The organism is Phycicoccus sp. Soil803 (assembly GCF_001429685.1).
In the GTDB taxonomy this organism is placed as follows: domain Bacteria; phylum Actinomycetota; class Actinomycetes; order Actinomycetales; family Dermatophilaceae; genus Pedococcus.
This window is the reverse complement of sequence record NZ_LMST01000001.1, coordinates 3820292-3876079: the sequence shown is the minus strand read 5'-3', so window position 1 is coordinate 3876079 and position 55788 is coordinate 3820292. Positions and strand designations below refer to the sequence as shown.

Annotated in this window: 54 protein-coding genes and 1 tRNA gene (1 of these 55 running past the window's edge); 27 read left to right on the top strand and 28 right to left on the bottom strand. The window is 71.4% G+C overall.

Features of this window, described 5'->3' with window-relative positions:
• The 4 genes in view from nuoL to ASG95_RS17975 are tightly spaced (at most 46 nt apart) and all read left to right on the top strand, a layout consistent with a single transcriptional unit that may run on beyond the window.
• A protein-coding gene (gene nuoL, locus ASG95_RS17990) for an NADH-quinone oxidoreductase subunit L (protein ID WP_057378345.1) crosses the window boundary here: on the top strand, positions 1–1886 show its 3' portion. It extends 67 nt beyond the left edge of the window; the window shows 1886 of its 1953 coding nt (coding positions 68–1953); its start codon lies beyond the left edge, outside the window; the stop codon is at positions 1884–1886.
• The gene (locus tag ASG95_RS17985; RefSeq protein ID WP_057378344.1) at positions 1886–3415 is read left to right on the top strand and encodes an NADH-quinone oxidoreductase subunit M; all 1530 of its coding nucleotides are present in this window, start codon (positions 1886–1888) and stop codon (positions 3413–3415) included. Before nuoL ends, ASG95_RS17985 begins: the two co-directional genes overlap by 1 nt.
• A gap of 8 nt (positions 3416–3423) precedes the next feature.
• Positions 3424–5013: an NADH-quinone oxidoreductase subunit NuoN gene (gene nuoN, locus ASG95_RS17980; RefSeq protein WP_369820395.1), complete on the top strand. Its 1590-nt coding sequence runs from the start codon at positions 3424–3426 to the stop codon at positions 5011–5013.
• 46 nt (positions 5014–5059) lie between these two features.
• On the top strand, positions 5060–6061 hold the full coding sequence (locus tag ASG95_RS17975) for a polyprenyl synthetase family protein (protein ID WP_057378343.1): 1002 nt from the start codon (positions 5060–5062) through the stop codon (positions 6059–6061).
• Positions 6062–6229: 168 nt separating this feature from the next.
• Here the strand turns inward: ASG95_RS17975 and ASG95_RS17970 are convergent, their stop codons facing one another.
• Positions 6230–8254 (bottom strand): PhoX family phosphatase, encoded by a 2025-nt coding sequence (locus ASG95_RS17970; RefSeq protein ID WP_057378342.1) that lies wholly within the window; start codon positions 8252–8254, stop codon positions 6230–6232.
• Between the two features lie 145 nt (positions 8255–8399).
• On the opposite strand from ASG95_RS17970, the gene ASG95_RS17965 reads away from it, so the two are divergent.
• Genes ASG95_RS17965 through ASG95_RS17955 form a run of 3 tightly spaced genes read left to right on the top strand, consistent with a single transcriptional unit; the run spans position 8400 to position 11391 of the window.
• A complete protein-coding gene (locus tag ASG95_RS17965) occupies positions 8400–9545 on the top strand; it encodes an alanine racemase (protein ID WP_057378986.1) in 1146 nt (381 codons plus the stop codon).
• The gene (locus ASG95_RS17960) at positions 9542–10843 is read left to right on the top strand and encodes a D-arabinono-1,4-lactone oxidase (RefSeq protein ID WP_057378341.1); all 1302 of its coding nucleotides are present in this window, start codon (positions 9542–9544) and stop codon (positions 10841–10843) included. Before ASG95_RS17965 ends, ASG95_RS17960 begins: the two co-directional genes overlap by 4 nt.
• Positions 10844–10875: 32 nt before the next feature.
• Positions 10876–11391, top strand: a complete 516-nt coding sequence (locus tag ASG95_RS17955; protein WP_057378340.1) for a DinB family protein — start codon at positions 10876–10878, stop codon at positions 11389–11391.
• A 6-nt stretch (positions 11392–11397) separates the two neighbouring features.
• Here the strand turns inward: ASG95_RS17955 and ASG95_RS17950 are convergent, their stop codons facing one another.
• The 15 genes from ASG95_RS17950 to ASG95_RS17880 form a co-directional block, all read right to left on the bottom strand.
• A complete protein-coding gene (locus ASG95_RS17950; protein WP_057378339.1) occupies positions 11398–12396 on the bottom strand; it encodes a siderophore-interacting protein in 999 nt (332 codons plus the stop codon).
• Complete coding sequence (locus ASG95_RS17945; RefSeq protein ID WP_057378338.1) at positions 12393–13262, bottom strand: ABC transporter ATP-binding protein; 870 nt, start codon at positions 13260–13262, stop codon at positions 12393–12395. Before ASG95_RS17945 ends, ASG95_RS17950 begins: the two co-directional genes overlap by 4 nt.
• Positions 13262–14320 carry an iron chelate uptake ABC transporter family permease subunit gene (locus ASG95_RS17940; protein WP_235544001.1) on the bottom strand — a complete coding sequence of 353 codons (1059 nt, stop codon included), beginning with the start codon at positions 14318–14320 and terminating at the stop codon, positions 13262–13264. Before ASG95_RS17940 ends, ASG95_RS17945 begins: the two co-directional genes overlap by 1 nt.
• Positions 14317–15318: an iron ABC transporter permease gene (locus ASG95_RS17935; RefSeq protein WP_082592833.1), complete on the bottom strand. Its 1002-nt coding sequence runs from the start codon at positions 15316–15318 to the stop codon at positions 14317–14319. Before ASG95_RS17935 ends, ASG95_RS17940 begins: the two co-directional genes overlap by 4 nt.
• Positions 15315–16373: an iron-siderophore ABC transporter substrate-binding protein gene (locus ASG95_RS17930; protein WP_057378336.1), complete on the bottom strand. Its 1059-nt coding sequence runs from the start codon at positions 16371–16373 to the stop codon at positions 15315–15317. Before ASG95_RS17930 ends, ASG95_RS17935 begins: the two co-directional genes overlap by 4 nt.
• Positions 16374–16460: 87 nt before the next feature.
• Positions 16461–17381, bottom strand: coding sequence for an EamA family transporter RarD (rarD, locus tag ASG95_RS17925; RefSeq protein ID WP_057378335.1), 921 nt, complete (start codon positions 17379–17381; stop codon positions 16461–16463).
• A 21-nt stretch (positions 17382–17402) separates the two neighbouring features.
• Positions 17403–18500 carry a 2-oxoacid:ferredoxin oxidoreductase subunit beta gene (locus ASG95_RS17920; RefSeq protein ID WP_057378334.1) on the bottom strand — a complete coding sequence of 366 codons (1098 nt, stop codon included), beginning with the start codon at positions 18498–18500 and terminating at the stop codon, positions 17403–17405.
• Entirely contained in the window at positions 18497–20440 is a 1944-nt protein-coding gene (locus tag ASG95_RS17915; protein WP_057378333.1) for a 2-oxoacid:acceptor oxidoreductase subunit alpha, read from the bottom strand. The genes ASG95_RS17920 and ASG95_RS17915 overlap by 4 nt, the downstream gene beginning before the upstream one ends.
• A 207-nt stretch (positions 20441–20647) precedes the next feature.
• Complete coding sequence (locus tag ASG95_RS17910; RefSeq protein WP_056924295.1) at positions 20648–20896, bottom strand: SCO4226 family nickel-binding protein; 249 nt, start codon at positions 20894–20896, stop codon at positions 20648–20650.
• A gap of 66 nt (positions 20897–20962) precedes the next feature.
• Positions 20963–21700, bottom strand: a complete 738-nt coding sequence (locus ASG95_RS17905) for an urease accessory protein UreD (protein WP_162259419.1) — start codon at positions 21698–21700, stop codon at positions 20963–20965.
• A complete protein-coding gene (ureG, locus tag ASG95_RS17900; protein ID WP_057378331.1) occupies positions 21684–22433 on the bottom strand; it encodes an urease accessory protein UreG in 750 nt (249 codons plus the stop codon). The genes ASG95_RS17905 and ureG overlap by 17 nt, the downstream gene beginning before the upstream one ends.
• Positions 22426–23094 (bottom strand): urease accessory protein UreF, encoded by a 669-nt coding sequence (locus ASG95_RS17895; RefSeq protein WP_235543999.1) that lies wholly within the window; start codon positions 23092–23094, stop codon positions 22426–22428. The genes ureG and ASG95_RS17895 overlap by 8 nt, the downstream gene beginning before the upstream one ends.
• A 9-nt stretch (positions 23095–23103) precedes the next feature.
• Positions 23104–24813, bottom strand: a complete 1710-nt coding sequence (locus tag ASG95_RS17890) for an urease subunit alpha (RefSeq protein ID WP_057378983.1) — start codon at positions 24811–24813, stop codon at positions 23104–23106.
• Positions 24806–25159 carry an urease subunit beta gene (ureB, locus tag ASG95_RS17885; RefSeq protein ID WP_056924292.1) on the bottom strand — a complete coding sequence of 118 codons (354 nt, stop codon included), beginning with the start codon at positions 25157–25159 and terminating at the stop codon, positions 24806–24808. Before ureB ends, ASG95_RS17890 begins: the two co-directional genes overlap by 8 nt.
• A 32-nt stretch (positions 25160–25191) precedes the next feature.
• Complete coding sequence (locus tag ASG95_RS17880) at positions 25192–25494, bottom strand: urease subunit gamma (protein WP_056924291.1); 303 nt, start codon at positions 25492–25494, stop codon at positions 25192–25194.
• 133 nt (positions 25495–25627) lie between these two features.
• Between ASG95_RS17880 and ASG95_RS17875 the strand changes: the two genes are divergently transcribed.
• Complete coding sequence (locus ASG95_RS17875) at positions 25628–26365, top strand: alpha/beta fold hydrolase (RefSeq protein ID WP_157582222.1); 738 nt, start codon at positions 25628–25630, stop codon at positions 26363–26365.
• Between the two features lie 33 nt (positions 26366–26398).
• On the opposite strand, the gene ASG95_RS17870 is transcribed toward ASG95_RS17875, so the two are convergent.
• The 3 genes from ASG95_RS17870 to ASG95_RS21480 form a co-directional block, all read right to left on the bottom strand.
• Complete coding sequence (locus ASG95_RS17870; protein ID WP_057378329.1) at positions 26399–26908, bottom strand: putative immunity protein; 510 nt, start codon at positions 26906–26908, stop codon at positions 26399–26401.
• Between the two features lie 72 nt (positions 26909–26980).
• The gene (locus ASG95_RS17865) at positions 26981–28285 is read right to left on the bottom strand and encodes an HNH endonuclease signature motif containing protein (protein ID WP_057378328.1); all 1305 of its coding nucleotides are present in this window, start codon (positions 28283–28285) and stop codon (positions 26981–26983) included.
• A complete protein-coding gene (locus ASG95_RS21480) occupies positions 28282–28422 on the bottom strand; it encodes a hypothetical protein (RefSeq protein WP_157582219.1) in 141 nt (46 codons plus the stop codon). The genes ASG95_RS17865 and ASG95_RS21480 overlap by 4 nt, the downstream gene beginning before the upstream one ends.
• 140 nt (positions 28423–28562) lie before the next feature.
• Between ASG95_RS21480 and ASG95_RS17860 the strand changes: the two genes are divergently transcribed.
• Positions 28563–28877 carry a DUF2087 domain-containing protein gene (locus tag ASG95_RS17860; protein ID WP_057378327.1) on the top strand — a complete coding sequence of 105 codons (315 nt, stop codon included), beginning with the start codon at positions 28563–28565 and terminating at the stop codon, positions 28875–28877.
• Here ASG95_RS17860 and ASG95_RS17855 read toward each other — a convergent pair.
• Positions 28874–29290 (bottom strand): cupin domain-containing protein, encoded by a 417-nt coding sequence (locus ASG95_RS17855; RefSeq protein WP_057378326.1) that lies wholly within the window; start codon positions 29288–29290, stop codon positions 28874–28876. The genes ASG95_RS17860 and ASG95_RS17855 overlap by 4 nt on opposite strands.
• A gap of 133 nt (positions 29291–29423) precedes the next feature.
• Between ASG95_RS17855 and ASG95_RS17850 the strand changes: the two genes are divergently transcribed.
• On the top strand, positions 29424–30407 hold the full coding sequence (locus tag ASG95_RS17850; RefSeq protein WP_057378325.1) for a glycoside hydrolase family 68 protein: 984 nt from the start codon (positions 29424–29426) through the stop codon (positions 30405–30407).
• Positions 30408–30557: 150 nt separating this feature from the next.
• Positions 30558–31100, top strand: coding sequence for a GNAT family N-acetyltransferase (locus ASG95_RS17845; protein WP_057378324.1), 543 nt, complete (start codon positions 30558–30560; stop codon positions 31098–31100).
• Positions 31101–31213: 113 nt separating this feature from the next.
• Here the strand turns inward: ASG95_RS17845 and ASG95_RS17840 are convergent, their stop codons facing one another.
• The 3 genes from ASG95_RS17840 to ASG95_RS17830 all read right to left on the bottom strand — a co-directional run bounded on the left by ASG95_RS17840 (position 31214) and on the right by ASG95_RS17830 (position 33359).
• Positions 31214–32092, bottom strand: a complete 879-nt coding sequence (locus ASG95_RS17840) for an NAD(P)-dependent oxidoreductase (RefSeq protein WP_057378982.1) — start codon at positions 32090–32092, stop codon at positions 31214–31216.
• Between the two features lie 11 nt (positions 32093–32103).
• On the bottom strand, positions 32104–32607 hold the full coding sequence (locus ASG95_RS17835) for a DinB family protein (protein ID WP_057378323.1): 504 nt from the start codon (positions 32605–32607) through the stop codon (positions 32104–32106).
• A 104-nt stretch (positions 32608–32711) separates the two neighbouring features.
• Positions 32712–33359, bottom strand: coding sequence for an LON peptidase substrate-binding domain-containing protein (locus ASG95_RS17830; RefSeq protein WP_057378322.1), 648 nt, complete (start codon positions 33357–33359; stop codon positions 32712–32714).
• Positions 33360–33492: 133 nt separating this feature from the next.
• Here ASG95_RS17830 and ASG95_RS17825 point away from each other — a divergent pair, with 133 nt between their 5' ends.
• The 14 genes from ASG95_RS17825 (at position 33493) to ASG95_RS17760 (ending at position 47581) form a co-directional block, all read left to right on the top strand.
• Positions 33493–33849, top strand: coding sequence for an NADH-quinone oxidoreductase subunit A (locus tag ASG95_RS17825; protein WP_056924221.1), 357 nt, complete (start codon positions 33493–33495; stop codon positions 33847–33849).
• 89 nt (positions 33850–33938) lie between these two features.
• Positions 33939–34505: an NADH-quinone oxidoreductase subunit B gene (locus ASG95_RS17820; RefSeq protein WP_056924287.1), complete on the top strand. Its 567-nt coding sequence runs from the start codon at positions 33939–33941 to the stop codon at positions 34503–34505.
• Positions 34502–35032, top strand: coding sequence for an NADH-quinone oxidoreductase subunit C (locus tag ASG95_RS17815; protein ID WP_056924220.1), 531 nt, complete (start codon positions 34502–34504; stop codon positions 35030–35032). Before ASG95_RS17820 ends, ASG95_RS17815 begins: the two co-directional genes overlap by 4 nt.
• Positions 35029–35988, top strand: a complete 960-nt coding sequence (gene nuoH / locus ASG95_RS17810) for an NADH-quinone oxidoreductase subunit NuoH (protein WP_200961934.1) — start codon at positions 35029–35031, stop codon at positions 35986–35988. The genes ASG95_RS17815 and nuoH overlap by 4 nt, the downstream gene beginning before the upstream one ends.
• Positions 35985–36644 (top strand): NADH-quinone oxidoreductase subunit I, encoded by a 660-nt coding sequence (locus tag ASG95_RS17805; RefSeq protein WP_057378320.1) that lies wholly within the window; start codon positions 35985–35987, stop codon positions 36642–36644. Before nuoH ends, ASG95_RS17805 begins: the two co-directional genes overlap by 4 nt.
• Positions 36641–37183, top strand: a complete 543-nt coding sequence (locus ASG95_RS17800) for an NADH-quinone oxidoreductase subunit J (RefSeq protein ID WP_057378319.1) — start codon at positions 36641–36643, stop codon at positions 37181–37183. The genes ASG95_RS17805 and ASG95_RS17800 overlap by 4 nt, the downstream gene beginning before the upstream one ends.
• A complete protein-coding gene (gene nuoK, locus ASG95_RS17795; protein WP_057378318.1) occupies positions 37180–37527 on the top strand; it encodes an NADH-quinone oxidoreductase subunit NuoK in 348 nt (115 codons plus the stop codon). The genes ASG95_RS17800 and nuoK overlap by 4 nt, the downstream gene beginning before the upstream one ends.
• On the top strand, positions 37524–39398 hold the full coding sequence (locus ASG95_RS17790; protein WP_057378317.1) for an NADH-quinone oxidoreductase subunit L: 1875 nt from the start codon (positions 37524–37526) through the stop codon (positions 39396–39398). The genes nuoK and ASG95_RS17790 overlap by 4 nt, the downstream gene beginning before the upstream one ends.
• A gap of 46 nt (positions 39399–39444) precedes the next feature.
• A complete protein-coding gene (locus ASG95_RS17785; RefSeq protein ID WP_057378316.1) occupies positions 39445–40920 on the top strand; it encodes a NuoM family protein in 1476 nt (491 codons plus the stop codon).
• A 49-nt stretch (positions 40921–40969) separates the two neighbouring features.
• Positions 40970–42475, top strand: a complete 1506-nt coding sequence (locus tag ASG95_RS17780; RefSeq protein WP_057378315.1) for a proton-conducting transporter membrane subunit — start codon at positions 40970–40972, stop codon at positions 42473–42475.
• 60 nt (positions 42476–42535) lie between these two features.
• Positions 42536–43423, top strand: a complete 888-nt coding sequence (gene htpX, locus ASG95_RS17775; protein WP_057378314.1) for a zinc metalloprotease HtpX — start codon at positions 42536–42538, stop codon at positions 43421–43423.
• A gap of 231 nt (positions 43424–43654) precedes the next feature.
• A complete protein-coding gene (locus ASG95_RS17770) occupies positions 43655–43858 on the top strand; it encodes a cold-shock protein (protein WP_056924211.1) in 204 nt (67 codons plus the stop codon).
• A gap of 92 nt (positions 43859–43950) precedes the next feature.
• Positions 43951–46422, top strand: a complete 2472-nt coding sequence (gene pepN / locus ASG95_RS17765) for an aminopeptidase N (protein ID WP_057378313.1) — start codon at positions 43951–43953, stop codon at positions 46420–46422.
• Between the two features lie 181 nt (positions 46423–46603).
• Complete coding sequence (locus tag ASG95_RS17760; RefSeq protein WP_082592823.1) at positions 46604–47581, top strand: serine/threonine-protein kinase; 978 nt, start codon at positions 46604–46606, stop codon at positions 47579–47581.
• A gap of 145 nt (positions 47582–47726) precedes the next feature.
• Here the strand turns inward: ASG95_RS17760 and ASG95_RS17755 are convergent, their stop codons facing one another.
• Positions 47727–48224 carry a YajQ family cyclic di-GMP-binding protein gene (locus tag ASG95_RS17755; protein WP_056924209.1) on the bottom strand — a complete coding sequence of 166 codons (498 nt, stop codon included), beginning with the start codon at positions 48222–48224 and terminating at the stop codon, positions 47727–47729.
• A 101-nt stretch (positions 48225–48325) separates the two neighbouring features.
• On the opposite strand from ASG95_RS17755, the gene ASG95_RS17750 reads away from it, so the two are divergent.
• Positions 48326–48406, top strand: a tRNA-Tyr gene (locus tag ASG95_RS17750).
• Positions 48407–48572: 166 nt separating this feature from the next.
• Here the strand turns inward: ASG95_RS17750 and ASG95_RS17745 are convergent.
• The 4 genes from ASG95_RS17745 to ASG95_RS17730 form a co-directional block, all read right to left on the bottom strand.
• Positions 48573–49988 (bottom strand): tyrosine-type recombinase/integrase, encoded by a 1416-nt coding sequence (locus ASG95_RS17745; protein ID WP_057378312.1) that lies wholly within the window; start codon positions 49986–49988, stop codon positions 48573–48575.
• Between the two features lie 3 nt (positions 49989–49991).
• Positions 49992–50192 (bottom strand): AlpA family transcriptional regulator, encoded by a 201-nt coding sequence (locus tag ASG95_RS17740; protein WP_057378311.1) that lies wholly within the window; start codon positions 50190–50192, stop codon positions 49992–49994.
• A gap of 263 nt (positions 50193–50455) precedes the next feature.
• Positions 50456–51190, bottom strand: a complete 735-nt coding sequence (locus ASG95_RS17735; RefSeq protein ID WP_157582216.1) for a hypothetical protein — start codon at positions 51188–51190, stop codon at positions 50456–50458.
• The gene (locus tag ASG95_RS17730) at positions 51183–51947 is read right to left on the bottom strand and encodes a helix-turn-helix domain-containing protein (protein ID WP_082592821.1); all 765 of its coding nucleotides are present in this window, start codon (positions 51945–51947) and stop codon (positions 51183–51185) included. The genes ASG95_RS17735 and ASG95_RS17730 overlap by 8 nt, the downstream gene beginning before the upstream one ends.
• Before the next feature lie 460 nt (positions 51948–52407).
• Between ASG95_RS17730 and mobF the strand changes: the two genes are divergently transcribed.
• Complete coding sequence (gene mobF, locus ASG95_RS17725) at positions 52408–55662, top strand: MobF family relaxase (RefSeq protein WP_255358355.1); 3255 nt, start codon at positions 52408–52410, stop codon at positions 55660–55662.
• Positions 55663–55788: the final 126 nt, after the last annotated feature.

The window sequence follows — 55788 nt, the reverse complement described above, 5'->3', positions numbered from 1 at the left end:
ACGCCTGGCTGCTGGTAGCCCTGCCGCTGCTCGGAGCCGCCGTGCTGCTGTTCGGCGGCCGCGCCACCGACAAGTGGGGGCCGCTGTTCGCCACCGCGATGTCGTGGGCGGCCTTCGTCGTCGGCTTCGTCGTCTGGCTGGCCATGCTCGGCCGCGACGGCGAGGACCGCGCCGCGCACCTGCACCTGTTCAACTGGGTGCCGGCCGGCTCGTTCAACCTCGACGCCGGCATGCTCGTCGACCAGCTGTCCGTGACGTTCGTGCTGCTGGTGACCTTCGTGGGGTCGCTCATCCACGTCTACTCGATCGGGTACATGGAGCACGACCCGGACAAGCGCCGGTTCTTCGCCTACCTCAACCTGTTCGTCGCGGCGATGCTCCTGCTGGTGCTGGCCGACTCCTACCTGCTCCTCTACGTCGGCTGGGAGGGCGTGGGTCTCGCGTCCTACCTGCTGATCGGGTTCTGGAACCACAACCCGGCCTACGCCACCGCCGCCAACAAGGCGTTCGTCGTCAACCGGGTCGGTGACTTCGGCCTGTCGGTCGGCATCATGATCATGTTCGCGGCGTTCGGCACGGTCACCTTCGCCGGTGTCCAGCAGGCCGCCGAGGGTGGCGCGGGCGAAGGCGTGCTCACGGCGATCGGCCTGATGCTCCTGCTCGGTGCCTGCGGCAAGTCGGCGCAGTTCCCGCTGCAGAGCTGGCTCGGCGACGCCATGGCGGGCCCGACACCCGTCTCCGCGCTCATCCACGCCGCGACGATGGTCACCGCCGGCGTCTACCTCGTCGTGCGCAGCAGCTTCGTCTTTGACCACGCGCCGAACGCCCAGCTGGCCGTCGTCATCGTCGGCGCCATCACGCTGATTTTCGGGGCGATCGTCGGTTGCGCCAAGGACGACATCAAGAAGGCGCTGGCCGCCTCGACGATGTCGCAGATCGGCTACATGATGCTCGCGGCGGGCCTCGGCCCGGTCGGCTACGCCTTCGCGATCTTCCACCTGCTGACCCACGGCTTCTTCAAGGCCGGGATGTTCCTCGGCGCCGGGTCGGTCATGCACGGGATGAACGACCAGGTCGACATGCGCCGCTTCGGTGGGCTGTCGGGCGCCATGAAGATCACCTGGATCACCTTCGGCCTGGGCTGGCTCGCCATCCTCGGTGTGCCGCCGTTCTCCGGCTTCTGGTCCAAGGACAAGATCATCGAGGCCGCCTTCATCGGCGAGGGCTGGCGCCCGTGGGTGTTCGGCGGCGCCGCGCTGATCGGCGCCGGCATCACCGCGTTCTACATGTCGCGGCTGTTCTTCATGACCTTCCACGGCACCAAGAGGTGGCAGACCGACGGTGACGATGCTGTGCACCCGCACGAGTCACCCCGCACCATGACCATCCCGATGATGGTGCTCGCGGTCGGCTCCGGCCTGCTGGGCCTGGTCCTCTCCCTCGGTGGCACCTTCACGCACTGGCTCGAGCCGGTCGTCGGTGGCCACGAGGAGGGCGAGCACCCGGTCCTGCCGGTGTGGCTGCTGATGACGCTGACGCTGCTGCTGGTCGCCGGCGGTGTGCTGCTCGCGTGGATGCGCTACTGGCGCGACGAGGTGCCCCAGGTGCAGCCCACCGGTTCGCTGGCCACCCGCGCCGCCCGCCGTGACCTCTACCAGGACGACGTCAACGAGGGAGTCTTCATGCGGCCAGGTCTCCACCTGACCCGAGCACTGGTGTTCGCGGACACCCGAGGTGTCGACGGTGGGGTCGGCGGGCTCGCCGCCCTCGTCGGTGGCACCTCGAGTCGACTGCGTCGCCTCCAGAACGGCTTCGCCCGGTCCTACGCCCTGACGATGCTCGCCGGCGTCGTCGTGATCCTCGGTGCCATGTGGGTGATCCAGTGATGACGAACTTCCCCTGGCTGACCGTGATCGGGGTGATCCCGCTGATCGGCGCTGCCGTCGTGGCCGGGCTGCCCGCGGGACTGACCGACCGGGCCAAGCACGTCGCCCTCGGCTTCTCTCTGGTCACGCTGGTCTTCGGCATCGCCGCCGCCCTGCAGTTCGAGAACACCTCGGACCAGCAGTTCCAGCTCACTGAGCAGCACGAGTGGATCCCGCAGTTCGGGGTGTCCTACGCCCTGGGGGTCGACGGCATCGCGCTGGTCATGATCCTCATGGCGCTGCTGCTCACGCCGGTCTGCATCCTCGCCGCGTGGCGTGACGTGCCCGAGGGCGGCAAGCGCGAGAAGAACTACTTCGCGCTGATGCTGGTGCTCGTCACCTTCATGGTCGGCGTCTTCGCGGCCACCGACGTGTTCCTGTTCTACGTCTTCTTCGAGGCGATGCTCATCCCGGTCTACTTCCTGATCGGCTCCTACGGTGGGCCGCGTCGGCAGTATGCCGCGGTGAAGTTCCTGCTCTTCTCGCTCGCGGGCGGGCTGGTCATGCTCGTCGGCGTGATCGCGCTCTACCGCTACGGCCCCGGCGGGGCCGACGGGTTCCTGGTCGCCAAGCTGACCGGGCTCGACCTCGGCGCGACGCCCGAGCGGCTGATGTTCGTCGCCTTCTTCTTCGCGTTCGCGGTGAAGGCGCCGATGTGGCCGGTGCACACCTGGCTGCCCGACGCGGCCACCGAGGCCCGCCCGGCCACCGCGGTGCTGCTCGTCGGTGTCCTCGACAAGGTCGGCACCTACGGGATGATCCGGTTCTGCCTGCAGCTCTTCCCGGAGGCCTCCAAGTGGGCCACGCCGGTCGTGCTGGTGCTGGCGGTCATCTCGATCCTCTACGGCGCGCTGCTCGCCATCGGCCAGACCGACATCATGCGGCTGATCGCCTACACGTCGGTGAGCCACTTCGGCTTCATCGTGCTGGGCATCTTCGCCCTCACGACGACCGGTGGTGCCGGCTCGGCCCTCTACATGCTCAACCACGGCTTCTCGACCGCGGCGCTGTTCCTCATCGGCGCGATGCTGGTCGCGCGCCGGGGCAGCAAACGGATCCCCGACTTCGGTGGCTGGCAGCGGGTGACGCCCGGGCTCGCCGGCGTGTTCCTCGTGGCGGGTCTGTCGGGTCTGGCGCTGCCCGGCCTCAGCTCGTTCATCTCCGAGATCATGGTGCTGGTCGGCACGTTCCAGCGGTACCCGGCCGCGGCGGTCATCGCCACTGCCGGCATCGTCCTGGCCGCCCTCTACATCCTGCTGATGTACAAGCGGATGATGACCGGGCCCAAGCCCGAGCTCACGACACCGGTGCGCGACATCACCCGCCGCGAGAAGCTCGTCGTGGCCCCGCTCATCGCGGCCTTCCTGGTGCTCGGGTTCTACCCCAAGCCGGCCCTGGACATGCTCAACCCGGCGGTGTCCAAGACGCTGCAGTACGTCGGCGTCACCGACCCGGCCCCCACCTCCGCTGCTGACGGGAGCACGAAGTAATGCCCGCCATGACGGTTCTGTCCGCCCCTGCGCTGGCCACGGCCTTCAAGCCGGCCGACGTCGACTACAGCGCGATCGCGCCGATGCTGATCGTGATCGCCGGCGCGCTCATCGGCGTGCTGGTCGAGGCCTTCGCGCCGCGTCGCCACCGCCATGTCATCCAGGTCTCACTGGCGCTGGTGTCGCTGGTCGCCGCGTTCGTGGTCCTCGTGACGGTGTCGGCCGACGAGGCGCACCGCGGTGGCACGCTCGCCCAGGCGGTCATCATCGACGGTCCCGCCCTGTTCCTGCAGGGCGCGATCCTCCTCATGGCGGCGCTCGGTGTGCTGACCATGGCCGAGAAGTTCGGCGGCCAGGGTGCCGACGCCTTCACCCCGATGGGTGCGGCCGTCCCCGGTTCACCCCACGAGGCCGCAGCGCTGCGGGCCGGACTGGCGACCAGCGAGGTCTTCCCACTGACGCTGTTCTCGGTCGTCGGCATGCTGCTGTTCCCGGCCGCGGGTGACCTGCTGACCATGTTCGTCGCGCTCGAGGTGCTGTCGCTGCCCCTCTACCTGCTCTGTGGGCTGGCCCGCCGCCGCCGGCTCCTCTCGCAGGAGGCGTCGCTCAAGTACTTCCTGCTCGGTGCGTTCAGCTCGGCGTTCTTCCTCTTCGGCGCCGCCCTGCTCTACGGCTACGCGGGCTCGCTCTACCTCGCCGACATCGCCACGGCGGTGAGGGCGGCCAACGGAGCCCTCGAGGGCCTGCTCCTGCCCGGTGTCGTGCTGGTCCTGGTCGGCCTGCTGTTCAAGGTCGGCGCCGTGCCGTTCCACTCGTGGACCCCCGATGTCTACCAGGGCGCGCCCACCCCGGTCACCGGCTTCATGGCCGCCTGCACCAAGGTCGCCGCCTTCGGGGCGATCCTGCGCGTCGTCTACGTCGGCGTCGAGGCCAACCGCTGGGACTGGCGTGGTGGCGTGATCGCCGTCGCCGCCCTGACCATGGTCGTCGGTGCCGTGCTGTCGGTGACCCAGACCGACGTGAAGCGGCTGCTCGCCTACTCCTCGATCGCCCACGCGGGGTTCATCCTCGTCGCAGTGCTGGCCTTCGACCGCACCGGTGTCTCGGGCACGATGTTCTACCTCGTCGCCTACGGCTTCACCACGATCGCCGGCTTCGCCGTCGTGTCGCTGGTGCGCCAGGGTGGCTCCGAGGCCTCGCACCTGTCCCAGTGGGCCGGGTTGGGCCGCAACCACCCGGTCGTGGCCGGCGTCTTCGCGTTCCTGCTGCTGGCCTTCGCGGGCATCCCGCTGACGTCCGGCTTCGCCGCGAAGTATGCCGCGTTCGCGCCGGCCATCTCGTTCGGCGGCCGGTCCGGAGTGGCCCTGGTCATCATCGGCGTGCTCTGCAGCGTCATCACCGCGTTCGTCTACGTCCGGCTGATCGTGCTGATGTACTTCACCGAGCCGCCGGCCGGCGAGGTCGTCGTGGCGGAGACGGCGTCGCCGTTCACCACGGTCGCCATCACCATCGGCACCCTCGTGACGCTGGTCCTCGGCATCCTGCCGGCCCAGGTCCTCGACCTGGCCGAGCGGTCGTCGCAGTTCCTGGTGAAGTGACGCCCGGTTCGATGACGCCCTCTGTCTCGGCGAAGCAGGCTGCCAGGTGAGCACGACCCCACCGGTCCTCGTCCTGCCTGACGTCTCGGACGACCTGTCCGACCGGCTGCGAGCAGGGCTTGCCGCGGTCGACGCCTTGCTGCGTCGTGAGGTCGACCACGACGACGCGTTCATCGCGGAGGCCAACAGCCACCTCATCCAAGCGGGGGGCAAGCGCTTCCGTCCCTTGCTGACCCTGCTCGCCGCAGAGCTGGGCACCGGGGCCAACGAGGACGTGGTCGCTGCCGCCGCAGGCGTCGAGCTGACCCACGTCGCGTCGCTGTGCCACGACGACGTGATGGACGAGGCCGACCTGCGCCGCGGGGCGCCCAGCGCGAACGCGAAGTACGGCAACTCGACCGCGATCCTGGTCGGCGACCTGCTCTTCGGTACGGCGTCGTCGATCATCGCCGACCTCGGGCCCGAGGCGGTCAAGATCCAGGCGGAGACCTTCGTGCGGCTGTGCGTCGGGCAGATCCGCGACGACCGGCCGAGCCCGAGCGACGAGGACCCGGTCGGGTACTACCTCCAAGTGCTGGCCGACAAGACCGGCGTGCTGATCGCCACGGCGGCGCGCTACGGCGCGATGTTCGCGGGCTGCGACGCCGCGACGGTGGAGATCATGCGCGAGTACGGCGAGCAGCTCGGCATGGCCTTCCAGCTCGCCGACGATCTCATCGACGTCTCGTCGGACGCCGACGACCTCGGCAAGACCCCCGGCACCGACCTGCGCGAGGGCAAGCGCACGCTGCCCGTCCTCTACGCGCTGGCCTCCACCGACCCCGCCGACGCCCGCCTGCGCGAGCTGCTGCAGTCCGACCTGCGTGACCAGGCCCGGCTGGACGAGACCCTCGGGCTCCTGCGCGGGCACCCGGCCATGGACCGCGCCCGAGAGCACACCTCCGCGGTCGCCACGGCTGCGCAGGACGTCCTCGACCCACTGCCGGACGGCGAGGCCAAGGCGGCACTGCGCGCCCTCGCGACCAGCGTCGTCACCCGCGTCGGCTGACCGACCGCCCCGCCCCACCCCTCCCGCACTTCTGGCCACCCATGCCTGGTGACGGGCGCTCTCAGCGCCCAACACGCGGCATACGTGGCCAGAAGTGGTGTGGGTCAGCAGTGGTGCGGGTCGGCAGTGGTGCGGGTCGGCAGTGGTGCGGGTCGGCAGTGGTGCGGGTCAGGCGCGGTGGATCTGGATGACTGCCGGGCGGGGCTGGCCGCCACCGAGGTAGGGGAACTGGCTCTGTGGGGCGGCCGGCGAGGCGCCGGTCGTCTCACCCGGGTGCTGGACGGCGGCCAGCACGGTCTTCTGGTCCCAGGTCACCAGAGGCCCGCAGCACTCGGCGTAGGCGGGCACCGACAGGAACTGCTGCAGGTGACCCTTGTGCGGCCCCGAAAGCGGGAAGAGGTACATGCCGTCGCAGGCGCCGAGGGCGTTGCCGTCGGTGGCGATCCACATGTTGCCGTCGTGGTCGAAGGCGATGTTGTCGGGACACGAGATCGGCGAGACCTCGGAGCGGTCGTAGCCGTTGAAGTAGGTCGTCGGGTCGGTCGGGTCACCGGCGATCAGGACGATCTTCCAGGTGAAGCTGGTCGTCGTGTCGTCGCCCGCGGTCGGGGTGATCTCGATGATGTGCCCGTGCTTGTTGTTCGCGCGGGGGTTGGCCTCGTCGATCTGGCTGGGCTGACGGCTCGTGTTGTTGGTGCACACGACGTAGGTGCGGCCGTTGACCAGGTTGGGCTCGACGTCCTCGGGCCGGTCCATCTTGGTGGGGCCCACCTTGTCGGCGGCGAGGCGCGTCCAGATGAGGACCTCCTCGTGGGTGAAGCCTGCGACCTTGCTCTCGTTGTCGACGACGAGTGGCAGCCACTGGCCGGAGCCGTCGCTGATGCCGTCCTCGAACCCGTCCCCGGTGAACTTCGCGACGTAGAGGTCGCCCGAGGACAGCAGTGTCAGGTTGTGCGCGCGGGCCCTGGCCGAGCTGCCGGGGCGGAAGCGGCCGTGCGACACGAACTTGTAGAGGTAGTCGAACCGCTCGTCGTCGCCCAGGTAGGCGACCACGCGGCCGTCGGGCGCCACTGTGACGTTGGCGCCCTCGTGCTTGAGCCGGCCGAGTGCCGTGTGCTTGACCGGAGTCGAGGACGGGTCCGAGGGGTCGAGCTCGACGATCCAGCCAAACCTGTTGACCTCATTGGGTTCCAGCGTCGCGTCGAAGCGGCGGTCGACCCGCTCCCAGCCACGGCCCTTGGAGCCCGTGAGGCCGTAGCGCTTGTAGGCGTCGGTCTGGTCGGCCGGAGCGGTCGCGGCCGAGAAGTAGCCGTTGAAGTTCTCCTCACCCGACAGCACGGTGCCCCACGGGGTGAGGCCGCCGGAGCAGTTGCCGAAGGTGCCGAGCACGCGCATGCCCGAGGGGTCGGCGGTGGTCTTCAGCAGGCGGTGACCGGCAGCCGGGCCGTCGAAGGCGAACGGCGTCGTGGCCGTGACCCGGCGGTTCGTGGCGGCGCCCTTGACGTAGGTCCACGGCGCGGTCGCGTTCGCGCGCCGCAGCTCGACGACGGACATGCCATGCGCGGCCATCGTGATCCGGATCTGCTCGGGCGTCAGCGACGCCGATCCCGTGTAGCCCCGGAACATCAGCTCGTCGTTGGTGTACTCGTTGTTGCAGACCAGGGTCCCGTGCCTCTCGTCGCGGCCCCGGACCAGCGTCGTGTAGTCGTTGTTGTAGCCGAACTGCCCCTCCTGGGCTGCCGCGCTCTGGTGCTCGAAGTCGAAGGCGGGAGCGTCGGCCAGGATCGGGTCGCCCCACGCGACGATCGTCGACCACTCGAAGCCCTCGGGGATGACGACCCGGTCCGTGCCGGCTGGCTGGGGCGCGATGGCGGTGAACCCGAACGGTGACTTCGTGCCCCCAGCGGCGGCCGGGTCCGCTGCGGGGGTGGAGCCGGGCGCGGCGGCGGCGGACTGCACCCCGGTCACGGTGCCGAGACCGACGACGGCCGCGACCAGCCCGCTGCCCTTGAGGATCGCGCGTCGCGACGCACCGGCCGCGACGAGGTCACCGAAGTAGCCGTGGTCGGTCTGGTTCGGGACGGGCTTGCTGCAGGCGTCGTCACACTTGAAGTAGCAGGTCATCGCACTCCTGCCGCCCTGGTGGACGGTGAGCAGGGGAAGGGCGGTGCGCTCGGGTGAAGCTGTGGACATCGAAGTTCCTCCAGGTCTCGGGTCGCGCTGCGCGGCGCGGGCAGCCTCCAACCTAGGAACCACACGTCCTGCTGACGACGGCTCTGAGGTGAACGTCGGGTGACTAGCGGTGAACACGGCGTACGGCATCGGTAGGGTCGGGCGGGTGACCCTCCACTGGGATCGTGCGACCGCCTCCGTGCAGCCCCCGCTCGCCGTCGTCGACCTCGACGCCTTCGACGCGAACGCCGCCGATCTCGTGCGGAGGGCGTCCGGCAAACCGATCAGGGTGGCCTCCAAGTCGGTGCGGTGCCGCACGCTCCTGGCGCGGGCCCTGTCCCGGCCGGGTTTCGCGGGCGTGATGGCGTATGCCGTGCCGGAGGCCCGCTGGCTCGTCGCCTCCGGTTTCGAGGACGTCTACGTGGCCTACCCCAGCGTCGACCGGGCCGCGCTCGCCGCCCTCGCCGCGGACGCGCACCAGGCGGCGCAGGTGACCCTGACCGTCGACTCGCTCGAGCACGTGCACTTCCTTGCCGCGCTGGACCGGCCGCACGGCCTGCGGGTCGCCCTCGACGTCGACGCCTCGCTGCGGCTGGGCCGGCTGCACCTGGGGGTCCGGCGCTCACCCCTGCGCGAGCCCGCTGACGCGGCCGCCCTCGCACGCGCCGCCTCGGCGGCGGGTCTGTCGGTGGTCGGCCTGATGTTCTACGACGCCCAGATCGCCGGCCTGCCCGACTCCTCGCCGGCCGTGCGGATGATGAAGAAGCGCTCCGCCGACTCCCTCGGTCGGCGCCGGGGCGAGGTGGTCGCGGCCGTGCGTGCGGTCGCCGACCTGGAGTTCGTCAACGGCGGGGGGACCGGCTCGCTGCACGTGACCGGTCCGGACCCGGCCGTGACCGAGCTCGCGGCCGGGTCCGGTCTCTACGGGCCGACGCTCTTCGACGGCTACGACGACTTCACGCCGCAACCGGCGGCAGCCTTCGCGCTGCCGGTCGTGCGGCACCCCGGACCGGGCTTCGTCACGGCCTTCGGCGGTGGCTACGTCGCGTCGGGACCGCCCGGCTGGTCGCGGGTGCCCGCGCCGTTCGGCCGAGCCGAGGTGAAGCTGGTCAAGTCCGAGGGCGTGGGCGAGGTGCAGACCCCGTTGCAGGGCAACGGGGTCCGTGACCTGGGCCTGGGCGACAACGTGTGGTTCCGCTACGCCAAGGCGGGGGAGATGTGCGAGCGGTTCGACGTGCTTCACCTGGTGAGCGGGGACCACCTGGTCGAGACGGTGCCGACCTACCGGGGTGAGGGGAAGAACTTCGGATGACCGCGTGGACCAACTGGGCCGGCAACCAGACCAGCCATCCCGTGGAGGTGGCCAGGGCGCGCCGCCCCGACGAGGTCTCAGCGGCCATCCTGCGGGCGGGGGCCCGCGGCATCCCGGTCAAGGCGGTCGGGGCGGGGCACTCGTTCACGTCGATCGCGGCGACGGATGGGCTCCACCTGCGCCTCGACGAGCTGACCGGCATCACCCACGTCGACCGCGAACGCAGCCGGGTCCGGGTCCTGGCGGGCACCCCGCTGCACGTGCTGAACCCTGCCCTCCACGCCCTCGGCCTCGCCCTGCCCAACCTCGGCGACATCGACCGGCAGTCCCTGGCGGGGGCGATCTCGACCGGCACGCACGGCACCGGCATCCGGTTGCAGGGCATCGCTGCCGCGGTCTCTGGGCTGGTGCTCGCGCTCGCCGACGGCACCCTGTTGGAGTGCTCTGCCGACGTCGAGCCACGCGTCTTCCAGGCCGCCCGGGTGGGGCTCGGCGCACTCGGCGTCATCACCGAGGTCGAGCTGCAGTGCGTGCCGGCCTTCCGGTTGCACGCCAAGGAGTTCAGCGCTGACCTGCACGAGGTGCTCGAGCGGGTCCAGGACGACGTCGAGGCGCACGACCACGTCGACATGCACTGGTTCCCACTCACCGACCGCGTCCTGGTGAAGCACAACGACCGCGTCGGCGACGACGACGGCGGGGCGCCCCTGCCGCGCTGGCGTGCGCTGCTCGACGACGAGCTGCTGTCGAACCGCCTCTTCGAGGTGACCAACCGGGCGGCGGCTGCCGCTCCCGCGATCGTGCCGCGGCTCAACACCATCAGCGCGCGGCTCCTGGGGGCCCGCGAGTACACCGACGACTCGTGGCGCGTCTTCGTCGCCGAGCGCAAGGTGCGCTTCCGCGAGAGCGAGTATGCCGTGCCCCGGACCGCCGTGGCCGACGTCGTGTTGGAGGTGCGGAGCTGGCTCGAGCGGCACCGCGCACCGCTGACCTTCCCCCTCGAGCTGCGGTTCACGGGCGCTGATGACATCTGGCTGTCCACGGCCTACGAGCGGGACAACGCCTACGTCGCGATCCACCAGTACCACCGGATGGACGACTACGGCGCGTTCGCGGCGTTCGAGTCGATCATGGCCGAGCACGCCGGGCGGCCGCACTGGGGCAAGCTGCACACCCTGGGTGCCGAGGAGCTGCACGAGCTCTACCCGCGGTTCAACGACTTCCTCGAGGTGCGCCACCAGCTCGACCCGGGACGCCGGTTCGCCAACGCCTACCTCGACCACGTCCTGGGGTCCTGACCGGTGTCGTCGGCCGTCGCTAGCCTCGCGGCATGAGCGCTCCCACCCAGCCCACCCCCTACCTGGCCGACGAGAAGACGACCCTGCTCGCAGCCCTGCAGAGCCACCGCGACGTCATGGTCTGGAAGCTGGACGGGCTCTCCGACGAGGAGGTCCGTCGTCCGATGGTGCCCAGCGGCACCAACTTGATCGGGCTGGTCAAGCACCTCGCGAACGCCGAGTACGGCTGGTTCTGCGAGACGTTCGGTCGGCCCACCGAGCCGCTGACGGACATCTCGCAGGACCCCGAGGCCGACATGCGCGCGGCCGACGGCGAGACGACCGACGACATCGTGGCGTTCTACCGCCGGGCCTGGGCAGCCGCGGACGCGGCGATCCTCGAGCTGCCGCTGGACGCGACCGGCACGGCATATACGGGGCGCACGGTCAGCCTGCGCTGGGTGCTGGTGCACATGATCGAGGACACCGTCCGGCACGCCGGCCACGCCGACATCCTGCGTGAGCTCATCGACGGCGGCACCGGCCACCACGTGCCCGACCCCGGCTGAGCCGGATCACGAACGCATGGCGACGCCCTCGCGCCAGTAGCCCATGAAGGCGACCCGCGAGCGTTCGACACCGAGCTCGGTGACCAGGGCGCGACGCAGCGCCTTGACCAACCACGACTCCCCGGCGATCCAGGCGTAGGTGTCAGCGAGGTCGGGTGCGGCGGGTGCGGCGGGCGCGGTGGGCGCGGAGGTCGTCGTGAGGTCCTCGCCCGCGGAGGAGTAGCGCGGGGTCTCCCAGACCTCGACATCCAGGTCGGACGGCACCTCGGGCAGCGGGGTGTCGAGGTCGGTCTGCGGGAGACCGAGGTGACCGCGCACCGCGGCGACCAGCCGACGACCCTGCGGAGCTGAGCCGCGGACCAGCCAGCTCACGTCGATGAGGTGGTGGCGGGGCAGGTCGACGATGTCGTCACTCGTGGGCACCTCGACGAACACGTGGCCGGTGAAGCCGGGGTCGACGTCGGCCAGGATGCGCGCCACGGCCGGCAGCGCGGTCTCGTCACCGATCACGAGCAGGTCGCGCAGCTCGCCGGGCTCGAACTCGGTACCGCCGTAGATCGGCGACAGCCGGTGCGGCCCGACGACGTGCACGACGTCCCCGGGCCGTGCGGCGAGGGCCCAGCGGCAGGCCGGACCGAGGTCGTCGACGGCCTTGCCAACCGGCTCGTGCACGACGAAGTCGGCGACCAGCTGCACGGTGTCGCCCGAGGTGCGGATCTCGCGAATCGTGTAGGTGCGCATGGGCGAGCGCTCCTCGGCGGGCATGCCGAGCCAGGCCGCCTGCCACTCCTCGGGCACGGCGCTGTGCCGGGGGAGGAGGCCGGTGGGACCGGGGAAGACCACCTTGAACCGGGTGTCGAACCCGTCGGCCGTGCTGAGGTCGCGCAGGGCTGCACCACCGAAGGTGACCCGCACGAAGGCCGGGCTCAGCCGTTCGACGGCCTCGACCCGCACCTCCGCGACCAGGGCGGAGGGGGCAGTGGTGGTCTGGGTCTGCGTGGTCATGGCGTGGCTCCGTGGGTGACGAGGGTGCGGTCCGGGGCTGGGGCGGCCGAACGGGACGCGGGCGAGTGCCGTCCCACCGGCACGACCATCGGGGTGTGCGAGACCGGGTCGTCGATGACCCGGCAGTCCATGCCGAAGACCTCGCGCACCCCGTCGCGGGTGATCACGTCGGCCGGGGCGCCGACCGCGCTGACGACCCCGTCGCGCATGGCGACCAGGTGGTCGGCGTAGCGCGCGGCGAGGTTGAGCTCGTGCAGCACCATCACGATCGTCGTCCCGCGACTCGCGTTGAGGTCGCGCAGCAGGTCGAGCACCTCGACCTGGTGGGCCACGTCGAGGTAGGTCGTCGGTTCGTCGAGCAGCAGCAGGTCGGTCTCCTGGGCGAGCGCCATCGCGATCCAGACCCGCTGTCGCTGACCACCCGAGAGCTCGTCCACCACCCGGTCGGCGAGGTCGAGGGTGTCGGTGACCTCGAGCGCGTGGGCCACAGCGGCCTCGTCCTCGGCCGACCAGCGCTGGAATCGTCCCTGGTGCGGGGTGCGCCCGCGCCCCACGAGGTCCACGACCGTCACGCCCTCGGGAGCGATCGGGTTCTGGGGCAGCAGCCCGAGCGTGCGCGCCACGTCCTTGGTGGGTATGCCGTGGATCGACTTCCCGTCGAGCAGCACCTCCCCGCCGCGCGGCTTGAGGAGGCGGGCCATCCCGCGCAGCAGGGTCGACTTGCCGCAGGCGTTGGCCCCGACGATGACGGTGACCTGTCCGTGCGGGACCTCGGCAGTCACCCCGTCGACGACGACCCGGTCGTCGTAGCCGAGGGTGAGGTCGCGGGCGACGAGGCGCGGGGTGCCTGCGGTGGCGGACGTCATCAGGTGCTCCTTGTCGTGCGGCCGGTGGCGAGCAGCCACAGCAGGAAGGGTGCCCCGCAGGCGCCGGTGACGACGCCGACGGGCAGGTTGAGGTCGGCGATGAGGTAGGCGCCGACGTAGTCCGCGCCGGTGACCAGGGCGGCGCCGGTGAGCATCGCGCCGACCAGGGTGGTGCGACCGGCGTTGAGGGCCTTGGCGATCGGTCCGGCGAGGAACCCCGCGAACGACACCGGCCCCGCCGCCGCGACGGCGACGCTCACCAGCAGGACGGCGAGCAGCATCAGCCCATCGCTGCGACGGGGTGACGACCCGAGCGCGGTGGCGGTGTCCTGACCCAGCTCGGTCAGCCGCAGCGTCCCGGCGAGCCACGCGACGAGCGGGAGGAGCAGGGCCAGGGCGAGGGCGAGCTGGGCGATGAGCGCCCAGCTGGCCCGCGCCAGGCTTCCGGTCAGCCAGACGAGGGCCGCCTGCGCGTCGTAGATGGTGGCGCGGGTGAAGAGGTACTGCACGACGGCGGACAGGAAGGCCGCCGACCCCACGCCGACCAGCACGATCCGGTAGCCACCGTGCGCCCCGGCGACCAGCCGCACGACGAGGGAGACCCCGAGCGCGCCGCCGATCGCGAACGCCGACACCGCCGGACCCTGCAGCCCGAGCGTGACGATGGCGAAGACCGCCGCGGCGCTGGCGCCCATGCTCACGCCGATGATGTCGGGCGAGGCCAGCGCGTTGCGCAAGGTGGTCTGGAAGATCGCGCCACCGAGCCCGAAGGCCGCCCCGACCAACACGCCGAGGACGGCGCGGGGGAGCTTGGTCTCCATGACGACGAAGGTGGCGCCGGGGAGCTGCTGGCCCGCCAGGATGCGCAGGAAGTCGGGGAACGTGACGGTGAAGTCGCCCAGCAGCACCCGCACGAGGAACGTGCCGAGGACGAGGACGACGAGGCCGGTGACCACCAGCTGGTGCCGGCGGGCGGTGCCTCGGCGAGCGTGGCGCACGACCTCGCGCGGAGCCAGGGCGACCCGCCCGCCGACCCGATAGAGCGTCCCGGCGCTCACAGCGCCCCCATCCCTCCGCGCCTGATCAGTGCGAGGAACACCGGGACCCCGACGACCGCGGTCATGATGCCGACCTGCACCTCGGTCGGGGGAAGCACGACCCGGCCGAGGATGTCGGCGAACAGGACGAGGACGGCACCCAGGCCGAGGCTGACCGGGAGGATCCGCGAGTAGTCGGAGCCCACGACGATCCGGGCCAGGTGCGGCGCGACGAGGCCGACGAAGACCAGCGGTCCGGCCAGGGCCGTGGCGCCGCCGCAGAGCGCGACGACGGCGATGCCGACGACCACCCGGTCGAGCCCGGCGCGTCGCCCGAGCCCGCGGGCGACGTCGTCGCCGAGCGTCAGCACGTTGAGCAGCCGGGCGCCGGTCAGGGCGAGGACTGCCCCGACCACGAGCACCGGCAGCACCGGCCAGACGACATCCATGCTGCGCCCGCCCACGGTCCCGACCTGCCAGAACCGGAAGACGTCGAGGGTCTGGCGGTCGGTCAGCAACAGGCCCGGCGTCCAGCTCGACAGGCCGGCGGCGAGGGCCGCACCGGCCACCGCGAGCTTGACCGGCGTTGCTCCGTCGCGACCGAGGCCGGCGATGGCGTGCACGAGGACGGCGGCCAGCGCGGCGCCGGCCAGCGCGAACCAGACGTAACCGCTCAGCTGGGTGACGCCGAAGACGCTGATCGCCAGCACCATCGCCAGCGCGGCGCCGGCGTTGATGCCGAGGATGCCGGGATCGGCGAGGGGGTTGCGGGTCAGCCCCTGCATGGTCGCCCCGGCGAGGCCGAGGGCGCCGCCGGCGAGCAGCGCGACGACGGTCCGCGGGATGCGGGCGGCCACGATGGCCTGCAGCGGGTTCGTCGGGTCGTGGGCCGTCACGGCGGCCCAGACCTCGCCCACCGGGACCGCCCGCGACCCCACCAGCAGGGACAGGGCAGCGCCGACGACGACGATGGCGAGGAGCGCGACGGCGACCGTGCGGACCAGGTTGCCGTGCGTCATTGGTTGGGATGTGATGGCGCCGCGCGGTCCAGGGCTGCCGCCACGGTCGGGACGAACTTCTCCATCGCCCACGGGATCGACAGCGGGGACGGTGCGGACATGCCGAGCGAGTCGGTCTTGTTGGTCGCGGCGACGTAGCCGCCGGTCTTGAGGGCCGGCACCTGGCCGAGCAGGGGGTCCTTGCGGAACTTCGCCATGTCCGCATCGCTCTCGGTGTACGTGATGAACACGTCGGACTCGAGGGTCGAGGCCTGCTCGGCGGAGATCGTCTGGTAGAACTCGGTGCTGCCCTTGGTCAGGCTCTCGACGACGGGCGCGTTCTTCATGCCGAGGTCGACGAGCAGCCGCGGCCGGTTGTCGAGCGGTGTGTAGTAGTCGATCTTGGAGCTGTCGGTCGGCGACATGGCTCCGAAGATGAACGTCTTGTCCCTGGTCTGCGGGTACTTCGTCGCCGCGGCCTTGATCGAGTCCTCGGTGGCCTTGAGCACGGCGGGCGCCTGCTTCTCCCGGCCGAGCGCCTTGCTCACCATCTCGAGCGAGGTCTGCCACGGCGTGCCCCACGCGGCCCCCGGGTAGGCCACGACGGGGGCGATCTTGGAGAGCTTGGCGTACTCCTCCTTGGTCACGCCCGAGTTGGTCGCGAGGATCAGGTCCGGCGCGAGCTTGGCGATCTCCTCGAGCGGCGCGCCGTCGGCGTCGTCGTAGCGGGTCGGCTCGGCCGCGCCCAGGGAGGCGAGCTTCGCGTCATACCAAGGGGTCGAGAGCTTGGCGTTGCCACCCCAGGTGACCTTGACGGCGCCCACGGGGGCGACGCCGAGGGCCAGCGCGAAGTCCTGGTCGGACCAGCCGAGTGTGGCCACCCGGGTGGGGGGCTTGCTGACCACGGTGTCGCCGTAGGCGTGCGTGATGGTGACCGGAAAGGCCGAGGTGTCTGTGCCGCTCGAGGCGCCGGCGTCGGACGCGCCGCTGGCCGGGCCGCTGGTGCCGGTGGAGCAGGCGGACAGGGCGAGGGCGAGGACGGCAGCCGCGGCGGCGGCGAGAGGGGTGCGGTTCATGGTGGCTCTCTTGGGTCAGGGGATCCGAACTAAGGGAAGCCTAACCTTACTTACCGTGGCCGCCGCAAGGGGGCGTATGTCCTCGTCTCAGGGCAGCACGGGCTCGGGTTCCGGTCGGCCGCGACGCGGCAGGTTCCGGATCGAGTCGACGCTCAGCACCACCAGCGCGACCCACACGATGCCGAAGCCGACCCACCGGCTGCGCGTCATGTGCTCGTCGAGCAGGAGCACTCCACACAGGAGCTGGAGCACCGGGGTGATGAACTGCAAGAGGCCGACGGTGACCAGCGGCACCCGTCGAGCCGCGGCCGCGAAGAGCAGCAGCGGGGTGGCGGTCGCCACCCCGGCGGCCACGAGCAGCATCGTGTGCCACCCGCCCTCGGTCGTGAAGGTGGTGTCGCCCCGGCTGGTCAGCACCACGAGCATGACGACCGCGATGGGCGCCAGCACGGCGGTCTCGGCGGACAGCGAGTGCATCGCCTCGAGCGAGGCACCGACCTTCTTCTTCACCAGGCCGTAGAGCCCGAAGGACATCGCCAGGCTCAGGGCCACGACAGGGACGGACCCGGCGGCGAGGCTGAGGTAGATCCCGGCGAAGGCGCCGATGCCCACCGCGACCCACTGGAGGGGACGCAGCCGCTCACGCAGCACGACGACCCCGAGGGCGACCGTGACGATGGGGTTGAGGAAGTAGCCGAGCGCCGCCTCGGTGGTGCGACCCCCGAGCACCGCCGCGACGTAGATCACCCAATTGGCGGCGATCAGCAGCGCAGCCGCCGTGACGCCGAGGCCGAGCCTCGGGCGCTGCCAGAGCTGGCGGGCCCAGGCGAGGTCGCGGCGCACGACCAGCACCAGGGCGCACAGCAGCAGGGTCCACAGGATCCGGTGCGCCAGGATCTCCCAGGCGCCGGCCGGCTTCAGCGCCGCGAAGTAGAGCGGGAAGGCCCCCCAGATCGCATAGGCGATGAACCCGTATGCCGCGCCGCGCCGTGCGTCGTCCGCCGGCACCTCAGGTGGTGGTGTCGTGGGTCACGCCACGGTCCAGGTGTCGCGACCGTGGATCAGCGCGTCGAGGTCGGCGTCGGTGGGGCGACCGCCGGCGGTGTCGATGGCGGCGTCCACCTGGGCCCGCACCATGTCGTCATAGGTCGGCCGGGAGACGCTGCGGAAGATGCCCATCGGCACGTGCGTCATCTGCGGCGAGTCCAGCCGCGACAGCGCGAAGGCCTGGGTCGGGTCGGCCGCACCGGCGTCGTGCACGACCACGTCGCGTCCCTCCGACTCGACCTGCGGCACGAACTCCATGACGCCTCCTGCGCCGCGCACCAGCACCTGTCGGTCGCCCTCGGGCCCGACGGCCACCGGCTCGCCGTCGGCGAGGTGGACGATCCTCGCCTCCTGCTGGGTGCGGTCCTTGATGAGGTCGAAGGCGCCGTCGTTGAAGATCGGGCAGTTCTGGTAGATCTCGACCAGCGACGTGCCGCGGTGCTCGGCGGCGGCGCGGAGGATCTCGGTGAGGTGCTTGCGGTCGGTGTCGGTCGTCCGGGCCACGAAGGTGGCCTCGGCCCCCAGCGCCAGGGACACCGGGTTGAACGGGTGGTCGACCGAGCCCATCGGGGTCGACTTGGTGACCTTGCCGACCTCCGACGTGGGCGAGTACTGGCCCTTGGTCAGCCCGTAGATCTGGTTGTTGAACAACAGGATCGTGAGGTTGACGTTGCGGCGCAGGGCGTGGATCAGGTGGTTGCCGCCGATCGACAGCGCGTCGCCGTCACCGGTCACGACCCAGACCGACAGGTCGGGGCGGCTGGTGGCCAACCCGGTGGCGATCGCCGGCGCGCGCCCGTGGATCGAGTGCATGCCGTAGGTGTCGAGGTAGTAGGGGAACCGCGACGAGCAGCCGATCCCGGAGACGAACACGGTGTTCTCGCGCTTGAGGCCGAGCTCGGGCAGGAAGCCCTGCACGGCGGCGAGGATGGCGTAGTCGCCGCAGCCGGGGCACCAGCGCACCTCCTGGTCGGAGGTGAACTCCTTCTTGGTCTGGCGCGGGTCGTCCTCGGCGAGGTGCGGGACGCCGGCGGTGCCGCTGCGGACGCCGATGGACGGCATGCCTAGTTCGGTGGTCATGCGTGTCCTCCCTTGGCGGCCACGGTGTCGGTGGCCTTGGTGTCCGGAGCCAGGGTGTCGGCGCCGGAGGCGAGCGACACGATGGCGTCGGCGAGCTCGACCGTGGTGAAGGGCAGCCCGCGCACCTGGGTGAAGGAGTGCACGTCGACGAGGAACTTGGCGCGCAGCAGCATCGCGAGCTGGCCCATGTTCATCTCGGGGACGAGCACCTTGTCGTAGCGCCGCAGGACCTCGCCGGTGTTGGCGGGGAACGGGTTGAGGTGGCGCAGGTGAGCCCGGGCCACCTGCGCGCCGGTGTTGCGGACGCTGCGCGCGGCGGCGGCGATCGGTCCGTAGGTCGACCCCCAGCCGAGCACCAGCACGGTGGCCTCGCCGCTCGGGTCGTCGACCTCGAGGTCACCGATGGTGTCGGCGATCCGCTCGACCTTGGCCGCCCGGAGGCGGGTCATCAGGTCGTGGTTGTCGGGGTCGTAGGAGATGTTGCCGGTGACGTTGGCCTTCTCGATGCCACCGATGCGGTGCTCCAGCCCGGGCGTCCCCGGGATGGCCCACGGTCGGGCCAGGGTGGCTTCGTCGCGCAGGTACGGGTGGAAGACCGGCTCGCCCTTGTCGTCGGTGTCGTTCGGCTCGGTCGCGAACTCGACGGTGAGGTCGGGTAGCTCCGACACGGACGGGATCGACCACGGCTCCGAGCCGTTGGCGAGGTAGCCGTCGGAGAGCAGGAACACGGGAGTGCGGTAGGTGGTGGCGATGCGCACCGCCTCCAGCGCGGCGTCGAAGCAGTCGGCCGGCGACTGCGGGGCCACGATCGGCACCGGCGACTCGCCGTTGCGCCCGAACATCGCCTGCAGCAGGTCGGACTGCTCCGTCTTGGTCGGCAGGCCCGTCGAGGGGCCGCCGCGCTGCACGTCGACGATGACCAGCGGGAGCTCGAGCGAGACCCCGAGGCCGATCGTCTCGGACTTGAGCGCGACTCCGGGGCCGGAGGTCGTGGTCACCCCGATGGCGCCGCCGAACGACGCCCCCAGAGCCGCGCCGATGCCGGCGATCTCGTCCTCGGCCTGCAGGGTCGTCACCCCGTAGCGCTTGAGGCCCGAGAGGGTGTGGAGGATGTCGGAGGCGGGGGTGATCGGGTAGGAGCCGAGCACCAGGGGGATGCCCGCCCGGTGCGACGCCGTGACCAGGCCGAGGGCGAGCGCGGCGTTGCCGGTGATGTTGCGGTAGGTGCCGGGGGCCATCTTCGCGGGCGCGATCTCGTAGGAGACCGCGAAGTCCTCGGTCGTCTCGCCGTAGTTGAGGCCGGCCTTCAGCGCGGTGAGGTTCGCGGCGAGGATGTCGGGCTTGGAGCCGAACTTCTTCTCCAGGAACGACTCGGTGCCAGTGGTCGGGCGGTGGTACATCCACGACAGCAGCCCGAGCGCGAACATGTTCTTGGCGCGCTCCTTGTCCTTGCGGGACAAGGTGTCGAAGGCGGCCAGGGCCTCGACGGTGATCGAGGTGAGCGCCACCGGGTGGACGTGCCAGGACTCGAGGCTGCCGTCGTCCAGGGGGTTGGCGTCGTAGCCCACCTTGGCGAGGTTGCGCTTCGAGAACTCGTCGGTGTTGGCGATGATCGTGGCGCCGCGCGGCAGGTCACGCAGGTTCGCCTTGAGGGCCGCGGGGTTCATCGCGACCAGCACGTCCGGCGCGTCACCGGGCGTCAGAACATCGTGGTCCGCGAAGTGCAGCTGGAAGCTCGAGACACCGGGCAGGGTGCCCTGGGGCGCCCGGATCTCGGCCGGGAAGTTGGGCAGCGTCGACAGGTCGTTGCCGAGGGCTGCGGTCTCCGACGTGAACCGGTCTCCGGTCAGCTGCATGCCGTCGCCCGAGTCGCCGGCGAACCGGATCACGACCCGATCGAGGCGTTGGACGCTCTTGCCGCTCGACTGTGTCTGCGTCACTGCGTGTTCCGCCACCTGTTCATCTGCTGTTTGTTGCGCGCCGCGCGCTTCCTGCGGGCGTTCTTCCATGGTAGGACGGCCGCCGCCGGGGCATGCGGGCAACCCGCATTTCGGACAGTCGGGCATGTCGTTATTGGGCGCGGCAGATCGAGCTCCGACAGGTCGAGCGGGCGGCGGGCGGCTGTCGGGCGGGGCAGCGCGGCCGGGTCAGGCCGTGACGGTGATCTCGTGGATCTCGTCGTAGGGGTGGCCGGCGCGCTCATGGATGCGCTGGATGGCGTCCTTGTCCGGTCCCTCGGACAGGCAGAAGACGTGTCCACTCACGGGGTCGGCCCAAGCCTGCTTGAAGTCCACCGACTCCTCGTCCTGGATGGCGAGGTCGGCCCGGTGCGCCTCGAGCAGCGCCTCGGCGGTGACTCCCGGCATGTTGGTGTGGACATCCATGAACTGGCCCATGGTGGTCTCCCTTTCTCAGATGGTTGTCCTGCCAAACTACGCCTGGGCGGCCCCGCCGACACTCCGTCAAATTGGTGGTTGCCCCGGCTGACCCGGGAGCTCGGCGCGCCAGGCGGCCCAGACCGTGGGCAGGCCGGAGGTGTGGGCCTCGTCGAGCAGCTCGCGGGCGACGGTGCCCGGTTCGTGCAGCTGGTATGCCGCGCGGCCGGCCACGGCGTCCGGCCGCCAGCCGAGCGCGGTGAGGGTGTCGACGACCCGCGCCGTCCCGAGGGCGCCAGGTCCCAGCCCCGCCCGCACCTCGAGGTGCTCCACGAGGGCTGGCCGACCGGCATACCTCAGGGCGGTGTGGCAGTCGAGGCGACCGCCGTCCTGGCCGCTACGGCCCAGGGCGACCCGGTCGCGAACAAGCAGGCGGCCACCCTCGTCGACGTCGGCGCGCAGGTGTCGCGTGGCGGCGGAGCCGTCGGCGACGACGAGGGGCTCGCCGGCCCAGGCGAGGGTGGCCCCCTCGTGCACCCGCAACGAGGCGTCGACCACGCAGCCGAGTCCGCGACCGTGGTAGGCCACGGTGCCCGCCACGTCGCGCAGGTCGAGGCGCATCCCGGGACCCACCACGACCGCCAGCCGGAGGGTGTCCCCGCCGAGGAGGGTGGCGGTCGTGGCGAGGAGGGCGACCTCGGCGCCTGATGCGTCGTGCCGGACCACCCGCGGGGTGACCAGGCCGGCGGCCAGCACGAGTCGGCTGCTTCCGCCCCCGGGCCAGAGCTCGACCCGGGCGGTGCGGACCTCAGTGTGCGTGGACACCGTCACCGCCGACGTGGCTGTGCGTGCCGCCATCGGCATGGCTGTGCGGGGCCATCGGGCCCGGGTCGACCGGCACGTGGTGGCCGCTGCGGTGGGCACCGAGCATCGCCAGCACCCACGCGCGCAGCTGGGCGACCGACGCTGGGTCGGTGCGCGACAGGCCGATGACGGGTCGTCCGTCGCGGGCCTCCCGACCCTGCACCTGCATGAGGTCCGCATCGACGCCCACGTGCGGCGCCAGGTCGGTCTTGTTGACGACCAGGAGGTCGGCGCGCGAGATGCCGGGACCGCCCTTGCGCACCACGTCACCGCCACCGGCCACGTCGAGGACGAAGACCTGGGCGTCGACCAACGCGGGGGAGAAGGTCGCGGTGAGGTTGTCGCCGCCCGACTCGACCAACACCAGGTCGAGCGGTGCGAAGTCGGCCTCCAGGTCCTCCACAGCGAGGAGGTTGGCGGTCACGTCATCGCGGATCGCGGTGTGCGGGCACGCGCCGGTCTCCACGGCACGGATCCGCTCGGGGTCGAGGACGCCGGCGGCGCGCAGCATCCGGGCGTCCTCGTCGGTGTAGATGTCGTTGGTGACGACCCCGAGCCGCAGCTCGTCGCCGAGCTCGCGACAGACCATGGCGATGAGCGAGGACTTGCCGGTGCCGACCGGCCCGGCGACGCCGAGCCGGAAGGCGCGCGTGGTGTCGGGCGTGGTGCTGTCGGGCGTGGTGGTGTCAGGCACTGAACAACCTCCGTGGGTGGGTGGGGTGGGCGTGCTGCCACTGCTCCAGCAGCGGTGCGGACGGCGCCGGGATGCCGTCCGGCTCGGTCAGGTGCGCGACCGCCGCCACGACCTCCTCGATCCCCGGACCTGCGTGCAGCAGCCACTCGGTGGTCTCGACCGGATCGAGGGGGCACAGCTTGAGGGCGGCAGCGCAGAGGGACTGGACGTCGTCGTAGGCGACGAGGCGGGCGGTGCGGGCGCCGTCGAGACCGGCCGCGGCGGCCATCGCGCCGACCGCCACAGGCCGGGCCGGAGCCGGCATCGGCGCGAGGGCGGAGGCGGCCGCGCTGCCGGGCCACAGCCGTTGCGCCAAACGCCGCTGCCCGCGCCCCACCGCGATGGACGCGGCCCGCACCACCTCGCTGGGGGTGCGGGCGGCCCAGGCCAGCTGGAGGTCGTCGAGGGGGAGGCCGGCGAGGGTGCGGTGCCGGGCGACGACCGCCGTCGCCGCGTCGACCAGCACGACCGTCCGCAGCCGGGTGGCCACGAGGGAAGGCACGTCGCGCGGCTCGAGGCCACCGAGGAGGGCCGGCTCGAGCCCGGAGGACTGGGTGTGGCCGCCGACGGGCAGCCGGCCGTCGGCCAGCAGCATGGCGGCGAACTCGGGGTGGGGGAGCACGGGACCTCGTCAGAACAGCGAATAGCGTTGCGCGAGTGGGAGTTCCATGGCCGGGGACGGCTCGACGCGCTCGCCGTCGATGCTGATCGCGAACGACTCGGGGTCGACCTCGATGGTCGGCAGGGCATCGTTGTTCACCATGTCGGCCTTGCTCACGTCCCGGGTCGGACGGACGCCGACGAGCGTGCGCCGCAGCCCGAGCCGCTCGGCGAGGCCGTCGTCGAGGGCGGCCGGCGCCACGAAGGTCAGCGCGTGGTCGGCCCCCGCCCCGCCGTCGCCGACCAGCGCCGGGCGCATGAGCACCGGCTGCGGCGTGGGGATCGACGCGTTCGGGTCGCCGAGCGCGGCATACACGATCGCGCCCGCCTTGATCACGACGTCGGGGCGCCACCCGAAGAACTTGGGATGCCACAGCACGAGGTCGGCGAGCTTGCCCGCCTCGATCGAGCCGACCTCATGGTCGATGCCGTGCGCGATGGCGGGGTTGATCGTGTACTTGGCGAGGTAGCGCCGAGCCCGCTCGTTGTCCGCCGGGAGACCGCCGCCCAGGGCGCCGAGCCGCGCCTTCATGACGTGGGCGACCTGCCAGGTGCGGGTGATCACCTCCCCGATGCGACCCATCGCCTGCGCGTCGCTGCTCGTCATCGAGAGGGCGCCGAGGTCGTGGAGGATGTCCTCGGCCGCGATGGTGGTGGCCCGGATCCGGCTCTCGGCGAAGGCCAGGTCCTCGGGGACCGCCGGGTTGAGGTGGTGGCAGACCATCAGCATGTCGAGGTGCTCGGCGACCGTGTTGACGGTGTGGGGGAGGGTCGGGTTCGTGGAGCCGGGCAGCACGTTGGGGTGCCCGGCGATGGTGATGATGTCGGGAGCGTGCCCGCCGCCGGCGCCCTCGGTGTGGAAGGCGTGGATGCTGCGCCCGCCGATCGCCCGCAAGGTCGAGTCGACGAATCCCGCCTCGTTGAGGCTGTCGCTGTGCAGCGCCACCTGCAGGCCGAACTCGTCGGCGGCGCGCAGGGCTGCGTCGATCGCGGCCGGGGTGCTGCCCCAGTCCTCGTGCACCTTGTATGCCGCCGCGCCGGCGAGCGCCTGCTCGCGCAGCCCCGCGGCGCTGACGGTGTTGCCCTTGCCCATGAGCAGGAGGTTGACCGGGAGGTGGTCGAGGCCTCGGAGCACCGACTGGAGGTGCCAGGGGCCGGGCGTGACGGTGGTCGCCTTGGACCCTTCCGAGGGGCCGGTGCCGCCGCCGCCCAGGGTGGTCAGCCCGGCCGCCAGGGCCTCGTGCACCTGGCTGGTGGAGAGGAAGTGCACGTGCAGGTCGACCCCGCCGGCGGTGAGGATGCGGCCCTCGCCGGAGATGACGTCGGTGCCAGGGCCGATCTCGAGGTCGGGGTGCACGCCGTCCGCGATGTCGGGGTTGCCGCTGCGGCCGAGGGCTACGATCCGGCCCCCGCGGATGCCGACGTCGGCGCGCACGATGCCCCAGTGGTCGAGCACGATCGCGTTGGTGATGACCGTGTCGAGGGCGCCGTCCGCGCTGCTCCGGGTGCCCTGGGCCATCGACTCGCGGATCGACTTGCCACCGCCGAAGACGGCCTCCTCACCCCCGAAGGTCAGGTCGTCCTCGACCTCGATCCACAGGTCGGTGTCACCGAGCCGGACCTGGTCGCCGGTCGTGGGGCCGTAGATCGCGGCGTAGCGCTCGCGGTCGAGGTCAGCCATCGAGGTCACCCTCGGTCGTCCGGCCGGTCGTGGCCGGCAGCTGGAGGCCCGGGATCCTCCGCCGCCCGCGGAACGCGACGGCGTCCACCTCGCGGCTCACCCCGGGCTCGAACCGCACCGACGTCCCGCTGGGGATGTCGAGCCGGAAGCCGTGCGCGGCGGTGCGGTCGAAGTCGAGGGCGGTGTTGCTGTCGGGCAGGTGCAGGTGGGAGCCGATCTGCACCGGGCGGTCGCCGGTGTTCACGATGACGAGGGTGAGCCGCTCGGCGTCGGTGCGGTCGGCGTTGATCGTGACGGTGCCGGGCCTCACCCGGATCGCCCCGGGGCCGGAGGTGGTGCTGCTCAACGGTTTTCCTCCTCTGTCGACGTCGTCTGCGCCTAGGCGATGGGGTGGTGGAGGGTGACGAGCTTGCGGCCGTCCGGGAAGGTCGCCTCGACCTGGACGTCGGCGATCATCTCGGGCACGCCGTCCATGACCTGGTCGCGGGTGAGCACGCTCCGGCCCTGCTCCATCAGGTCGGCCACGAGGGCGCCGTCTCGGGCTCGCTCGATGACCCAGGTCGAGAGGAGGGCGACCGACTCGGGGTGGTTGAGCCGGACGCCGCGCGACAGGCGGTCCCGGGCGACCATGCCGGCCACCGACAGCAGGAGCTTCTCGGTGTCCGCGGGGGACAGGTGCATCGCGGCCTCCTTGGCGTGACGTCGCCCGGCGGTCGGTTCGGTTGGACCGGCCACGTGGTCCGGTCGGGCAGGGTCAGTAGACCAAGGCAGTGTTTCGTGCGGGTTTCCTCCCCGCCAGCGCTAGCGTCGGGCCGTGCCGTCACACAGCATCCCCACTCCGGAGGCCGGCCCCGCGCCGGGCACTGTGGGCTCGTCGCGCGTCGTGATCCTCCCCAGCCCGTTGCTCGGGCCGGCCAGCTACCTGCCCCTGGCCGGGATCCTCAGGGAGCGCGGGCTCGCCACGGTGGTCGCGTCCCTGCCGGCCGGCGAGGTGATGCCCGGCGGGGTGCTCCACACCTTTGGTGCAGTCATCGACCACCACGCGGCGACGGTGCTCGTCGCGCACAGCAACGCCGGCTACTACGCGCCGGCCCTCGCCAGCGCGCGTGACCTGCCGGTGGTCTTCATGGACGCCGCTCTGCCCGCTGCCGGTGTGGCCGAGACCCGACTGGCGCCCGCAGCCTTCGCGGAGTTCATCGAGACGCTGCCGCTGAGCGACGGCCTCCTCCCGCCGTGGCCGTCGTGGTGGGACCGCGCGGACGTCGCGGCCCTCTTCCCGGACGACGACTGGCTCGACCGGGTGACCCGTGAGGCCCCCCGACTCCCCCCGGAGTACTTCACGACGCCCCTACCCGTGCCGCTCGGCTGGGAGGCGCGGCCGGCGGCATACCTCGGCTTCGGCGACACGTATGTCGAGGAGCTCACTCTCGCCGAAGGTCTCGGTTGGGCGGTGCGCCGCGAGGCGGGCCACCACCTCGCGCACCTCGCCGAGCCTGAGCGCGTCGCCGACCTCCTACTGGCTCTCCTCGACGCCCTCGCGACGCCACGCTGAGGCGCGACCTGGTCCCAGCGGGTCATTCGCTCGTCAGTCGTCGAAGACCGACCAGCAGATGGCGTTGCGGCGCACCTGGTCCTCCAGCACGAGCGCTCGAACCTCCTGGGGGAGCTGGTCGCGCTGCCAGTCGCGCTCGCGTCGTCCGGCGTCTGGATCCTGCGGGCTCGCTGCCTGCGCGGCCTTGATGGCGTAGGCCGCCGCCCCGAGGTCGTGCTCCGCCACGTGGCCGACGCAGGCGGCCTGGCCCGCGGCGTAGGCGGCGAACCGGGCCGGCCCGAGCAGGGGTCGCGCCGCACCCATCGCGTGCCCGCCCCGCGCTCTTGCGTCCATCATCGCCAGCTCGCCGCGGGCCCACGCGCGGGCCGCGTCGATCGCCGCTCGCGGACGGCCGTCCGTCGGCTCCTCCCGCTCGAACAGGTCCAGGACGTGCTCGGCACACGCGGCGGCCCACAGCGCCAGGAGGTGGTGATCCGCATCCGTGAGCGTCCCGCCGCGACGCACCGTGACCAGGCGCGGGTCGCGGACTTCGGGAAGGATCATGCAACCAGCCTGCCAGCCCTCGATCCGGCAACGTGCGATCTGGCTTCGAGTTCAGCCGGAGGATGCGCGGGGTCAGGCGGCTTGGTGGCCGTGGCGGTCCATCGGGTGGGTGGTGTGGGTGCGGCCGTCGGGGGCGGTCCAGGTGCAGATCCCGCGCTCGTCCATGGTCACCTGCCAGCCGGCGTGGTGCTTGAACCCGTGGTGGGTGGCGCACAGGGTCTGCAGGTTGGTGACGGTGGTCGGCCCGTCGGGATGTCGGACCACATGGTCGAGCTGGCAGCGTCGGGCGGCGGTGGCGCAGCCGGGGAACCGGCAGGTGCCGTCGCGGGACCGGACCGCCCGGGCGGTCCTGGCACCCGGACGGTAGGTGGTCGGGTCCTGCCAGCGGGTCGCGCCGGTGACCGAGTCGCTGCGGGCGAGGCGGATGGTGACGTCCGGGTCGTTGAGCAGGTCCACCACGTCCGAGGGGAGCAACGAGCCTAGGAGCGGCACCTCGGTGTGGGAGGACACGAACCACAGGTCCCCGTCGTGGTCGTGCAGGACCCCGTCGTCGAGTTCCTCACAGCCACCGAGGTCTTGGTAGACACCAGCACCGACGGGATCTGCATCCTCCGCGGCCTCGTCTGCGGGAGCCGGAGCAACACACTGCGCTGAGACGCCGAGATCGGGCTGGGTGTGGTGGCCGGCATCGATCGGGGCGACGAGCTCGATGGTGGTGCTGATCGTGGCGTTGGCCTCGACGAGGTCGGTGAGGGCGTCGGCCCTTGCGGCGCCCATCCGCAGGCCGGGCTGGGCTCGGGCGTACTCGGCCGCGAGCCCGTCCACCGCACCCCAGATGCGCATCGCGACGGGGGTCGGCAGGTCGGCCACCAGCCGGGTCATGCCGGTGCACTCACCCGGGCGCACGCGCACCTCGCTGCGGCCCCGGGCCAGGGCGGCGTGGTGGTCGGCGTCGTCGGGGGCGCACCGGTCGGCCGCGCGGCGGGCCCGTTGGCGCAGGGCAGCGCAGCTCAGCTCGGTGATGTCGCCCTCGAGCACTCGGGCTTCGAACTCGTGGAGCCGTGCCGCTGGTGCAGCCATCGACTCGGCGACGACGGCGTCGACGCGGTACGGCTCGAGGTCACCCGTCCACGCCAGGGCCTGCACCTGCGGCAGGGTGCACACCGCCGGTCGGGCGTGGTCGATGCGCGTCGACATGGTCCGCGGTGAGACGTGCAGGAGGGCGGCGAGCGACCCGGCCGCAAGAGCCTGCCCTGAGAGGTGCGGTCGCCGGGAGCCGGCCAGCGCCACGTCCGCTGCCTCCTGGTCGATTCGCTCGTCGCACCGCCGGGCCACGGTCTCCATCGCCGACCGCTGCCGCGCGGTCACCGCACTCACACCCGCTGCGACGCCAGGGCCAGCGCCTCCGCCTGCTCGACCGGCAGGTCCGCGATCTCGTCGTCAGACAAGGCCAAGAGCGCACCAGCGAGGACGGCCGGGTCGGCCCCCTGCACGTCCTGCACGCTCTCGAACATGTGTTCGAGCCTACACGGCGGCACCGACAGCCCGAGGCGCTGACCGGAAGCAGCCTGTGGACAAGAAACGGACTGCCGCCAGAAGACAACATCGGGGAAAATGGTTGGGACCAAAGGAGATTGCGAGCTACGTTCGACGCATGGACCGCCCAGCCCTCGACAACGCCCTCACCGACCGAGAGGCCGTGCTGCGTGCCTTCGTGCTCCCTGACGGGAGGCTCTCGGCGATCCCGACCCGTATCCGCAAGCGCCTCGTCGTCCTCAATGAAATGGCCCAGGCGTTCGAGATCGGCCAGACCTATGACGAGGCCCAGGTCAACAACTCCCTGCGCGCTTGGCACGACGACGTGGCGGCCCTGCGCCGCTACCTGGTCGAAGAGGGTTTCCTCGAGCGCCGCGACGGCCGCTACTGGCGCGCGGGCGGCACGATCGAGCACCCCGCCGCGACGTCCTAGGTCGCCAGCTCGAAGTCCTCGAAGTCGAACCCCGGCGACACCAGACAGCTCACGAGCGCGTCGTGGTCCGTTGCCACGGTCCGCTGCCAGCTCCCGGCGGGGACGAGCACCTGCGCGTCACCGCTGACCCCCAGGGTGCGGCGCTGGCACTGGTCGGTGGGCGCCGGGGACGCGTCAGAGCCGCCCAGCTCGAGCGTCACGACTCCCCTGTGGGCGAGCCACAGCTCGTCGGAGGCGACCCGGTGCCAGGCCGACTCCGCGCCGGCCGGGAGGAGGAAGTAGATCAAGGTCGCCGCCGACCGGGTGCGTCCGTCGGCGAGCTCGACGGTGGCCGGCGACACCCAGGTCTGCCGGTACCACCCACCCTCCGGGTGTGGCTCGAGGTCGAGGGCTTCGGCAAGCGGCGGCTTCATGAACCCCAGTCTCGCGGACCGCGGACCGCGGCACGCGTGGGGGCAGGGGAGCGCAGGGAACGACGGCCGCACCCGCCCGTTCCACGACTCGGTTCAGCAGGTGAGCGGCCCCACCTGCTGCCACACTCGGCTCATGCTGAGGCTGGATGACCTCTGGGTCTGGGACTCCTGGGTGGCTGACGACGGCGACCTCTACCACCTGTTCTTCCTCCAGGCGCCGCGCTCGCTCGGTGACCCGGGCAAGCGGCACACCGCCGCCACGGTGGGTCACGCCACCTCGCCCGACCTCGTCGACTGGACCTACCTCGGCGAGTGCTTCGGGCCCGACCACAGTGGCAACGAGCGCTTCGACGACCTCGCGATCTGGACCGGTTCGGTGGTCCACGACGGCGAGCGGTGGCGGATGTACTACACCGCGGTCTCGAAACGCGGCCACCACGTCTACGACCAGCGGGTCGGCTCGGCGGTCTCCGACGACCTGCAGCACTGGGAGCGCAGTGGCACCGAGCCGGTCGTCGGCGTCGACGGACGGTGGTACAAGAACCTGGCCAACACCCCGGCGCCCACCGAAGGCCCCGACCTCGAGGGCTCCAGCGAGACCTGGCGCGACCCCCTCGTGTTCGCCGACCCGGACGGCGACGGCTGGCACATGTTGATCAGCGCGCGGGCCCGCGACGCTGCGCGCAACGACGACGGCGTGGTCGCCCACGCCACCAGCCCCGACCTGGCGACCTGGACCCTGGGACCGCCGCTGTGTGAGCCGGGCGCCGGGTTCGGCCAGCTCGAAGTCCTGCAGAACAAGCAGATCGACGGCCGCTGGGTGCTCGTCTTCACCTGCCACCCGCAGGAGATGACACCGGAGCGCATCGCCCGCACCGGGGAGTACTGCACCTGGTCGGTGCCCGGTCCCGGACCGCTCGGACCCTGGGACATTGACAAGGCCCTCCCGTTCGCGGCCGAGCCGGACCTGTTCGCCGCGCCGCTGGTGCAGCAGCGCGACGGGTCGTGGGTGCTCGTCGGGTTCCGCAACCTCGAACCCAAGGGCATCGACGGCTTCCACATCATCGACCCGATCCCCGTCACTCTCGACGCCGACGGCTACCTCGTCGCCCGCTGACGCAGCCGGCTGACGTCGCCGGCTCACGCACAGCTCCACAGCACACGCCGAGGTATGCCGCGTGGCTGAGCCGGCCACGCGGCATACCTCCCGCGCCCGGCGCGGATATTGGCAGGCGAGGAGCGCCGCTCCCTGTCTAGGGTCGCGACCATGTTCATCCGCCAGGAGCTGCCGTCAGATGCCGACGCGATCCGCGCGCTGCACCGCCGCGCGTTCGCGAAGCCGGCCACGCCGGACGCGCCGGCCACCGACGGGTCGCTCGAGGCCCACCTCGTCGACGTGCTGCGGGCCGAAGGCGACCTGCTGGCACCGCTGTGCCTCGTCGCGGTGGCGGACGGGGTCGTCGTCGGTCACGTTGCGATGAGCCGCGCCTTCCTCGACGACCGGCCTGCGGCGCTGGCCGCACTCGGCCCGCTCGGGGTCCTGCCGGAGCGCCAGGGTGCGGGGGTCGGCTCGGCGTTGATGCACGCGACCATCGCCGCCGCGGATGCCGTGGGCCAGCGCGGGATCGTCCTGCTCGGCCATCCCACCTACTACCCGCGCTTCGGGTTCGGCCCGGCGGTCGACCACGGCATCACCCCGCCGCAGGACTGGGGACCGGCCGTCTTCATGCTGCGGACCCTCGGCGCCTGGGGCGACGGCCTCACCGGTGCGTTCCGCTACGCCCCCGCCTTCGAGCGGCTCGACGGCTAGCCCCCGACCGAGTCCCATCTTTATCGGGTCTAGGGAGAAGCGCCGGCTTCACCCCGGAAACGTTCCGGGGTGAAGCCACCCTTTGTCCCTAGACCCGATAAAGGTGAGGCGGGTCAGGAGAGGCGGCGCAGGACGTCCTCGAGGTCGGTGAGGTCGCGCGCCTGCTCGGGGCTCAGCGCTGCCAGCGGCGTCCTGGCCAGCCGGGCGTAGACCGCCGCCATGGCGGTGAACAGCTCCGGGCTGGCCCCGGCCGCGCCCTGGGTCTGCGCGATCTGCTCCATCTCGCCGACGAACCGTGCGCTCTTGCTGGTCGCCACCGCGATCCGGCGACCCGCGGTGGCGGCCGCGCCGGGGAACTCCTCGGCCAGGTCGGCCAGCACGACGTCGAGCACGGCGTGCGCCTGCGCCGTCTGGAGCGCCTGGGCCCACAGGGCGGTGCTGCCCTTGTAGACCGACGCGGTGCACATCTTCACCGCCGACGCCGACCCCGGGTCGGAGCCCACGACCCGCGTGCGCAGCCCGTCCGTGGCGAGCTCCGCCAGGGCGGCCGCCGCGCCGCCGGACAGGTAGAGCATGGTGTCGCCCCCGGGCGCGGGTGGGCCGCCGCTGATCGCCCCGTCGACGAAGTCGAGGCCCTGCGACCCGGCCAGGGCAGCGAGCTCGCGGACCGTCGCGGGCGAGATCGCGTTGAGGTCGGCCAGGAGCGGCCTCGCCCCGGTGCGGCGGCAGGCCGCCAGGACGTCGCTCATCGTCGACACGGCACCGCCAGGTGGCACCACGCTGGCGACCACGTCGCTGCCGGCCACCACGGCGTCAAGGTCGGCGACGAGCTCCAGCCCGTCGGCCAGGGTCCGCGTGCGTTCGCTGCGGCCGGCGACCGTCGCCAGCACGCGCACCCCACCGGCCTGCCAGGCGCGGGCGAGGGCCGACCCCATGGCACCGGGTGACACCACCCCGATGGTGAGGCGGTCCCTGTTCCCGAGCCCAGGCATGCCGGGCACCCTCAGTCGCCGGTCCGGCCGTCGGCCAGCTCGCGCAGGATGTCGAGGTGGCCGTTGTGGCGTGAGTTCTCCTCGATCAGGTGCAGGACCACCCACCGCAGCGTGGGGTGCTCGCCCGACCGGAGCGGTGTCTGCGAGCGGTCGTCGAGGTCGAGCCCGGCAATGATCGCGTCGGTGCGCTCGGCCTGCTCGGCGTACTCCGCCAAGGTCTGGGCCAGCGGAGTCGTCGCACCGAGGCTGAACTCGCGGTCGGGCTCCTCGTCGGTCCACGGGCCGAGGTCGGGACCGCCGACGAACCGGTTCTCGATCCACGAGTGCTCGACCCAGCGCAGGTGGTTGACCACGCCGCCCAGGCTCATCAGCGGCGACCCCGGCAGGGGCGCCGCCCCCACGTGTTCGTCGGCGAGGTCGCGGCACTTCTCGGCGGCGGTGTCTCGCGTGTACTGGAGCATGGTGAGCAGGGTGGTGCGCTCGTCCCAGGCCTCGGGTTTGTCGGTTCGCGTCATGGGCCGACCCTGTCGCACCGACCGGCCGGGCGCCAGCGGATTGCCGGGCGCCAACGGATTGTCCGGTGGCCGGTGGTGCTGGGTCGGAGGAACTGGGTGGGCCGCTAGTTGGGGTTGAACCCGTGCTCGGGCATCGGCGGCACCACGCCGAGCGTGGCGGCCAGCTGCCGCTCGCGCCGCACCAGCCGGAGCCCGAGCCGTAGCCGGGTCTCGGTGTCGGCGGCGGCGAGCAGGTGCTGCCGGTCGCCGAGGTCGAGGCCCACGGCCGCGCCCACGGCATACGAGAGCTCGCCGGCATCGGTGGGCCACGTCGGCTCCTCGGCCCCGAGGGTGGCGGCGTAGTCGTGCAGGGCGCCGCGCAACCGGTCGGCCAGGTCCGCCACCGCGTCCGCGTCGCCGGTGCGCTCCTTGAGGAGGGTGACCTCCCCGGTCAGGTATGCCGTGCCGGCACCCTCCACGAGCGCGTCCAGCCGGAACCGGCGCACCCCGGTGGAGACCACCAGGTAGCGACCGTCGCCGACCGCGGCGGCCTGCTGCACCCGGGCCACGCAGCCGACCTCGTGCAGGTCACGGACCGCCTCGGGGCCGACCTCGTGGCCCTGCCGGATCGCGACCACCCCGAACTCGGGCACGTCCATCGCGTTGACGAGGTCGCTGAGCAGCTCGAGGTAGCGCGGTTCGAAGAGCTGCAACGGCAACGTCGCCCCCGGCACGAGCACGGTGCCGAGCGGGAACAGCGGGAGCCGGGCCATGCCCCTCACGCTAGGTGGCACCACGTCGGGGCAACACCCCAGGCGCGGCCCACAGCCGCACGCCGGGTCTCGGCAGGTGCACCCAGGTCGGCGCACCACCCCTGCGGGGTGCCGTCCCACTAGGCTGCCAACCGTGTCGCCCTACGTCGTCATCGCCGCTGTGGTCGCGGTCGGCCTGCTGCTCTTCGTGGCTGCGATGGGCGCCAGGGCGCTGCTCGCCCCGAAGGCGCCGACCCGCGCCAAGCTGACGACGTACGAGTCCGGCGTCGACCCCGTCGGGCGGGACTGGGCGCAGACCCAGGTCCGCTACTTCGTCTACGCGTTCCTCTACGTCATCTTCGCCGTCGACGCGGTCTACCTGTTCCCCTGGGCGCTCGTCGTCCGGAGCAACCTCGGCGTGGCGTCGCTCGTGGAGATCGCGGTCTTCGTCGGCATCCTGCTGGTCGGACTGGTGCACGCCGCCCGCCGCGGTCTGCTGAGGTGGCTCTGATGACCACGACCCAGCCGACCCAGCCGACCCAGCCGACCCAGCCGACCCAGCCGGCCCCCGGATCGACGAGCCGGCCCACGCCGCTACCGATGCCGCGCGTCGGCCCGGCCACGGACCTGGCACCCCAGCCGATCCGCGTCGTCCTCAACTGGGGACGCCGCTACTCCCTCTGGGTCTTCAACTTCGGGCTGGCCTGCTGCGCCATCGAGTTCATCGCGGCGTCGATGGCCCGGCACGACTTCATCCGGCTCGGGGTGATCCCCTTCGCGCCCGGCCCCCGGCAGGCCGACTTGATGGTCGTGTCCGGCACCGTCACCGACAAGATGGCGCCGGCCGTGCGGCGGCTCTACGACCAGATGCCCGAGCCCAAGTACGTCATCTCGTTCGGCGCCTGCTCGAACTCGGGTGGCCCCTACTGGGACTCCTACTCGGTCACCAAGGGCGTCGACACGATCATCCCCGTCGACGTCTATGTGCCCGGATGCCCACCGCGTCCCGAGTCACTGCTCCAGGGCATCCTCAAGCTCCAGGAGAAGATCGCCGCAGAGACGTTGACCACCAAGGGAATTCGTGCGAAGTACGCCGGCCACCGCATCGCATCGGCAGCCGAGGTCAACCGCCCGCTCGTGCCGCCGCCGACCAAGGCCGCCCCGTGAGCGACCCCACCGCGCTCACTCGGGCCGAGGTCGACCCTGCCGACTGGGTCGAGACGATCTCCGCTGCTCTGGCTGAGGGCTACACGTTCTTCGACTGGCTGACCGCAGTCGACCAGCTCGACGACGAGCAGGCTCCCGGGCTCGACGTCGTGTGCCACCTGATGGATGGCTCGACGCCGAAGTCGTTGCGCCGCAAGCTCTTCCGCACTCGCGTCCCATCCGGGTCCAGCCTGGCCAGCCTGACGCCGGTGTTCCGTGGTGTGGCGTGGCACGAGCGCGAGACCCACGAGATGTTCGGTCTCGACTTCGACGGCTTCGACGACGGCACCGGACTCGGACTGCGGCCGCTCCTCCTGCCCGACGGCTTCGAGGGCACGCCGCTGCGCAAGTCGTTCGTCCTCGCGGCGCGCGCCTCCAAGCCGTGGCCGGGCGCCAAGGAGCCGGGCGAGTCCGAGCACGCCAAGCCCACCGGTCGGCGCCGCGTCTCCGCGCCGGGTGTGCCCGACCCCGAGTGGGGGCCGCGGTGAACGACGCCGTCGAGGTGACGCTGCGCGCCGTCGGCGTGCTGGCGGCCTTCCTCGTCCTCCCGTTGCTGGTGGGCCAGACCGAGCACAAGGTGATGGCCCACATGCAGGGCCGCCTCGGCCCCATGTATGCCGGTGGGTTCCACGGGTGGGCGCAGCTGGTCGCCGATGGGGTCAAGTTCGTGCAGAAGGAGGACATCACCCCGGCGGCTGCCGACCAGCGGGTCTTCCGGTTCGCCCCGGCGGTCGCCCTCGTCCCCTACCTCGTCGCGATGGCCGCCATCCCCCTCAGCCCGGACGTGGTGGCGGCCGACCTGCCTGCGTCGGCGGTGTTCGTCCTCGCGGTCACCGCGGTCGGCATCCTCGGCACCCTGATGGCCGGGTGGGCGAGCGCCAACAAGTACTCCCTGCTGGGCGCCATGCGGGCGGCCGCGCAGCTGCTCTCCTACGAGCTGCCGATGGTGCTCGCCGTCGCGAGCGTCTGCCTCGCCGCAGGCTCCCTCTCGCTGTCGGGCATCGTCGTCGCCTGGTCACCGTGGTGGCTGGTCCTCCAGCTCCCGGGGGCGATCGTGTTCCTGGTGTCCGCCGTGGCCGAGCTCCAGCGCCCGCCGTTCGACATGCCGGTCGCCGACTCCGAGATCGTGTTCGGCGCCTACACCGAGTACACCGGGCTGCGGTTCGCGTTCTTCCTGCTCAGCGAGTACGCCGGGATCGTCGTCATGTCCCTGCTGTTCGCCGTCCTCTACCTCGGTGGCTGGCACGGCCTGGCCAGCGACCAGCTCGGCTGGTTGTGGACCCTGCTCAAGGGCTTCTGCATCGCGGTGGTCGTCATCTGGCTCCGGGTGGCCTGGCCGCGGCTGCGCGAGGACCAGCTGCAACGACTGGCCTGGCTCGTCCTGGTGCCCCTGGCGCTGGCCCAGCTGGCCCTGACCGGAGTCTGGGTGGTGGTCGCAGCATGACTGAAGAGGCGAAGAAGCCGGGAGCCATCGGCATACCCGGGATCCTCAAGGGGCTGGCCACGACGGCGCGGACCATGGCCAAGCCGACCCACACTGCGGAGTACCCCCACGCGCAACCCCACCTGCCGCCGCGCAGCCGTGGGGTGATCGCGCTGCTCGAGGAGAACTGCACCTCCTGCATGCTCTGCGCCCGCGAGTGCCCCGACTGGTGCATCTACATCGACTCCCACAAGGAGACGATCCCCGCGACGACCCCGGGTGGACGCGAGCGGCAGCGCAACGTCCTCGACCGGTTCGCGATCGACTTCAGCCTCTGCATGTACTGCGGCATCTGCATCGAGGTCTGCCCGTTCGACGCGCTGCACTGGAGCCCCGAGTTCGAGTACTCCGAGCTCGACATCCGCGACCTCCTGCACGAGAAGGACCGGCTCGGCCAGTGGATGCCCACGGTGCCGCCGCCCTCGGCGCTCGACGAGCACTCCGCCGAGGCCGCCGAGATCGGCGCGACCACCCGCCCCGGGCGCCTGGTCCGCACCACCCCGGCCCGCTCGGCACCGACCCGGGCCACCCCGTCCGGCCAGGAGCCGCCGCCCGCGTCCGGCCAGGAGCCGCCGCCCCCGACCGCATCGGAGCCAGCCCCGGAGCCCGGGGAATGACGGCTCTCGACGTCGCCTTCGCCGCGGTCGGCCTCGTCACGGCCGCTAGCGGGCTGCTCGCCGTGACCACCCGCCACGTGGTGCACGCCGCGCTCTGGCTGGTGGTCTGCCTCGGCGCGGTGGCGGGTTGCTACCTGGTGCTCGGGGCGGAGTTCGTCGCGCTCGTGCAGCTGCTCGTCTACGTCGGCGCGATCGTCGTGCTGGTCCTCTTCGCCCTCATGCTGACCCGCGCGCCGATCGGCGCGAACCCCGACATCAGCACCGGCCGCCTGCACCGCGTGCTGGCCGGCGTCCTGGGCGCAGGAGTGACCGCGCTGCTGGCCGCCGCGCTGCTGCCACTGGCCGGCCCGGCCGTCGAGCGTCGTGACACGTCCACCACCCAGCTCGCCGAGCAGCTGTTCGGCACCTGGGTCTGGCCCTTCGAGGTCCTGTCCGTCCTCCTGCTGGTCGCGCTGGTGGCCGCGATGGCGGTGTCGCGCATGACGCGTCCACCGGTCGCCGCCGAGCCCGCGGTGACCGGTGAGGACGGCGTCGGATGATCCACCTCGCGGGTCCCTACCTGCTCGCCGCGGTCCTTGCCGGGCTCGGCACCTATGGCGTGCTCGCCCGGCGCAACGCCGTGCTGGTGCTCATCGGAGTCGAGCTGGTGCTCAACGCGGCGAACCTCCTGCTCGTCTCCGTGGGCGCGAGCGGCGGCGACCGCTGGGCCGCCGGCAACGTCCTCACCCTGTTCGTCATCACCATCGCCGCGGCCGAGGTGGTGGTCGCGCTGGCCGTGGTGCTGGCCGTCTTCCGGCTGCGCGGCGCAGTCGACCTCAGCGAGCCGGTCAGCGAACCGGTCAGCGAGCCAGTCATCGGCGAGGTCGACGAGGTGCGGTCGTGAGCGGCACCGCCACCCGGCTCGTCGTCCTCGTCCCCGTCGTGGCGGCCCTCCTCGGCCTGCTGGTGGCGCGTCGGGCCGACGTCCGCGCGGCCCGGCTCCTGGCCGTCGGCGCCGCCGTCCTCGGGGTGCTCTTCGCCCTGGCCGAGGTGGTCGGCGTCCACGGCTCGTCCGGCGCGCGCACGGTCTCGTCGATCCCGGCCCTCGCCGCTGGGGAGCTGCGGATCCCGTTGCAGCTGCAGGCGACCACCGCCACCGCGACGATCGCGCTGGTGGTCGCCGTCGTCGGCTGGGCGGTGCAGGTCTTCGCGGGGTGGTACCTGAAGGACGACGACCGCTACGGCATCTTCGCCGCCACCGTCTCGCTCTTCACCGGCGCCATGCTCCTCGTGGTCCAGTCCGCCGACCTCGTCCTCACCCTCGTCGGCTGGGAGGTGATGGGCTGGTGCTCGTACCTCCTGATCGGCCACTGGAGCCGCAAGGAGACCGCCCGCCGCGCCGCGCTGAAGGCCTTCCTCGTCACCCGCCTCGCGGACGTCGGCTTCGTCCTCGGGGTGGTGATCCTCGCCGCGGGAGCCGGCTCCACGGCATACCGGCGGGTCGTGCAGTCCTGGGCCGGTACCGGCTGCAACGACGCGGGAGCCTGCACCGGCCCCAGCACCACCCTGCTCAACGCGGCCATGGTGCTGCTCGTCATCGGCATCCTCGGCAAGTCGGGCATGGTGCCCTTCCACGACTGGCTCCCCGACGCCATGGAGGGCCCGACGCCCGCCTCGGCCCTGATCCACGCCGCGACGATGGTCGCCGCCGGCACCTTCGTGCTCGCCCAGCTCTTCGACGTCCTCGCCGCCGCCGACGGTGCCCGCTGGCTGCTCGCGCTGAGCACCGCCGTGACGATGGTGTATGCCGCGGTGCTGGCCTTCGGGCAGAGCGACCTCAAGCGGCTGCTCGCCTACTCGACCCTGAGCCAGGTCGCCCTCATGCTGTCCGCGCTCGCGGTGGCACCGGCGGACGACGGGCCCGGCGCGGGCGTCCTCCACCTCTACTCCCACGCGTTCTTCAAGGCGTTGCTGTTCCTCGCGATCGGCTGGCTCAGCGTCACGGTCGGCGGCACCGCCGCGGCCACGATGCGCGGCGGGGTGCGGGGCCACCTCTTCATCCGGCCGGCGATGTTCGTCGGGCTGCTCTCGCTCGCAGGGGTCCCGCCGCTGGTCGGGTTCGTCTCCAAGGAGCACGTGCTTGACGCAGCGGAGGCCGGCATCGGCGCAGGCGAGGCCCGCGCCTGGCTGGTGCTCCTGGCCGGGCTGCTGACGGTCGCCCTCACCGCGGCCTACTGCATGCGCGCTTGGATCGTGCTCGACGACCTGGGCTCCGCCGACATCGAGCGCCACGACGCCGACACCGCGACCGTCGGCGTCCGCACGGCGGTCACGGTCCTGACCGTCCTCACCGTCGTCGGCGGCCTCGTCGTCGTGACCCCGTTGCTCGACCTCGGCGGCCACATCGGCTGGCTCGTCGCGTTGCTCAGCATCCTGCTCATCGTCGGGGCCGGTCTGGCAGTCCGCTCGGTCGCCGCGGGGAAGGACCCGGCCGTCCGGGTCGTCGGCGCGCGGATGCCGTCGTTCGACGCCGGGCTCGGGGTGGACCGGCTCTACGTCGCGCTGGTCGCACGCCCCGTGCTCGCGCTGGCGCACCTCGTGGTGTTCCTCGACCGGGAGGTCGTCGACGCGTACGTCCGCGGGGCGGCTGCGGCGACCCGGTTCGGTGGCACCGGCGGCCAGCGGGCCCACCGGGGCGAGGTGGCCGCCTCCGGGCTGGCCTGGGTCGTGGCCGGGGTCGTGGCGGTCGCCCTCGCAGGGGTGGCGCTGTGGTGAACCAACCGACCGTGGTGAACCACCAGACCGTGGTGAAGGTGACGCCGTGGTGATCCTGGTCAGCCTCGTGGTCCCGGCCGCCGTCGCCGTCTGGCTGCTCACGGGTGGCCGCGGCGTCTCCCACCGCACCGCCAACCTGCTCGCCAGCGCGGCCAGTGTCGTGACGCTCGCCGGCGTGCTGTTCGCCGTGATCACCCGCCCCACCGTCGACCGCGCGTGGGTGCCATCGCTCGGGCTGCGCTGGCAGCTGGCGGTCGACGGGATCAGCGCGCCGCTCCTGCTGCTCACCGCGATCCTCGGCGTCGGGGTGGTCCTGCACACCCTCGACCGGCCGCCGCAGGGTGGCACCACGGCTGCCTTCCACGCCTGCCTGCTCCTGGTCGAGTTCGGCGCGCTGGCCACCTTCTACGCGCGTGACGCGGTGCTCTTCTTCGTGGCGTTCGAGCTGGTCCTCGTGCCGATGTGGGTGCTCATCACCCGGTTCGGCGACCCCCACGACGCGGCCGCGCGGGCCGACGCCGGGGGACGGTTCGTCCTCTACACGGCCTTCGGCTCGACCCTGATGCTCGTCGGCATCCTCGCCCTCGTCGCCAAGGCCGGCACGTCCGACCTCGACGTCCTCGCCCAGGGCGGCGGGCACGGCATACCCGTCGGCACCCAGACCCTCGTCGCGGCGCTGCTGGTGGCCGGGCTGGCCGTCAAGGTGCCGGTCTTCCCGGTGCACACCTGGCTCCCGCCGGCCCACACCACCGCACCGACCGCCGGCTCGGTGCTGCTGGCCGCCGTGCTCCTCAAGATGGGTACCTACGGTCTGGTCCGGCTGCCGCTGGCTTCGCTGCCGGAGGGCTTCGCGCACGTCGCACCGGTCCTCGCGGTGCTCGGCGCGGTCGGCATCCTCTGGGGAGGCCTGGCCTGCCTGGTCGAGCGTGATCTCAAGCGGCTGGTCGCCTACTCGTCCGTGGCCCACATGGGCTTCGTGGTCCTCGGGCTGTCCAGCGGCACCCGCACCGGCCTGCAGGCCGCGCTGTTCGCGAACGTCGCCCACGGCGTGGTCTCCGCGCTCCTGTTCGTCGTCGTGGGCGGGCTCAAGGAGCGCTGGGGGAGTGCCGACCTGGAGACGGCGCGGGCCGCGCTGCGGGAGGTCACCCCGCGCCTCGGGTTCGCCCTCGTCGTCGGGCTCGCCGCCTCGCTGGGGCTGCCCGGCCTCGCGGGCTTCTGGGGCGAGTTCCTCAGCGTGTATGCCGCGTGGTCACCCGCCGCCGACCGTCCCGAATGGCTCTTCCGCGCCCTGGCCGTCGTCGGCGCCCTGGGGACGGTCCTGGCCGCCGCCTACGCGTTGCGGGTCCTGCGGACGGTCTGGGCCGGCGAGCGCTCCGAGCCCCGGATCGAGGACAGCCGCGACAGCGAGTGGGACGTCATCGCCGTGCTGGTCCTGGCCGTCCTGCTGCTGGGCATCGCACCCGGGCCGCTGCTCGCCCTCACCGACGACACGGTGAGCACCATCATCGGAGCCGCGCCATGAGCGCGCCCACGGCCACCACCATGGTCACCATCACGATCGGGGGTGCCGGATGAGCGCGCCCACGGCCACCACCCTGGTCACCTTCGACTGGGTGGCCCTGGCCCCTGTCGCCGTCCCCGCCCTGGGCGCCGTGCTCGTCCTCGTCGTGGACGTGATGGCCCCCCGGCTGGTCCGGCTGCATGCCGCCGTCGGCGTCCTCGCGCTGGTGGCCGGCATCGCCCTCGCCGTGCCCGGGGCGCTGCGCTCGGCCGACGACCCGCTGCGCACGCTGTGCCTGCCTGCTCCCGACGGCGCCTGCCTCTACGAAGCGGGTCCGCTCGCCAGCGCCTTGCAGCTGGGCGCCCTCGCGTCGGCGCTCCTCGTCCTCCTGCTCAGCTGGCCCGGGGCCGACCCCCGCGACCACCTGCGGAGCGGCCCGGCGGTCATCGTGTCGCTGGTCCTCGCGGCGACGGCCGGTGCCGCGGGTGTCGCGGCCGCGCACGACCTCGGGTCGTGGCTGGTGTGCCTCGAGCTGGCCACCCTGCCGGCGATCGCGCTGGTCGCCCTCCGCGGTGACGCTCCGGCCGGACGGGGTGCGCTCGCCCTGCTGACGACGTCGCTCGTCTCGTTCGCGATGGTCGTGCTGGGAGCAGCGCTGTGGCTGCTGTCCACCCGCGAAGCCGTCTTCGCAGCCGGTGGGGTGCAGGACGCGCTCGCCGACCCGGAGCGCCGGGTCGTGCTCCTGCTCGGCGCGCTGCTCCTGCTCGCCGGCCTGGGGTTCAAGCTCAGCCTCGTCCCGTTCCACGTCTGGACACCGCAGGCCTATGCCGGTGCCACCGAACCGGTCGCCGCCTTCCTCGCCGCGACCTCGAAGGTGGCCGCGCTCGCCGCCCTGCTCGTGCTGGTCCAGCCACTCGTCGGGGCAGGCACCCCGGTGCTGGTCGCCATCGGCATCCTGGCCGCCGTGTCGATGACCGTCGGCAACGTCCTGGCACTGGTGCAGGACGACCCGGTGCGGCTGCTCGCGTGGTCCACCGTCGCCCAGGCCGGCTGGGTGGTGCTGCCGCTCTCGGCGCTCGACGACGACTCCGCCGCGGCGTCCGGGGGATACCTGCTCGCCTACGTGGTCGCGACGTTGGTCGCGTTCACGGTGGTGCACGTGGTCACGGCCACGCCACGGCGTCGCGGGGTGGTCGACCCGGGACGCACGCTCGCGGCATACACCGGGCTGCTGCGCGCCCACCCGCTGCTCGGTGGGGCGCTGGGCCTGGCCCTGCTGTCGCTCGCCGGTCTGCCGCCGGGGGTCATCGGCCTCGTGGCGAAGGTGGTCGCGCTGCGTCCGGTCGTCGGCGCCGGCCAGTGGCTGCTCGTCGCCGTGGCGGTGCTCAACGCCGTGATCGGGGTGGCGGTCTACCTGCGTTGGTTCGCGGTGCTGCTCCGGGACCCCGACGAGGGACCGGCCCGCGCCGTCATCCGCCGCATCCCCCGGTCTGCACTGGCCGCGCTCGTCCTCGGCGGGACCGCCCTCGTGGCCACCAGCCTGATGCCCCAGCTGCTGCTCGGGCTGCTCGGCTGAGCGGCACTGCAGGGCGGCTGCACGGGGAACGCCAGCACGGAAGGGAGCGTTGAGGCAGACATGCACAACCATTTCAATGGGCTCAAGACCGCAGCCCTCTTCGGCGGGATCTTCGCCCTCCTGCTCGGTATCGGTGGGGTCATCTCGGCCTCGACGGGCAGCTCGGCGTTCATCTGGCTGTTCGCCCTCTTCGGCGTCGGCATGACCGCCTACGGCTACTGGAACTCCGACAAGCTCGCCATCAAGGCGATGCACGCCTACCCCGTCAGCGAGGCGCAGGCCCCGGCGATGTACCGCATCGTCCGTGAGCTCTCGACCGCGGCCGGCAAGCCGATGCCCAAGCTCTTCATCAGCCCCACCGCCGCACCCAACGCCTTCGCGACCGGCCGCAACCCCGAGAACGCCGCCGTCTGCTGCACCGAAGGCATCCTCGGGCTGCTCGACGAGCGTGAGCTGCGCGGGGTCCTCGGCCACGAGCTGATGCACGTCTACAACCGCGACATCCTCACCGGCTCGGTGGCCGCGGCAGTGGCCGGCGTGATCACCTCGGTGGCCCAGATGCTCATGTTCGCAGGCATGTTCGGCGGTGGGGGCAACGACGAGGACCGCCCCAACCCGCTGGCGATGCTCGCGATGGCGCTCCTCGCGCCGTTCGCCGCGATGATGATCCAGATGGCGATCAGCCGCACCCGCGAGTACGACGCGGACGAGGACGGAGCCAAGCTCACCGGTGACCCCCTGGCGCTCGCGTCGGCCCTGCGCAAGCTCGAGGCCGGAGTCGCCCAGGCGCCCCTGCAGCCGACGCCGGCGATCCAGAACTCCAGCCACCTGATGATCGCCAACCCGTTCCGGCCGCAGGACGTGTCGCGGTTCTTCTCGACGCACCCCCCGATGACCGAGCGGATCGCCCGGCTCGAGCAGCAGGCCTACGGCTTCCGCCAGCGCTGATCTGACCCCTTTCCGGGCCCACCCCAGACCGCCTGTCGGCGACTCGCCAGGGCCCGGGAATGAAAGTCTGGCGGATTCACGTTACAGTTGGCGCAGTTGCAGTTCCTCGTGTGAGTGGGCCCGCCAGTGTGCGGGCCTTTTCCGTAAGCGGTGTATTCCGTGTCGTGGTGATTTCGCAGCTGGTGGTCCGCATCCGCGGCCACATCGGCCAATTAGGAAAAGAGTTATCCCATGGCACAGGGAACAGTGAAGTGGTTCAACGCTGAGAAGGGCTTCGGCTTCATCGAGCAGGACGGCGGCGGCGCCGACGTCTTCGTGCACTACTCCGCGATCGAGTCCGGCGGCTACCGCTCGCTCGACGAGGCGCAGCGCGTCGAGTTCGACATCACGCAGGGCCCGAAGGGTCCCCAGGCGGAGAAGGTCACGGTCATCTGACCTGCCCCACCTCTGAACTTCAGTTCGAAGCCCCCGGCCGTCTCGGCCGGGGGCTTCGGCGTTCGCCGGGCACGGCTGGTTGAATCGATCCCATGCCTTCCCTGACCCGGGCCGAAGCACGTCGGCGCTCCGAGCTCCTGACCGTGACGAGCATGGCGGTGGACCTCGACCTCGACCAGGGCGAGCAGACCTTCGGCTCCCACGCGAGGATCTCCTTCGACTGCGCGGAGCCGGGCGCCACCACGTTCGTCGACGTCCAGCCGGTCGAGCTGACCGCGATCGTCCTCAACGGCCGGGCGCTCGACGTCGCCGCCCTCGTGGACGGCCGGGTCGAGCTGGTCGGGCTCGAGGCCCAGAACGTCCTCGAGGTCGAGGCGACGATGGCCTACAGCCGCGACGGGCAGGGTCTGCACCGGGCGGTCGACCCGGCTGACGGCGAGCACTACGTCTACGGCCACCTGTTCCTCGACGCGGCCCCCCGGGTCTACGCCTGCTTCGACCAGCCCGACCTCAAGGCTCCCTACTCGGTGACCGTGCGCGCCCCCGAGGAGTGGCTGGTCCTCGGCAACGGCGCGGCCACCCGGGTCTCGCCCGGTCGCTGGGAGCTGGCCGAGACCAGGCCACTGGCCACCTACTTCGTCACCGTCTGCGCCGGTCCCTACGCGTCCGTGCTCGACGAGCACGACGGCATACCCCTTGGCATCCATGCCCGAGCGTCGCTGCGCACCCACCTGGAGCGCGAGGCCGGCCAGATGCTCGAGGTGACCCGCGCGAGCTTCGACTACTACCACTCGCTGTTCGGGATCCGGTACCCGTTCGGGGAGTACCACCAGGTCTTCGTGCCCGAGTTCAACGCCGGCGCGATGGAGAACCCCGGCTGCGTGACCTTCCGCGACACCATGGTCTTCCGGGGTGCCGCGGCCCGCGACGAGGTGCTCGCGCGCACCAACACGATCGCGCACGAGATGGCGCACATGTGGTTCGGCGACCTCGTCACCATGCAGTGGTGGGACGACCTGTGGCTCAACGAGTCGTTCGCCGAGTACATGGCCCACCGCACGTGTGTCGCGGCGACCGAGTTCACCGACGCGTGGGTCGACTCGACCGTGGCCCGCAAGGCGTGGGGGTATGCCGCGGAGCGCACCCCCTCGACGCACCCCGTGGCCGGGTCGGCTGCGCCCGACGCCCAGGCGGCGCTGCAGGACTTCGACGGCATCTCGTACGCCAAGGGTGCCGCCACGCTGCGCCAGCTGATCGCGCACATCGGTGACGACGCCTTCATCGCCGGGGTCGGCGACTACCTGCGCCGGCACTCCTACGGCAACGGCACGCTGGCCGACTTCATGGGCTTCATGGAGCACGCGAGCGGGCAGTCACTCACCGACTGGAGCCGGGCGTGGCTGCTCACCGCAGGGGTGGACGTGATCTCGGTCGACCGGGCCGAGGGTGCCGTGCAGCGCACCGTGCCGGGCCGGTTCCCGGCCGACCGGCCGCACACGATGGACGTCGCCGGGTTCACCGGCGGCGACGAGGTGTTCCGGGTGCCGGTGACCATCACGCAGGACCGCACCGTCGTCGCGGCGCTGCGGGACGGACCTGCCGCCGAGCTCGTCGTGCCGAACGCGTCCGACCTCACCTGGGCGACCGTGACCCTCGACCCCGAGTCGGTCGCGGCCGTGCCGACCGCCCTGGCCAGCGTGCCCGACGTGCAGGCGCGGGCCGTCGTGTGGATCGCGCTGGTCGACGGCGTCTGCCTCGGCACGGTTGACCCACGGGTGCTCGTGCTGACCTTCGGCCACGCCTGGCCGGTCGAGGACAACGACTCGATCCTGAGCCGCACGGCGCTGGCCCTCCTGGGCCGGATCATCCCCACCTTCCTGCCGCCCGCCGAGCACGAGTGGGCCGAGGGGGTCGTGGCGAGCTCGGCCGAGCAGGTCCTTGCCGCGGCCCGGCCCGGCTCGACCCGGGCCCTGGTCGCGGCCAGGACGGTCGCCCGCTCGTCCGGCGACGAGACGCTCTTGCGGGCCTGGGCGGCGGCCAAGGACCGCCCGGCCGGCCTCGAGAAGGACTCGGACTTCGGCTGGATCGCGGTGCGCAACCTGGCCGCGAGGGGACTGGTCGACGAGGACTTCGTCGAGGGTCGCCGGGCCGACGACGACACCCTCCAGGGCCGGCTGAACGCTCTCATGGCACGGGCGGCCATGCCGGGCGCCGACGCGAAGGCGTGGGCGTGGTCGGAGCTCACCACCAACCGGTCCCGCTCGAACTACGAGCTCAACGCGCTGGCCCAAGGGTTCTGGCTGGCCGACGACCTCGCCGTCGTGCGCCCCTACGCCGAGCGCTACTTCGTCGACGTGCCGGCCATGAGCGACTGGGTGGGTGAGGACGCCATCGCCCGCGTCGCGACCCTGGCCTACCCCGGTCGGGTGGTCGAGGACGCCACGGCGCAGCGCAGCCAGGCCACGCTGGGCGGAGGCGGGCTCACCGCCGGGGTGCGCCGGTCGATGGTCGACGCGGAGTCGCAGCTGCGCGAGGCGCTGCGGTCCCGGGCCACCTTCGGCTGAGCCTGCGTGGGGTTCGGTCCGCCGAACCGTCCGGACCGCGTCTGTGCAGGTCAGGGGGCCATGGGACGAGGTGCTCCGGGCGGTTTTTCCGCATTTTGGGGGTATCGTTGCCTGCGGCGAGGCCGTCGGATGTCAGCAGACGTTCAGCTCCGTCCACGGAGGTCTGGGTGGATATCCCTCGATGAATCGACTGACTGAAGGCTTGGTCCTCGGCGAACGCTACGTGCTGGGCGCGCGGATCGCCGCCGGCGGCATGGCCGACGTCTGGGCGGGCACCGACGAGGTGCTGCAGCGGTCGGTCGCCCTCAAGGTGATGCGGCCCGACGCCGGTCACGAGGAGCTCTTCGCCCTCCGGTTCCGCGACGAGGCGGTGCACTCGGCTGCCCTGCTGCACCCGAACATCGCCACGGTCTTCGACTACGGCGAGGACGACGGCCTGGCGTTCCTGGTGATGGAGCTGGTCAAGGGTGAGCCCCTGTCCCTGCTGCTCAAGCGGCGCGGCCCGCTCGACCCGGCGGAGGTGCGCTCCCTGATCGGCCAGGCCGCCCTGGCCCTGGGCGTGGCGCACGAGGCCCGCGTGATCCACCGCGACGTCAAGCCGGCCAACATGCTGGTGCGCCCTGACGGGCTGGTGAAGCTCACCGACTTCGGGATCGCGCGCGCCCTCGACGCCGCCGGCCACACGAGGGCCGGCGAGATGCTGGGGACCCCTGACTACATCAGCCCCGAGCAGGCTCTCGGCGAGGCGGCGACCGGCGCGAGCGACCTCTACGCGCTGGGCGTCGTGGCGCACGAGATGCTCTCCGGTCGCAAGCCGTTCGACCGGGGCACCCCGGTCGCGACCGCGCTGAGCCACGTCAACGAACCCCCTCCGCCGCTCCCGGACGGCGTCCCCGAGGACCTCGCGTCGCTGGTCGCCGACTGCCTCGCGAAGGACCCCACGGACCGTCCCGCGAACGCCCGCGAGGTCGCCTCCCGGGTCGGTCTCGGCGACCAGGAGATGGCCGGCCTCGCCCTGGGCCTGGCCAGTGCCCTCGACAGCTGGGCCGAGGACGACTCGCCCGACACCGACGGCTCGGTCATCCGCTTCCCCGACCTGGGTGGCCCGACGATGGCCATCGAGACCGGCACGGACACCGCCCAGCCCGGAAGCGCGTAGCGCACCGCCCACACACAGGTATGCCGCCGTCCCCGGCTGGGGGACGGCGGCGTACACGTTTATCGGGTCTACGGACTTCCGCCGGCTTCACCCCGCAACGTTTCCGGGGTGAAACTGCCCTTCCCGGGGTTGAGCCCGGCCGGGGTCAGCGGTAGTTGGTGAACTGGATCGCGAAGTCGAGGTCCTGGCCCTTGAGCAGCGCCTGGACGGCCTGCAGGTCGTCGCGCGACTTGCTCGTGACCCGCAGCTCGTCGCCCTGGATCTGCGACTTCACTGACTTGGGGCCCTCGTCACGGATGATCTTGCCGACCTTCTTGGCGTTCTCCTGCGAGATGCCCTCCTGCAGGCCGACCTCGAGGCGGTACTCCTTGCCGGACAGCTGCGGACCGCGCTCCGGCACGTCCAGGTGCTTGAGCGAGACCTTGCGCTTGACCAGCCAGGTCTGGAACACGTCGAGGACGGCGTTGGCGCGCTCCTCGGTGTTCGCCTTGATGACGACCTTGTCCTCGCCGCTGGCCTCGATGGACGCGCCGACGTTCTTGAAGTCGTAGCGGGTGGCCACCTCGCGCGCTGCGCTGTTGAGGGCGTTGGCGACCTCCTGGTGGTCGATCTTGCTGACGATGTCGAACGAGCTGTCGGCCATGGTGGCGTGTCCTTCCTGGGCGTCACGCGGCTCCCACCCGGTCGGGTGGATACCGGTTTCGGCATTCGTGGTTGTCCTTGCTATCCTTCCACGCGCACCAAGGCAGGTTGCCCGAGCGGCCAATGGGAGTGGACTGTAAATCCATCGCGAAAGCTTCGAAGGTTCGAATCCTTCACCTGCCACCCAGTGCTCAAGAAGGCCCCTGACCAGCGGAAACGCAGGTTTGGGGCCTTCTTCCTAGCCCCGTCTCGTGTCCGGCTGACAGCGGCCCTGAACGGTGTTCTACGGGTGCCAGTGGGGAACTGGTGGGGAAATTCGGGCCTGGCCCCTGTCTCGGGCCCTTGGCGTTCACGGAGTCTCCGTGGACGCAAGGGCCGACTGGATCCGTCGACGTGCCCCCTCGTCCTGTCCCGAGATGCACGTGGCGTAGACGCGAAGAAGCACGTTGACGCTGTGGCCCGCCCACTCCGCGACCTGAGTTGCCGGGACGCCAGCGTTCAGCCAAAGGGAGACTGCTGCATGGCGCAGGTCGTACGGACGCTTGGCGAGTGGCGAGTTGTACTCGTCCTCGGTGAGCGCCTTGCGGCGAGCTCGGTCCCAGGCCCGGTACACGACGGCCATCGACTGGGGACTCGAGAATGGTGGTGCGACGGGCACGCCGGCCCTACCTGTGCGGGTGACGAAGAGGCGACCCGCAGGTCCAGGTGGGAACCGCTGAATGTGCCGGCTCAGGATCTCAACGAGCTCGGGCACGGCTGGGACGAGCCGGGTCGCGCGCCGGGCCCGGTGCTTGAGCTGCCGGTCCTCCGTTGGTCGCCCGCTATCGGTCCACTCAGCCCCCGTCGTCTGCGTCGAGCCGACGAGGTGGAGCGTGCCCCAGCCCTTTGGGCTGCCTTGGAGATCCAGGTCCTTCAGCGCGAGATGCCGGACCTCCGCGGGCCTGAGCGCGGCGTAGTAGAGGCATGCGAAGAATGCTTCCAGCGAGGGATAGATGCGACTCACTTCTGCGAGCAGGGCGCGTGCCTGGTCCGGATTGACGACGACGCGGCGGTCGATGACGTCGGTGTGGGCTGGCGCTTTCCACTTCACCTTGTCCATGGGATTCCCCGTCAGAGCACCGATCTCAACGCCGAACTCGAGAGCGCTGTAGAGCGCCGAACGCTTTCGTGCGACTGTGCTGGACGACGCTGCGGTGCCATCCAGCCTGAGTGCCAGAGCATCCAACACGGGCCTCAGTCGCGAAGGTTCGGCGAGCTCCTCGAGGGTGGGCGATCGGCGCCGAGCCCAAGCGATCACCTCGGCGAAGGCCTCCGGCGGGGAAGCGGTGGCGGCGTCCTGCCGTCTTGCTCCGGAGTTGAAGGCCCAACTGAACAGGGCCTTTCGCAGAAGTGCCCTGTCGGGTCCACCGGCAGGCAGCGCGGCACAGGTGGCTGTGACGAGGCCGTCCGCCAGCCCACGCCGGTGTTGTGGAGAAGCGTGTGCCCACTTCGTGTCTACGAAGGCGCACGCGTGTTCAAACCAATTGGGGCTGGTGGACGCCTCGGCTGCGCTGACCGGAAGGCCCGTGTTCCGGTCGAAGGGTTCCGCGTTGCGCAGGCCGACCAACAGGGTGGCCCTGAACGACTCTGCCGCCTTCACCGTGCCGAAAGTCTGCTGGAACGTCCGTCCGTGGACGTGCCAGCGGACCGTGTGAGTCGTCTTGAGTTTGCCCTTGTAGGTGCGAACGCCCCACACCTGAACCTCGAAGGTCTTCGTAGAGTTCATAGTTCAGGCCGACTGCTCTAGCGACTCGAGCCAGCGGTCGAAGTCGCTCCGCTTGATCCGCAGGTCGCCGTTGGGGAGCTTGAGGCAAGGCGGCGCCTTGTGGGCGGCACGCCAGTCGTAGAACGTCGATCGCGCAACTCCCAGCTCGTCGCACACGTCCCTGACCGTGAGATGGATCCGCTCCACGCGCTTCGTCTCAGACATGGCTGCCCCTTCTCAGCTACCGGCTATGAATAGACAACGCGGCGAGCGGGGCACCATATGCAGCCACGCCGACGAGCGGTCTCATCAATGTCAGCGCGCCGGCCGAGAGGGTGCCAAGAGACTGCTGAAGGTGCGGTGCGTCGACAGCTGAGGACTTGTCGCAGATCAGGTCCTGGGGAAGACATGAAGCATCTTCATCATCAGCGTGATGAAAGCGATAGTGATGAAGAAGCGAATGTGGACGAAGAGGCAGCAGTAGCGGCTTAGCCGTTCAACTTCGCTGCGCGCTCCAGTCGGTCGAGGGCCTCGACGGCGTTCTGGACAGACATCGCGGAGTCGTCGTTGCGGCAATAGGTGAGCATCTTGCGCAGGCGTGTGCGGTCTTTCTTCACCAACTCAGTCTCCCGGAAGTCGCGAGCCGAGACGAGGTTGGCCAGGACAACGAAGTCGGTGCAGTGGCGCGTGCTGGCCCGGTCCGAGGCGATCTCGGTACGGGCCGCGGCCTTGCCGACGAGGGCTCCGACCAGGTTCGGGCGCAGGACGGTGCCGGTGCGGCCCGTGGCCCGAACGATGACTGGCTCGCTGCGATCTAGGGCCTGCGTCGTGCCGGGCGCTGAGATGGTCGGGGCTCCTCCGGCGCCGATGCGGGACGCTGCGCGTTCGCCGACACCTTCGGGGATGAGTACATCGATCTGGGCCTGGTCGCGGCGCCAGCGGTGCTGGATGCCGTCACCGGAGATGTCAGGGGTGAAGCCCATATCGCGCAGCGCGCCAGTGAAGGTCACGAGCATCGTTGGGGAGGCCCTGACGTTGACGACCGTATCGACGTCGTTGGTCGGACGCGTTGGCGAGACACCGCGTTCGGCGCAGTGCAAGTGCACCAGTTGACCACCGATGAGGGCCCAGTTGGAGTCAACGCGCTCGTAGAGGTCCATGAGGGCATGCCAAGACTGCGTCTGGGCTTCGTTCATGGCGGGCAGTTCGACGGGGTCAGGCACGGTCTTCTCCGACGACGCGGGCTCCAGGGGCGACGAACCGGGCGTGCAGGTCGGCGACCGAGCGGATGGCTTGGCTCTTCTCGCGGACGCCGTCGTGCTCGGCGAGGTCGGCTGCGAGCGCGAGCGGGGAGCGGGCGACGTCGTCGAGGGCGACGAGTGCCGGCTTCATGGCGTCGGCGTGCACGACATGGAGAATTACGTTGGCTCGGGACCGGGAAGCGGGGGAGAGCAGGTAGTCGTCGACGAGGGTGTCGACGTCATCGGCGGACACGTAGCCTTCGGCGACAGCACCGACGGACATGTTCGACTCGGGAAGCGAGACACCGGACAGGTGGACACGCTCGTCGTCGCGGACGTCCGGCAGGTCGCGCGGGGAAGCCACGAAGAGGGCGCGCTCGGCCCGGTTACGCAGAGCGTGTACGAGATGGGCTGCGGCGTCCTCGAGCTCGGCGGAGGAGGCAAGGGCGAGCAGGCGCGCTAGCCGCGACCGGGCGCGGGACCTGGCCGAGGGGCTGAGTTTTGAGGCGGCTTGGTCACCGGCAGCCACGGCGAGCAGGTCCCATGCGGACTTCGACGACAGCGGACGCCCAGGTCCGGCGTGGTGCCTGATGCGACCCAGGTCGTTCATCTCGATGGCCCACTGGTTGCCAACCTTCTCTGCAGGCAGGGAGCCTTCCCGGATTCGCTGATGGATGCGCTGCGGGTGGACGCCGAGCATCTCGGCGGCTTCGGCCACGCTCACATGCACATCGGACATGTCGGCACTTCCCTATAAGTTCTTAGAGGTTTGCAGCAATCATATAAGAGTTTATAGGTTTCCCGCAAGCATCGAGGGGTGAGCCCAGGGCCGTACGTCTGTCGACAATGGGCGCCTCGCCCACCGGACCGAACGGAGGCGCCGTCAACTGAGGACCCCGGCTCTGTCACGACAGCCCAACTCGAAGCCCGACGACGTGTGTGTGGTCTTACCCCGGGCAGCCGGAGCGCCTCTCTCGACTCGGCCCTCGGCGCAAACTGGCCATTCCCGATCCCACCGGTGACCCACCGATACGCCCTTCCGGCCCTGCCTCACGTCCCGGCGCCCAGACTCCATGCCCCGCCTGTCTCCCGTCATGCCCGCCCCACCCCACTCGCCCCGCAGCCACGCCCACCCGACCACCCTGATCCAGCCATCATTCTCGTGCCACACGTCAGGCACCAAGGTGGGCCGTGGCCCGATGGTGCCCCGTCGTGGTCGTTGCCTTGGCGTGACGATGTCGATGCGGCGGATGACTTTGGGGGCCGGCTTTCGGTACCTGATGTCCTCGGTCGCGCGCGGTGATCGGGAGGGCCCGACGGCGGATCCGCTGACGGCGTACTACACCGAAGAGGGCACCCCACCCGGCCGGTTCCTCGGGTCTGGACTGCCCGCCCTGGACGGTGGAAGGGGTGTCGCCCCCGGGTTGGTCGTGACCGAGGAGCACCTGTGGCGAATGCTCGGGATGCTGCAGGACCCGGTAACCGGGCACGCGCTCGGGCGCGCTCCCGTCGCGGACCGCCCTACCTGCCGTGACCCGGGCGGCAAGCGACATCGGGCGTCCCGGACGGTGGCTGGGTTCGACCTGACCTTCTCCGCCCCGAAGAGCGTATCTGTGGCGTGGGCGCTAGCGGATGCGCCGACCCGGGAGCGGATCTACGCGGCGCACCAGGAGGCGTTGGAGTTCGTCATCGGCTATGCGGAGGGGGAGGTGTTCACCACTCGCACCGGTCGTGGTGGGGTGGTCAGCGAGCCAGTGCGTGGGGTGGTGGCGGCGGGGTTTGACCACTGGGACTCCCGCGCCGGTGACCCGCAGCTGCACACCCACGTGGTGGTGTTGAACCGGGTCCAGGCCGCCACGGACGGGGCGTGGCGCACCCTGGACTCGAGGGCGCTTTTCAAGTCGAATGTGGCCCTGTCAGAGCTGTACAACGGCGCTCTGATGGACTTGCTCACCGCCGACCTGGGGTGGGGCTGGCAAGCCCAGCGCCGCGCCCGCTCCACCTCGCCGACCTGGGAGGTGACCGGCGTGGGCAAGGCGTTGCGGGAGGAGTTCTCGCAGCGCTCGACCGCGATCAACGCCGCCGCCAACGACCTCGTGACCGGATTCGTCGCTGGACGGGGGCGGCAACCCACCGCGGCCGAAGTGATCCGGCTGCGGCAGCAGGCCACCCTGCAAACACGACCCGCCAAGGAGCTGCGGCCGCTGGCGGAGCTGGTCCGCGGTTGGCGCCAGCGGGCGAAGTCGCACCTGGGCCGTGATGCGCAGGCATGGGTGGCCACGCTGGCGAACAGGTGCGACCTGCCCGTCCTGAGTGCGGTCGACCTTGAGGACGGAATGCTGAAGGACGCGGCGGTCGTGGTGGTCGATGCGGTCGCGGCCAGGCGGGCGACGTTCAGCCGTTCCAACGTGTTGGCGGAGGCGCTGCGGCAGTTGCACGGGGTCCGGTTCGCCGCCCCGCACGAGCGCGTCCAGGCGGTTGAACGCATCACCGCCATGGTGTTGGACGCCTGCGTGCAGCTGTCCCCGCCCGAGGTCGGGCGCGTCCCCCCGACCCTGCAGCGTCCCGACGGTTCCACCCGCTTGCGGGCCAGGGACGCCACCATCTACACCACGACCGGCGTCCTGGCTGCGGAGGAACGGCTCGTAGCCGCGGGCCGCGCAACCGACGGACCCAAGGCGCCGGCACCGGTGGCCGCCTCGGCTGCTGGCGCGCCGCTGCCGGAGGGGACCGATGGTCGCCGGCTCACCGCCGAACAGGCCCACGCGGTATGCCGGGTGGTCAACTCCGGCCGCGCCCTCGACGTGCTGGTGGGTGCGGCCGGAACGGGGAAATCGACCACCATGGCTGGCGTGCGGGCCGCCTGGGAGGCGGCGTTCGGAGCCGGGAGCGTGGTCGGGCTCGCCCCGTCCGCGGCAGCCGCCGAGGTCCTCGCGGACGCGGTCGGGGTGCCGACCGAGAACACCGCCAAGTGGCTCACCGAACAAGCGCGACAGGACCAGCGCCTTGCCGAACTTGCCTCCCTGCAAGGCAAGCTGCGCGGCGCCAGCCCGTCGCTGCGGACCCGCGCGGTCACCCGACGCGCCCGCCAGGTGAAGGCGGAACTGGACCGGTGGCGGCTGCACCGTGGGCAACTGGTCATCGTCGACGAAGCCTCCATGGCAGGCACCCTCGAGCTCGACACCCTCACCGCACACGCCCGCGAGGTCGGGGCGAAGGTGCTGCTCGTCGGGGACCCGGCACAACTGTCCCCAGTCGCCGCCGGCGGCGCCTTCCGACTCCTGGTGGCAGACCGGGCAGACGCGCCAGAGTTGGTTGACGTGCGGCGGTTCCGGCACGAATGGGAACGCGCCGCGAGCCTGGCCCTACGCGACGGCCGTCCCGCCGCCGCCGACCCGTACTTCGAGCATGGTCGCGTCCGCGACGGCGACCGAGACTCCATGATCGAGGCCGTCTACCAGGCGTGGCGCACGGATACTCGCGCCGGCCGCACCTCCCTGATGGTGGCCGCCGACACTGCCACCGTCGCCGAGCTCAACGGTCGCGCCCGTGCCGACTTGGTCGCCACCAGTCAGGTCGCACGGGATGGGGTCACCACGGCTGACGGGACGACGATCGGGGCCGGCGACGTGGTGGTGACCCGGCGCAACCAGCGCGACCTGCACGCCACGGGCGGGTGGGTCAAGAACGGCGACCAGTGGATCGTCACTGCAGTCCACCAGGACGGGTCGCTCGCCGTCCACCGCACCAACAAAGCCGGAACGGCGACCCGGCTGCCGGCCGACTACGTGGGCGACCACGTCGAGCTCGGGTACGCCACCACCGCCCACCGAGCCCAAGGCCGCACCGTCGGCACCTGCCACGCCTACGTCAGCGCCGCCACCGTCCGCGAAACGCTATACGTGATGGCCACCCGTGGCCGCAAGGCCAACAGGCTCTACATCGACACCAGCTACGACCCCGACACCGACACCGACACAGCACACGACCTCGGCGACCCGCTCCCCGTCGAAGAAGTACTCAAGAAGGTGCTCGCCACGTCCGGCGCAGAGATATCGGCCACCCAAACCCGCGACCACGAGGCAGCCGCGGCCAGCAGTCCGGCCCGACTGGACGCCGAAGGCGCAGCCATCCAGCACCACCGACGCCACCAGCGCTACACCGACCTGCTGCTCGCCGCAGGAGTCCGGCCTGAGCACATCAAAGCAGCCAAGACCGCCGACCGCTGGCACCCGCTGCTCGAACGCATGCGCCATGCCGAACGCCTCGGCCTCGACGTTGAGGCCGCTCTTCAACCCGTATCCCCGATGGCCCCTTCCCACTCACTAGCGCGCTTCGATGCACGGATACGGGCTTGGTGTGACGTTCGCGAAGGCGCCGAATCATCCGGTCAAGTGGGCAACGGACAAGCGCTCCTCCCCGGACAGGGAACGCGTCCTGGCCTGGAGCGGTGAACATCTAATGTCGCCACCCGCGATCAGCTGGGGACACGGGACCCAAGGAGGAGTGGCTGGGGATGTGAGCCGTCGGCTGGTCGTCCGCGCGGTGAGTTGAGGCGGACGCGCGGACTAGCGATTTCA

What these genes read in the sequence shown, in the direction of transcription:
- ASG95_RS17830 (WP_057378322.1), bottom strand. Translation starts at nt 33,359, where the DNA reads ATGGCCCGGCTCCCGCTGTTCCCGCTCGGCACCGTGCTCGTGCCGGGG.
- ASG95_RS17755 (WP_056924209.1), bottom strand. Translation starts at nt 48,224, where the DNA reads ATGGCCGACAGCTCGTTCGACATCGTCAGCAAGATCGACCACCAGGAG.
- ASG95_RS17820 (WP_056924287.1), top strand. Translation starts at nt 33,939, where the DNA reads ATGCCGCGCGTCGGCCCGGCCACGGACCTGGCACCCCAGCCGATCCGC.
- ASG95_RS17870 (WP_057378329.1), bottom strand. Translation starts at nt 26,908, where the DNA reads ATGATCCTTCCCGAAGTCCGCGACCCGCGCCTGGTCACGGTGCGTCGC.
- ASG95_RS17935 (WP_082592833.1), bottom strand. Translation starts at nt 15,318, where the DNA reads ATGACGCACGGCAACCTGGTCCGCACGGTCGCCGTCGCGCTCCTCGCC.
- ASG95_RS17780 (WP_057378315.1), top strand. Translation starts at nt 40,970, where the DNA reads ATGAGCGCGCCCACGGCCACCACCCTGGTCACCTTCGACTGGGTGGCC.
- nuoN (WP_369820395.1), top strand. Translation starts at nt 3,424, where the DNA reads ATGACGGTTCTGTCCGCCCCTGCGCTGGCCACGGCCTTCAAGCCGGCC.
- ASG95_RS17955 (WP_057378340.1), top strand. Translation starts at nt 10,876, where the DNA reads ATGAGCGCTCCCACCCAGCCCACCCCCTACCTGGCCGACGAGAAGACG.
- ASG95_RS17970 (WP_057378342.1), bottom strand. Translation starts at nt 8,254, where the DNA reads ATGTCCACAGCTTCACCCGAGCGCACCGCCCTTCCCCTGCTCACCGTC.
- ASG95_RS17770 (WP_056924211.1), top strand. Translation starts at nt 43,655, where the DNA reads ATGGCACAGGGAACAGTGAAGTGGTTCAACGCTGAGAAGGGCTTCGGC.
- pepN (WP_057378313.1), top strand. Translation starts at nt 43,951, where the DNA reads ATGCCTTCCCTGACCCGGGCCGAAGCACGTCGGCGCTCCGAGCTCCTG.
- ASG95_RS17730 (WP_082592821.1), bottom strand. Translation starts at nt 51,947, where the DNA reads ATGTCCGATGTGCATGTGAGCGTGGCCGAAGCCGCCGAGATGCTCGGC.
- ASG95_RS17945 (WP_057378338.1), bottom strand. Translation starts at nt 13,262, where the DNA reads ATGACGTCCGCCACCGCAGGCACCCCGCGCCTCGTCGCCCGCGACCTC.
- ASG95_RS17985 (WP_057378344.1), top strand. Translation starts at nt 1,886, where the DNA reads ATGACGAACTTCCCCTGGCTGACCGTGATCGGGGTGATCCCGCTGATC.
- ASG95_RS17890 (WP_057378983.1), bottom strand. Translation starts at nt 24,813, where the DNA reads ATGGCTGACCTCGACCGCGAGCGCTACGCCGCGATCTACGGCCCCACG.
- ASG95_RS17760 (WP_082592823.1), top strand. Translation starts at nt 46,604, where the DNA reads ATGAATCGACTGACTGAAGGCTTGGTCCTCGGCGAACGCTACGTGCTG.
- ASG95_RS17950 (WP_057378339.1), bottom strand. Translation starts at nt 12,396, where the DNA reads ATGACCACGCAGACCCAGACCACCACTGCCCCCTCCGCCCTGGTCGCG.
- ASG95_RS17855 (WP_057378326.1), bottom strand. Translation starts at nt 29,290, where the DNA reads ATGAAGCCGCCGCTTGCCGAAGCCCTCGACCTCGAGCCACACCCGGAG.
- ASG95_RS17845 (WP_057378324.1), top strand. Translation starts at nt 30,558, where the DNA reads ATGTTCATCCGCCAGGAGCTGCCGTCAGATGCCGACGCGATCCGCGCG.
- ASG95_RS21480 (WP_157582219.1), bottom strand. Translation starts at nt 28,422, where the DNA reads ATGTTCGAGAGCGTGCAGGACGTGCAGGGGGCCGACCCGGCCGTCCTC.
- ASG95_RS17920 (WP_057378334.1), bottom strand. Translation starts at nt 18,500, where the DNA reads ATGACCACCGAACTAGGCATGCCGTCCATCGGCGTCCGCAGCGGCACC.
- ASG95_RS17840 (WP_057378982.1), bottom strand. Translation starts at nt 32,092, where the DNA reads ATGCCTGGGCTCGGGAACAGGGACCGCCTCACCATCGGGGTGGTGTCA.
- htpX (WP_057378314.1), top strand. Translation starts at nt 42,536, where the DNA reads ATGCACAACCATTTCAATGGGCTCAAGACCGCAGCCCTCTTCGGCGGG.
- ASG95_RS17740 (WP_057378311.1), bottom strand. Translation starts at nt 50,192, where the DNA reads ATGTCTGAGACGAAGCGCGTGGAGCGGATCCATCTCACGGTCAGGGAC.
- nuoK (WP_057378318.1), top strand. Translation starts at nt 37,180, where the DNA reads ATGATCCACCTCGCGGGTCCCTACCTGCTCGCCGCGGTCCTTGCCGGG.
- ASG95_RS17910 (WP_056924295.1), bottom strand. Translation starts at nt 20,896, where the DNA reads ATGGGCCAGTTCATGGATGTCCACACCAACATGCCGGGAGTCACCGCC.
- ASG95_RS17805 (WP_057378320.1), top strand. Translation starts at nt 35,985, where the DNA reads ATGACTGAAGAGGCGAAGAAGCCGGGAGCCATCGGCATACCCGGGATC.
- ASG95_RS17930 (WP_057378336.1), bottom strand. Translation starts at nt 16,373, where the DNA reads ATGAACCGCACCCCTCTCGCCGCCGCCGCGGCTGCCGTCCTCGCCCTC.
- ASG95_RS17860 (WP_057378327.1), top strand. Translation starts at nt 28,563, where the DNA reads ATGGACCGCCCAGCCCTCGACAACGCCCTCACCGACCGAGAGGCCGTG.
- ASG95_RS17880 (WP_056924291.1), bottom strand. Translation starts at nt 25,494, where the DNA reads ATGCACCTGTCCCCCGCGGACACCGAGAAGCTCCTGCTGTCGGTGGCC.
- mobF (WP_255358355.1), top strand. Translation starts at nt 52,408, where the DNA reads ATGGTGCCCCGTCGTGGTCGTTGCCTTGGCGTGACGATGTCGATGCGG.
- ASG95_RS17960 (WP_057378341.1), top strand. Translation starts at nt 9,542, where the DNA reads ATGACCGCGTGGACCAACTGGGCCGGCAACCAGACCAGCCATCCCGTG.
- ASG95_RS17835 (WP_057378323.1), bottom strand. Translation starts at nt 32,607, where the DNA reads ATGACGCGAACCGACAAACCCGAGGCCTGGGACGAGCGCACCACCCTG.
- ASG95_RS17850 (WP_057378325.1), top strand. Translation starts at nt 29,424, where the DNA reads ATGCTGAGGCTGGATGACCTCTGGGTCTGGGACTCCTGGGTGGCTGAC.
- ASG95_RS17800 (WP_057378319.1), top strand. Translation starts at nt 36,641, where the DNA reads ATGACGGCTCTCGACGTCGCCTTCGCCGCGGTCGGCCTCGTCACGGCC.
- ASG95_RS17745 (WP_057378312.1), bottom strand. Translation starts at nt 49,988, where the DNA reads ATGAACTCTACGAAGACCTTCGAGGTTCAGGTGTGGGGCGTTCGCACC.